The sequence below is a fragment of the Patiriisocius marinus genome (assembly GCF_008974325.1).
Taxonomy (GTDB): Bacteria; Bacteroidota; Bacteroidia; order Flavobacteriales; family Flavobacteriaceae; genus Patiriisocius; species Patiriisocius marinus.
In genome coordinates this window covers 1-57,671 of the sequence record NZ_BKCG01000011.1, presented here as the reverse complement: position 1 = coordinate 57,671, position 57,671 = coordinate 1, and the positions used below count along the sequence as shown (strand labels likewise).

General features: G+C 33.5%; 55 protein-coding genes (1 of these 55 running past the window's edge). 30 read left to right on the top strand and 25 right to left on the bottom strand.

Features of this window, described 5'->3' with window-relative positions; all coding sequences use genetic code 11:
• Nucleotides 1-111: the 3' end of a phosphoglycerate mutase family protein gene (locus GBH57_RS14935; protein WP_151675305.1), read on the top strand. Its footprint begins 411 nt before the window's first position; 111 of the gene's 522 nt are visible here — the last part of the coding sequence; its start codon lies off the left edge, out of view; its stop codon occupies nucleotides 109-111.
• Here GBH57_RS14935 and GBH57_RS14930 read toward each other — a convergent pair.
• Nucleotides 108-866, bottom strand: a complete 759-nt coding sequence (locus GBH57_RS14930) for a DUF6503 family protein (protein WP_151675304.1) — start codon at nucleotides 864-866, stop codon at nucleotides 108-110. The genes GBH57_RS14935 and GBH57_RS14930 overlap by 4 nt on opposite strands.
• A gap of 86 nt (nucleotides 867-952) precedes the next feature.
• Here GBH57_RS14930 and smpB point away from each other — a divergent pair, with 86 nt between their 5' ends.
• Nucleotides 953-1,420, top strand: coding sequence for an SsrA-binding protein SmpB (smpB, locus tag GBH57_RS14925; RefSeq protein WP_151675303.1), 468 nt, complete (start codon nucleotides 953-955; stop codon nucleotides 1,418-1,420).
• A gap of 80 nt (nucleotides 1,421-1,500) precedes the next feature.
• Nucleotides 1,501-3,978 carry a DUF5686 and carboxypeptidase regulatory-like domain-containing protein gene (locus GBH57_RS14920; RefSeq protein WP_151675302.1) on the top strand — a complete coding sequence of 826 codons (2,478 nt, stop codon included), beginning with the start codon at nucleotides 1,501-1,503 and terminating at the stop codon, nucleotides 3,976-3,978.
• Nucleotides 3,979-4,000: 22 nt separating this feature from the next.
• Here the strand turns inward: GBH57_RS14920 and GBH57_RS14915 are convergent, their stop codons facing one another.
• On the bottom strand, nucleotides 4,001-4,642 hold the full coding sequence (locus tag GBH57_RS14915; protein WP_151675301.1) for a protein-L-isoaspartate(D-aspartate) O-methyltransferase: 642 nt from the start codon (nucleotides 4,640-4,642) through the stop codon (nucleotides 4,001-4,003).
• Between the two features lie 142 nt (nucleotides 4,643-4,784).
• Between GBH57_RS14915 and GBH57_RS14910 the strand changes: the two genes are divergently transcribed.
• The 7 genes from GBH57_RS14910 to miaA all read left to right on the top strand — a co-directional run bounded on the left by GBH57_RS14910 (nucleotide 4,785) and on the right by miaA (nucleotide 11,925).
• Complete coding sequence (locus tag GBH57_RS14910) at nucleotides 4,785-5,753, top strand: Gfo/Idh/MocA family protein (RefSeq protein ID WP_151675300.1); 969 nt, start codon at nucleotides 4,785-4,787, stop codon at nucleotides 5,751-5,753.
• A gap of 86 nt (nucleotides 5,754-5,839) precedes the next feature.
• Nucleotides 5,840-6,727 carry a 3-hydroxybutyryl-CoA dehydrogenase gene (locus tag GBH57_RS14905; protein WP_151675299.1) on the top strand — a complete coding sequence of 296 codons (888 nt, stop codon included), beginning with the start codon at nucleotides 5,840-5,842 and terminating at the stop codon, nucleotides 6,725-6,727.
• Nucleotides 6,728-6,770: 43 nt separating this feature from the next.
• Nucleotides 6,771-8,009: a DUF1015 domain-containing protein gene (locus GBH57_RS14900; protein WP_151675298.1), complete on the top strand. Its 1,239-nt coding sequence runs from the start codon at nucleotides 6,771-6,773 to the stop codon at nucleotides 8,007-8,009.
• 52 nt (nucleotides 8,010-8,061) lie between these two features.
• The gene (locus GBH57_RS14895; protein ID WP_151675297.1) at nucleotides 8,062-8,721 is read left to right on the top strand and encodes a YggS family pyridoxal phosphate-dependent enzyme; all 660 of its coding nucleotides are present in this window, start codon (nucleotides 8,062-8,064) and stop codon (nucleotides 8,719-8,721) included.
• A gap of 7 nt (nucleotides 8,722-8,728) precedes the next feature.
• Nucleotides 8,729-10,111 (top strand): exonuclease domain-containing protein, encoded by a 1,383-nt coding sequence (locus GBH57_RS14890; RefSeq protein WP_151675296.1) that lies wholly within the window; start codon nucleotides 8,729-8,731, stop codon nucleotides 10,109-10,111.
• Between the two features lie 105 nt (nucleotides 10,112-10,216).
• Entirely contained in the window at nucleotides 10,217-11,014 is a 798-nt protein-coding gene (locus GBH57_RS14885) for an ion transporter (protein ID WP_151675326.1), read from the top strand.
• Complete coding sequence (gene miaA, locus GBH57_RS14880; RefSeq protein ID WP_151675295.1) at nucleotides 11,014-11,925, top strand: tRNA (adenosine(37)-N6)-dimethylallyltransferase MiaA; 912 nt, start codon at nucleotides 11,014-11,016, stop codon at nucleotides 11,923-11,925. Before GBH57_RS14885 ends, miaA begins: the two co-directional genes overlap by 1 nt.
• 32 nt (nucleotides 11,926-11,957) lie before the next feature.
• Here the strand turns inward: miaA and GBH57_RS14875 are convergent, their stop codons facing one another.
• The 18 genes from GBH57_RS14875 to GBH57_RS14790 form a co-directional block, all read right to left on the bottom strand.
• Entirely contained in the window at nucleotides 11,958-12,674 is a 717-nt protein-coding gene (locus GBH57_RS14875; RefSeq protein ID WP_151675294.1) for a response regulator transcription factor, read from the bottom strand.
• Nucleotides 12,675-12,677: 3 nt separating this feature from the next.
• Nucleotides 12,678-14,240 carry a sensor histidine kinase gene (locus tag GBH57_RS14870; RefSeq protein WP_151675293.1) on the bottom strand — a complete coding sequence of 521 codons (1,563 nt, stop codon included), beginning with the start codon at nucleotides 14,238-14,240 and terminating at the stop codon, nucleotides 12,678-12,680.
• An 86-nt stretch (nucleotides 14,241-14,326) separates the two neighbouring features.
• Complete coding sequence (coaE, locus tag GBH57_RS14865) at nucleotides 14,327-14,902, bottom strand: dephospho-CoA kinase (RefSeq protein WP_151675292.1); 576 nt, start codon at nucleotides 14,900-14,902, stop codon at nucleotides 14,327-14,329.
• On the bottom strand, nucleotides 14,899-15,849 hold the full coding sequence (locus tag GBH57_RS14860; protein WP_151675291.1) for a CdaR family protein: 951 nt from the start codon (nucleotides 15,847-15,849) through the stop codon (nucleotides 14,899-14,901). The genes coaE and GBH57_RS14860 overlap by 4 nt, the downstream gene beginning before the upstream one ends.
• Before the next feature lie 15 nt (nucleotides 15,850-15,864).
• Complete coding sequence (locus GBH57_RS14855; protein ID WP_151675290.1) at nucleotides 15,865-16,869, bottom strand: glycosyltransferase family 2 protein; 1,005 nt, start codon at nucleotides 16,867-16,869, stop codon at nucleotides 15,865-15,867.
• Between the two features lie 109 nt (nucleotides 16,870-16,978).
• A complete protein-coding gene (locus GBH57_RS14850; protein ID WP_151675289.1) occupies nucleotides 16,979-17,791 on the bottom strand; it encodes an enoyl-ACP reductase FabI in 813 nt (270 codons plus the stop codon).
• Between the two features lie 66 nt (nucleotides 17,792-17,857).
• Nucleotides 17,858-19,510 (bottom strand): DNA repair protein RecN, encoded by a 1,653-nt coding sequence (gene recN, locus GBH57_RS14845; RefSeq protein ID WP_151675288.1) that lies wholly within the window; start codon nucleotides 19,508-19,510, stop codon nucleotides 17,858-17,860.
• 70 nt (nucleotides 19,511-19,580) lie between these two features.
• The gene (gene porD / locus GBH57_RS14840; protein ID WP_151675287.1) at nucleotides 19,581-20,468 is read right to left on the bottom strand and encodes a type IX secretion system protein PorD; all 888 of its coding nucleotides are present in this window, start codon (nucleotides 20,466-20,468) and stop codon (nucleotides 19,581-19,583) included.
• Nucleotides 20,461-21,687, bottom strand: a complete 1,227-nt coding sequence (coaBC, locus tag GBH57_RS14835) for a bifunctional phosphopantothenoylcysteine decarboxylase/phosphopantothenate--cysteine ligase CoaBC (RefSeq protein WP_151675286.1) — start codon at nucleotides 21,685-21,687, stop codon at nucleotides 20,461-20,463. The genes porD and coaBC overlap by 8 nt, the downstream gene beginning before the upstream one ends.
• A gap of 3 nt (nucleotides 21,688-21,690) precedes the next feature.
• Nucleotides 21,691-22,026, bottom strand: coding sequence for a DNA-directed RNA polymerase subunit omega (locus GBH57_RS14830; RefSeq protein ID WP_151675285.1), 336 nt, complete (start codon nucleotides 22,024-22,026; stop codon nucleotides 21,691-21,693).
• A gap of 4 nt (nucleotides 22,027-22,030) precedes the next feature.
• The gene (locus GBH57_RS14825; protein WP_151675284.1) at nucleotides 22,031-22,864 is read right to left on the bottom strand and encodes an outer membrane protein assembly factor BamD; all 834 of its coding nucleotides are present in this window, start codon (nucleotides 22,862-22,864) and stop codon (nucleotides 22,031-22,033) included.
• Between the two features lie 132 nt (nucleotides 22,865-22,996).
• Complete coding sequence (gene dapA, locus GBH57_RS14820; protein ID WP_151675283.1) at nucleotides 22,997-23,872, bottom strand: 4-hydroxy-tetrahydrodipicolinate synthase; 876 nt, start codon at nucleotides 23,870-23,872, stop codon at nucleotides 22,997-22,999.
• A gap of 3 nt (nucleotides 23,873-23,875) precedes the next feature.
• Nucleotides 23,876-24,391, bottom strand: coding sequence for a DUF6913 domain-containing protein (locus GBH57_RS14815; protein WP_151675282.1), 516 nt, complete (start codon nucleotides 24,389-24,391; stop codon nucleotides 23,876-23,878).
• 39 nt (nucleotides 24,392-24,430) lie between these two features.
• Nucleotides 24,431-26,470: an NAD-dependent DNA ligase LigA gene (ligA, locus tag GBH57_RS14810; protein ID WP_151675281.1), complete on the bottom strand. Its 2,040-nt coding sequence runs from the start codon at nucleotides 26,468-26,470 to the stop codon at nucleotides 24,431-24,433.
• A gap of 75 nt (nucleotides 26,471-26,545) precedes the next feature.
• Nucleotides 26,546-27,247, bottom strand: coding sequence for an aquaporin Z (gene aqpZ, locus GBH57_RS14805; RefSeq protein WP_151675280.1), 702 nt, complete (start codon nucleotides 27,245-27,247; stop codon nucleotides 26,546-26,548).
• Nucleotides 27,248-27,389: 142 nt separating this feature from the next.
• Complete coding sequence (locus GBH57_RS14800) at nucleotides 27,390-27,962, bottom strand: LOG family protein (RefSeq protein WP_151675279.1); 573 nt, start codon at nucleotides 27,960-27,962, stop codon at nucleotides 27,390-27,392.
• Between the two features lie 3 nt (nucleotides 27,963-27,965).
• Nucleotides 27,966-28,817: a peptide chain release factor N(5)-glutamine methyltransferase gene (gene prmC / locus GBH57_RS14795; RefSeq protein WP_151675278.1), complete on the bottom strand. Its 852-nt coding sequence runs from the start codon at nucleotides 28,815-28,817 to the stop codon at nucleotides 27,966-27,968.
• Nucleotides 28,817-29,299: a GNAT family N-acetyltransferase gene (locus GBH57_RS14790; RefSeq protein ID WP_151675277.1), complete on the bottom strand. Its 483-nt coding sequence runs from the start codon at nucleotides 29,297-29,299 to the stop codon at nucleotides 28,817-28,819. Before GBH57_RS14790 ends, prmC begins: the two co-directional genes overlap by 1 nt.
• A gap of 90 nt (nucleotides 29,300-29,389) precedes the next feature.
• Between GBH57_RS14790 and ribD the strand changes: the two genes are divergently transcribed.
• From ribD to GBH57_RS14775, 3 genes are read left to right on the top strand one after another with little or no spacing between them, the layout of a single operon-like run.
• On the top strand, nucleotides 29,390-30,451 hold the full coding sequence (gene ribD / locus GBH57_RS14785) for a bifunctional diaminohydroxyphosphoribosylaminopyrimidine deaminase/5-amino-6-(5-phosphoribosylamino)uracil reductase RibD (RefSeq protein WP_151675276.1): 1,062 nt from the start codon (nucleotides 29,390-29,392) through the stop codon (nucleotides 30,449-30,451).
• The gene (locus tag GBH57_RS14780) at nucleotides 30,448-31,323 is read left to right on the top strand and encodes an EamA family transporter (protein ID WP_151675275.1); all 876 of its coding nucleotides are present in this window, start codon (nucleotides 30,448-30,450) and stop codon (nucleotides 31,321-31,323) included. The genes ribD and GBH57_RS14780 overlap by 4 nt, the downstream gene beginning before the upstream one ends.
• Nucleotides 31,323-31,934: an IMPACT family protein gene (locus GBH57_RS14775; protein WP_151675274.1), complete on the top strand. Its 612-nt coding sequence runs from the start codon at nucleotides 31,323-31,325 to the stop codon at nucleotides 31,932-31,934. Before GBH57_RS14780 ends, GBH57_RS14775 begins: the two co-directional genes overlap by 1 nt.
• A gap of 17 nt (nucleotides 31,935-31,951) precedes the next feature.
• Here the strand turns inward: GBH57_RS14775 and GBH57_RS14770 are convergent, their stop codons facing one another.
• A complete protein-coding gene (locus GBH57_RS14770; protein ID WP_151675273.1) occupies nucleotides 31,952-32,350 on the bottom strand; it encodes an acyl-CoA thioesterase in 399 nt (132 codons plus the stop codon).
• Nucleotides 32,351-32,559: 209 nt separating this feature from the next.
• Between GBH57_RS14770 and dnaA the strand changes: the two genes are divergently transcribed.
• The 4 genes from dnaA (at nucleotide 32,560) to GBH57_RS14750 (ending at nucleotide 36,805) form a co-directional block, all read left to right on the top strand.
• Nucleotides 32,560-33,990 (top strand): chromosomal replication initiator protein DnaA, encoded by a 1,431-nt coding sequence (gene dnaA, locus GBH57_RS14765; protein WP_151675272.1) that lies wholly within the window; start codon nucleotides 32,560-32,562, stop codon nucleotides 33,988-33,990.
• Between the two features lie 119 nt (nucleotides 33,991-34,109).
• Nucleotides 34,110-34,583 carry a low molecular weight protein-tyrosine-phosphatase gene (locus tag GBH57_RS14760; protein WP_151675271.1) on the top strand — a complete coding sequence of 158 codons (474 nt, stop codon included), beginning with the start codon at nucleotides 34,110-34,112 and terminating at the stop codon, nucleotides 34,581-34,583.
• A 27-nt stretch (nucleotides 34,584-34,610) separates the two neighbouring features.
• The gene (locus tag GBH57_RS14755) at nucleotides 34,611-35,987 is read left to right on the top strand and encodes a PQQ-dependent sugar dehydrogenase (RefSeq protein WP_151675270.1); all 1,377 of its coding nucleotides are present in this window, start codon (nucleotides 34,611-34,613) and stop codon (nucleotides 35,985-35,987) included.
• 104 nt (nucleotides 35,988-36,091) lie between these two features.
• Nucleotides 36,092-36,805 carry an SAM-dependent methyltransferase gene (locus GBH57_RS14750; RefSeq protein ID WP_151675269.1) on the top strand — a complete coding sequence of 238 codons (714 nt, stop codon included), beginning with the start codon at nucleotides 36,092-36,094 and terminating at the stop codon, nucleotides 36,803-36,805.
• Nucleotides 36,806-36,865: 60 nt separating this feature from the next.
• On the opposite strand, the gene GBH57_RS14745 is transcribed toward GBH57_RS14750, so the two are convergent.
• The 4 genes from GBH57_RS14745 to dapF all read right to left on the bottom strand — a co-directional run bounded on the left by GBH57_RS14745 (nucleotide 36,866) and on the right by dapF (nucleotide 40,247).
• Complete coding sequence (locus GBH57_RS14745; RefSeq protein WP_151675268.1) at nucleotides 36,866-37,519, bottom strand: peptidoglycan-binding protein LysM; 654 nt, start codon at nucleotides 37,517-37,519, stop codon at nucleotides 36,866-36,868.
• A gap of 351 nt (nucleotides 37,520-37,870) precedes the next feature.
• Complete coding sequence (mltG, locus tag GBH57_RS14740; protein WP_151675267.1) at nucleotides 37,871-38,914, bottom strand: endolytic transglycosylase MltG; 1,044 nt, start codon at nucleotides 38,912-38,914, stop codon at nucleotides 37,871-37,873.
• 20 nt (nucleotides 38,915-38,934) lie between these two features.
• Nucleotides 38,935-39,471, bottom strand: coding sequence for a GNAT family N-acetyltransferase (locus GBH57_RS14735; RefSeq protein ID WP_151675266.1), 537 nt, complete (start codon nucleotides 39,469-39,471; stop codon nucleotides 38,935-38,937).
• Complete coding sequence (dapF, locus tag GBH57_RS14730) at nucleotides 39,471-40,247, bottom strand: diaminopimelate epimerase (protein ID WP_151675325.1); 777 nt, start codon at nucleotides 40,245-40,247, stop codon at nucleotides 39,471-39,473. Before dapF ends, GBH57_RS14735 begins: the two co-directional genes overlap by 1 nt.
• Nucleotides 40,248-40,520: 273 nt before the next feature.
• On the opposite strand from dapF, the gene GBH57_RS14725 reads away from it, so the two are divergent.
• The 13 genes from GBH57_RS14725 (at nucleotide 40,521) to GBH57_RS14665 (ending at nucleotide 57,322) form a co-directional block, all read left to right on the top strand.
• Entirely contained in the window at nucleotides 40,521-41,921 is a 1,401-nt protein-coding gene (locus GBH57_RS14725; protein WP_151675265.1) for a S1C family serine protease, read from the top strand.
• A 242-nt stretch (nucleotides 41,922-42,163) separates the two neighbouring features.
• Nucleotides 42,164-43,612, top strand: a complete 1,449-nt coding sequence (locus tag GBH57_RS14720; protein WP_151675264.1) for a glyceraldehyde-3-phosphate dehydrogenase — start codon at nucleotides 42,164-42,166, stop codon at nucleotides 43,610-43,612.
• A gap of 168 nt (nucleotides 43,613-43,780) precedes the next feature.
• Nucleotides 43,781-45,004 carry an AsmA family protein gene (locus GBH57_RS14715; protein WP_151675263.1) on the top strand — a complete coding sequence of 408 codons (1,224 nt, stop codon included), beginning with the start codon at nucleotides 43,781-43,783 and terminating at the stop codon, nucleotides 45,002-45,004.
• Nucleotides 45,005-45,097: 93 nt separating this feature from the next.
• Complete coding sequence (locus tag GBH57_RS14710; protein WP_151675262.1) at nucleotides 45,098-45,550, top strand: GNAT family N-acetyltransferase; 453 nt, start codon at nucleotides 45,098-45,100, stop codon at nucleotides 45,548-45,550.
• A gap of 116 nt (nucleotides 45,551-45,666) precedes the next feature.
• Nucleotides 45,667-47,034, top strand: a complete 1,368-nt coding sequence (locus GBH57_RS14705; protein ID WP_151675261.1) for a DEAD/DEAH box helicase — start codon at nucleotides 45,667-45,669, stop codon at nucleotides 47,032-47,034.
• 116 nt (nucleotides 47,035-47,150) lie between these two features.
• Nucleotides 47,151-47,828, top strand: coding sequence for a tRNA (guanosine(37)-N1)-methyltransferase TrmD (gene trmD / locus GBH57_RS14700; protein ID WP_151675260.1), 678 nt, complete (start codon nucleotides 47,151-47,153; stop codon nucleotides 47,826-47,828).
• A 33-nt stretch (nucleotides 47,829-47,861) separates the two neighbouring features.
• A complete protein-coding gene (locus GBH57_RS14695) occupies nucleotides 47,862-49,661 on the top strand; it encodes a DUF885 domain-containing protein (RefSeq protein ID WP_151675259.1) in 1,800 nt (599 codons plus the stop codon).
• Nucleotides 49,662-49,799: 138 nt separating this feature from the next.
• A complete protein-coding gene (gene rplS / locus GBH57_RS14690; protein WP_151675258.1) occupies nucleotides 49,800-50,150 on the top strand; it encodes a 50S ribosomal protein L19 in 351 nt (116 codons plus the stop codon).
• Nucleotides 50,151-50,826: 676 nt separating this feature from the next.
• Nucleotides 50,827-53,052: an NADP-dependent isocitrate dehydrogenase gene (locus GBH57_RS14685; RefSeq protein WP_151675257.1), complete on the top strand. Its 2,226-nt coding sequence runs from the start codon at nucleotides 50,827-50,829 to the stop codon at nucleotides 53,050-53,052.
• Between the two features lie 107 nt (nucleotides 53,053-53,159).
• Nucleotides 53,160-55,475, top strand: a complete 2,316-nt coding sequence (locus GBH57_RS14680; protein WP_151675256.1) for a TonB-dependent receptor — start codon at nucleotides 53,160-53,162, stop codon at nucleotides 55,473-55,475.
• A gap of 3 nt (nucleotides 55,476-55,478) precedes the next feature.
• Nucleotides 55,479-56,279, top strand: coding sequence for a DUF4249 domain-containing protein (locus GBH57_RS14675; RefSeq protein WP_151675255.1), 801 nt, complete (start codon nucleotides 55,479-55,481; stop codon nucleotides 56,277-56,279).
• Between the two features lie 10 nt (nucleotides 56,280-56,289).
• Nucleotides 56,290-57,105: an N-acetylmuramic acid 6-phosphate etherase gene (murQ, locus tag GBH57_RS14670; RefSeq protein ID WP_151675254.1), complete on the top strand. Its 816-nt coding sequence runs from the start codon at nucleotides 56,290-56,292 to the stop codon at nucleotides 57,103-57,105.
• Nucleotides 57,098-57,322 (top strand): DUF6095 family protein, encoded by a 225-nt coding sequence (locus GBH57_RS14665; protein WP_151675253.1) that lies wholly within the window; start codon nucleotides 57,098-57,100, stop codon nucleotides 57,320-57,322. Before murQ ends, GBH57_RS14665 begins: the two co-directional genes overlap by 8 nt.
• Nucleotides 57,323-57,671 lie beyond the last annotated feature (349 nt).

Sequence of the window (57,671 nt, the reverse complement as noted above, 5' to 3'; positions counted from 1 at the left end):
ATAATGGGTGATAAAACGCTAGAAGATATTCCAGATGAAGTTTATAACCGTATTTATAAAGTTGAATTTGTAGACGGAAAAGCTACGTCGAAAATGACAATTTTAGATTAATGAGTTTTAGGAAATAAACTAACGGTTACGTTCTCAGTTTGAATACTAGATAATAGCGTTAAACCTTTGTTTTCAAAAAGCCTTGGCAATGTTTCAATGGCAGACTTTAGAGACATTGGCTTAAAATTTCGGTAATCAACAAATCTAATTCCGTCAACAACACGTGGATTATAAGCTTCTCTAAATCGAATTCCACCACCATTTGTAGCATAACTATAAGCTAAAAAATCAACGGTATAATTAGTTTTATGTATCCAATACATAAATTCGTCATCAAAATCTGTCCCACCACCATCTTCACTAAAAGTAACTTTTATACTATAATAAGGCGCTCCATGAATAGTCACATCATCTAAAAGTTTCTTTTTTACAGCTTTATCATTCAAACCGTATGGTAATTGAGCAAAATAAAACACCGAATTAACACCATCACTAATAGAAGTCACTAAGCTATCTTCGACAGCAACCTCAACCTCATTCATATATCGTTTTAATCCATCATTACTCAACACATCTGTAATAGTCCCTAAAGAGTCTTTAGCAACACGCGTGTATTTATAAGAACCATTTAAACGTACTGCCTGGTAGGCTTTATCTCTAAAATCAAAACTAATCACAGAGCTGTCACAATTACCTCCACAAGCATTTTCTATAGCTAAATCAATTATTTGTTGAGCTGTTCCTGGAGCTTTAGTTTCGGTTTCTCTACAAGCGAAAATGGTAAGTATGAGTACTAATAAAAGTAAATTTTTCATCTGAAATTTTAAAGGTTTTAGTATTTCGGAGTAAAGTTATGAATCTTTTAAAACGGAATTATACTACTTAGTACTATTTTTGCACTATGGCATTACAAAAAAACGTAAAAATAAAAAACCGAAAGGCTAGGTTTGAATACGAAATATTAGATAAATATTCCGCAGGTATTGTGTTAGCTGGTACTGAAATAAAAGCTATCCGCGAGGGACAAGCTAGTATTGCAGAAAGTTTTTGCGAATTTAATGAAAACGGCGAACTCTTCGTAATAAATATGACGGTTCAAGAATACTCTCATGCTACACATTTTAATCACAATCCTAAAAGTGAACGAAAGTTACTACTTAACAGGAGTGAATTAAAAAAATTAGAGAAAAGCGTAAAAGCTAGTGGACTCACCATTATACCATTATTGCTTTTCACCAACGACAAAGGGCTTGCCAAAATGCAAATTGCACTGTGTCGAGGAAAAAGAGAATTTGACAAACGAGATTCAATTAAAGACAGAGATAACAAACGCGATTTAAGTCGTATTAAAAAATCTTTTAATAACTAAAGACGTTAAAACTGTTCGGTTTTTAACAACAGAATTTTAGGTAATCGTATCTTCGTTAATAATTAATAGTTATTGATAATATGAAATACTTTGTACTTACATTTCTCTTGCTCTGCACCTTTACTATTAATGCCCAAGTAATTGGTAAAGTTACAGACACTGAAAAACAACCACTTCCTTATGTTAACGTGTATGTTCAAGACACATACTCAGGAACTACCACAAATGACGATGGACTCTACGAACTAAACATAGAATCTTCAGGAAATTATACTATTATTTTTCAATTTCTAGGATACACTACTATCACAAAAAAAGTTACAGTAGAAAGTCTACCATTTATTTTAAATGTTGAATTAGAAACTGAAACCACTAGTTTAGATGAAGTTGTAATTGAAGGCACTGAAGATCCCGCATACCGTATTATTAGAGCAACAATTGCGCAACGCAAAGAAAACCTTGAAAAAATTAGCGAATACAAAGCAGACTTTTACTCGCGCGGTTTATGGAAAGTGAAAGATGTTCCTGAAAAAATATTAGGGCAAGAAATTGGAGACATGGAAGGCGCACTAGATTCCACAAGGAGCGGAATTATTTATCTTTCAGAAAGCATCTCTAAAATTTCATTTAAACAACCTAATGATTTTAACGAACGTATTATTGCTAGCAAAGTAAGTGGAAATGATAACGGTTTCAGTTTTAATAGTGCGCAAGAAGCTACATTCTCCTTTTATGAAAACACACTCGAGCTTAATACAGCAATAGTATCACCCATTGCAAACAATGCCTTTAGTTATTACGATTATAAACTAGATGGAGTTTTTTATGAAGACGGAAAACTAATAAATAAAGTAAATGTTATCCCAAAAAGACCCAAAGACAGGGTTTTTAAAGGAGTGATTTACATCGTTGAGGATGATTGGCAATTGTACGGAGTAGAAATTTCAACAACCGGAGCTGCAATACAAGTTCCTTTCATTAAAGAATTAAAATTTAAACAAAATTTTAAATATGATAAGAAATATGATTTCTGGGTAAAAATATCTCAGACAATCGATTTTGGTTTTGGTTTTATGGGGCTTAATGGTGATGGCCGTTACATTTGCGTCTACAGTAATTACGATTTTAACCCTCAATTTGACAGAAAATCATTTAGTAATGAAGTACTTTCGTTTGAACCTGAAGCTAATAAAAAGGATAGCGCTTTCTGGAATGGAACACGCCCAGTTGCATTGACTATTGAGGAATTCGATGATTATATAAAAAAAGACAGCTTGCAAGTCCTAAGAAGATCGAAGCCTTATTTAGATTCAATTGATCATAAGAACAATAAATTCAACATTTCAGATCCGCTTTTTGGGTATACTTACAGCAATACGTTTAAAAAATATAGGCTAAGTTATACTGGTCCAGTTGAAGGAATTGCTTTTTCTACCATTCAAGGCTACAATAGCAATGCTGGTATAAATTACTTTCAGTGGTTTAATGAAAACCAAACAAAGTGGATTTCTATGGGAGTAAATGCAACCTACGGTATTGAGGAAGACAGATTACGATTTACAGGATACATCACTAAAAACTTTAACCGAAAAAACAACTTAAGAGTCTCTCTTTATGGAGGTAGTAAAGTGACGCAGTTTAATGAATTGGAGCCTATTTCACCATTAATAAATAGCATTTCTACGCTTTTTTTTGAACGCAATTATTTAAAAGCTTACGAACTTAACAGTGTACATTTAGCATATCGACAGGAGTTATTCAATGGCCTCGAAGGATTTGTAAAACTAGGGTATGAAGAAAGAGCTCCTCTCTTTAATAATTCAGAATATTACACTATTCCCACAACTGAAAGCTACACATCAAACAATCCATTAGCTCCAGCAGATTTTAATACTGCTGCAACTAACGAACACACCATTTTTAAATCGCAGATACAAGCACGCATCACTTTTGGACAAAAGTATTTTTCTAATCCTGATATGAAATTCAACATAGGAAGTGAATTATACCCACGACTAGATATTATTTTTGAAAATGGATTAGGGGCTTCTAATAGCAACTATAATTACAGTCAACTTAGTGGGGCACTTTATCAAAATTTCGGACTAGGCAATAAAGGAGAATTTTACTATCGCTTAAAAGGAGGAACTTTTTTTAACGGAGACGATATTTCGTTTGTAGACTATCAGCATTTTAATGGAAATCAAACTCGTGTAGGGACTTCACCCAATTACACAAACACTTTCAACTTGTTGCCTTATTACGATTTAAGCACCAACAAAGGTTATTTTGAAGCACATGCAGAACACGATTTTAGAGGTTGGATTTTAGGTAAAATCCCTGGTATAAATCAGCTTAATTTCAACTTAGTTGTTGGCGGTCATTTTCTAGCTACTGAAGATAGAGCCCCATACAGCGAGTGGAGCGTAGGAATTGACAATTTAGGTTTTGGAGTTTACAGATTGCTACGGGTTGACTATGTTCGCTCTTATCGAGGCGGTGTTAGCGATGGTGCTTTTGTATTTGGTTTGAAATTTTTAGACCTATTTGGATTGTAATTTCTTCTGAAATAGTATATAATTAATTCTTGTCCTCTAACAAAGGAACAAATCTAAACTCCCCAAAAGTTTCTTTATTAAACTCAGTAGCCGAAGTTCTTGTAAATACATTCATAATTTGCACTTTATCACCAACAGGAATCACAAGCTTAGCTCCTACTTTTAGTTGTGCTAATAGTGGGTTAGGAACATATGGTGCTCCAGCAGTAACAATAATACCATCAAAAGGTGCTTCTTCTTTTAAACCAATATAACCATCTCCAAAAATCAATCTTTTAGGTCGATACCCAAGTTTAGGCAGAAAACGTTTTGTCTTTTTAAAAAGTTCGTTTTGGCGTTCAATACTATATACTGTTGCCCCCATTTCTAATAAAACGGCAGTTTGATAACCACTACCCGTTCCAATTTCCAATATTTTATCGCCAGATTTCACACAGAGCAATTCGGTTTGTTTTGCCACAGTATAGGGCTGTGAAATTGTTTGATCAGCAGCAATAGGAAATGCTTTATCAACATATGCGTGATCGATAAAACCACTATCCATAAACAAATGTCGAGGAATTGTATTTATCGCATTTAGCACATCGGCATTAGAGATTCCCTTTTGTTTAAGGACATCCACTAATCTTTTTCGCATTCCTTGGTGAGTAAAAGTATCTTTCACGAGTTGGTTTTTGGATTGACTGCAAAATAAGAAAAGTCCTTAACGTTTCCGAAGAGAATTTGCTTAAAACAGCTAAAAGTTATGAGTTGTAGCTCTTTTAATCTAGCCTACAATATGGTACATTTGTGTAAAACAATTACGCATGTTAAAAGCAGGAGTTTTAGGTGCAGGTCACCTAGGAAAAATTCATTTAAAATTACTTCAGCAGTCTACAAACTACGACCTCGTAGGTTTCTTTGACGCTAACCAAGAAGCTGCAGCTGTTATTGAAGCTGAGTTTGGCTATAAAAGCTTCCCATCAATGGAATCATTAATTTACGCCTGCGATATGGTAGATGTAGTGACTCCTACCCTATTTCATTTTGAATGTGGAAAAAAGGTTATAGAAGCTGGTAAGCATTTATTTATAGAAAAACCTATTACACATACTGTTGAAGAGGCCGATGCATTACGCGACTTAGCTAAAAAACACGGAGTTCGTGGGCAAGTGGGACAAGTTGAACGCTTTAACCCAGCATTTATGGCTGTTAATCATATGATTGACAAACCTATGTTTATTGAAGCTCACAGACTTTCGGAATTTAATCCTCGTGGTACTGATGTATCAGTAGTATTAGATTTAATGATTCACGATATTGACGCTATATTAAGTGTTGTTAAAAGCGATGTTAAAAGAGTACACGCAAGTGGTGTTACAGTAATTAGCGAAACGCCAGATATTGCAAATGCTCGTATTGAATTTGAAAATGGATGTGTTGCAAATCTTACTGCTAGTAGAATTTCAATGAAAACTATGCGTAAAGCACGTTTCTTTCAAAAGGACGCTTATATTTCTGTTGATTTTTTAGAGAAGAAATGTGAAGTGGTTAAAATGAAAGATGCACCAGAAAATCCGGATGATTTCGCAATGATTTTAACAAATGCTGAAGGTGTAAAAAAACAAATCTATTTTGACAATCCAGAAGTGGACGCAAATAATGCCATACTTGATGAGCTTAATAGTTTTGCTGAAGCTATAAAGAACGACCGCACACCGGAAGTATCACTTTCACAAGGTGCCGATGCATTAAGAGTAGCGATGCAGGTTATTGAAAACTTTAAAATGTTATAAGTTTTTAAAATTTCCGAAGAAGAAAAATTTAATTAACTACAATGATAACACGTTCCTATTTTTACAGGAACTAAATATAAAACTAAATGGAAAACGTAGCAGTTATAGGTGCAGGAACAATGGGAAATGGTATTGCCCACACATTTGCACAGTTTGATTACAAAGTTCAATTGATTGATATTTCGCAAGAAAACATTGATCGCGGTATGGCAACTATCACTAAAAATCTTGATCGAATGGTAGCCAAAGAAAAAATTAGCGAAGATGATAAAGCTCGTACGCTTAATAATATCACTACGTTTACTAGCCTTGAACAAGGAGTTAAAGAAGCTAGTCTTGTTATTGAAGCTGCAACTGAAAATTTAGATCTAAAACTTAAAATTTTCAAAGACTTAGAAAAGTTTTGTCCTTCAAACACCATTCTTGCTAGTAACACATCATCAATTTCTATTACACAAATTGCTGCCGTTACTTCGAGACCAGAAATGGTAATAGGAATGCACTTTATGAATCCTGTGCCAATTATGAAATTAGTTGAAATCATTAAAGGATATAGCACAAGTGACGAAACTTACAAAACTGTAGAAGAAGTTTCTAAAAAGTTAAACAAAGTACCTGTTGAGGTAAATGACTACCCAGGATTTGTAGCTAACCGTATTCTAATGCCTATGATAAATGAGGCAATCGAAACCCTTTACAATGGCGTTGCTGGCGTAAAAGAAATTGATACGGTAATGATGTTAGGTATGGCTCACCCAATGGGACCATTAGCTTTAGCTGATTTTATAGGACTTGACGTTTGTCTTTCAATATTAAACGTAATGTATGACGGGTTTAAAAACCCAAAATACGCCCCTTGCCCGTTATTAGTTAATATGGTTATGGCAGGTAAAAAAGGTGCTAAAAGCGGAGAAGGTTTTTACGACTACAGTGAAAACAGAAAGGCTGAAGTAGTTTCAAGTCAGTTTGCATAATTCATTAATAACTGAATTAATAATATCAAATTAAACACCTCTCTTGGCTAAAATAATCCCTTTTAAAGCAGTACGACCTACCCGTGATAAAGTTAGTTTAATAGCTGCAAGATCTTACGATAGCTACACGCCACAACAACGTGAGGCGAGGTTGAGAGACAATCCTTTTTCATTTCTGCACATCGTAAATCCTGGTTATAAATATGACCAAGTTATTAGCGGAAAAGAACGCTATACCTTAGTTAGAAATAGGTATCAGGAATTTAAAGAAGATGATATTTTTAAGAAAGACGAAACAGCAAGTTACTATGTGTATAAAATAGTAAATCGTGACGGCTTAGTTTTTCATGGAATTATTGCTGCAGCAAGTGCTCAGGATTATGAAGACGATATTATTAAAAAACACGAGGACACTCTCAAATATAAAGAAGAAATATTTGTAGAATACCTTAAAACAGTGGGTTTTAATGCTGAACCCGTATTGATTACCTATCCAGACAATCCTGAATTAGAAACTATTATCTCTAAAGCAATATCTGTACGTGCGGAATACGAATTTACCACAACATATAGAGACACGCATTATTTATGGCCTATTTTAGACACTGCCATTATTGATAAAATAAGTGCCATTTTTGATAAAATGGACACGCTCTATATTGCTGATGGTCATCATCGATCTTCTTCTTCTTATTTATTAGCTAAAACTTCTAAAGAAGAAAACAAAAATCATAAAGGAACAGAAACTTATAATTACTTTATGAGTTACCTAATTCCTGAAAGCAATTTAAAAATATACGAATTCAACAGACTAGTTAAAGATTTAAATGGCCTTAAAAAGGAAGAGTTTTTAATAAAGCTTGATGCACATTTCAGAATTGAAAATAGAGGTCTTGAATATTACAAACCCTCTAAGAAAAATCATTTTAGCATGTATCTCGACGGAAATTTCTATTCCCTATACCTCCGTAAAGATTATTACAAAATCGAAAACGCATTAGATGGTCTAGACACACACATTTTATTTAAGCTAATTTTAGACCCCATTCTAGGAATTAAAGATTTACGAAGCGATAAGCGTATAGATTATTCGCACGGTAAAAATGACTTAGCTTACGTAAAAACAGTTGTTGACAGAGGTGATTTTAAAGTTGGTTTTGGGCTAGTTCCAGTTACCACTAACGAGATGAAACAAATTGCAAATGAAGGTTTAAAAATGCCTCCTAAGAGCACATACATTGAACCTAAGCTAAGAAGCGGAGTTACAATTTACGAATTTTAGCCCTGAATCTTAAAGTGATATTTCTTCGGAAATATTAATAAAATGAAACCTCATGATAGCTGAACAAATAACGTTTTACAATAACCAACTTCCCGAAGAAGTGAAATTGGTAGCTGTGTCTAAAACAAAACCTGTTGAAGACCTAATGGAAGCTTATAATGCAGGACAGCGAATTTTTGGAGAAAACAAAATCCAAGAAATGGCTGAAAAATGGGAACAAATGCCAAAGGATATTGAGTGGCACATGATTGGTCATGTACAAACCAATAAGGTAAAATATATGGCTCCTTTTGTAAGCCTTATCCACGCAGTTGATAGTCTAAAATTATTAAAAGAAATAAATAAACACGGAAAAAATAACGAACGTATAATCTCCTGTTTATTACAAATAAAAATAGCCTCAGAGGACAGTAAGTTTGGTTTATCTCAAGAAGACGCCAAAAAAATATTAACTTCTGAAATATTCAATGAATTAACCCACGTCAAAGTAGTTGGGCTAATGGGAATGGCTACATTTACAGATGATCAATCACAAATAACATCAGAATTTAAAACCTTAAAAAACTGCTTTGACACATTTAAAAAAGAACACTCAAACATTAAAGAACTTTCAATGGGTATGAGTGGTGATTATCAATTAGCAATTAAAGAAGGCAGCACAATGGTACGCATAGGAAGCGCTATTTTTGGAGCCAGAAATTACAACAAGTAGAAAACTTTTGGAATACGCAATATTAGATATAGAAACCACAGGAGGTAAATTTAACGAAGAAGGAATTACTGAAATTGCCATCTATCGCTTTAACGGGATAAAAGTAGTAGATCAATTTGCAAGTTTAGTAAACCCTGAACGCCCTATTCAACCGTTTGTAGTAAATCTTACAGGTATTAATAGTGAAATGTTACGCAATGCACCTAAATTCTACGAGGTAGCAAAACGTATTATTGAAATGACTGAAGGTGCTGTACTAGTGGCACATAATGCAAATTTTGATAACCGTATTCTCACCACAGAATTTGATCGCCTTGGTTATAACTTTGATATGGAAACCCTATGTACGGTTGAATTAGCAAAAAAACTAATCCCAGATATGCCTTCGTACAGCTTAGGAAAACTGGTACGCTCGCTTGGTATACCTTTAAGCGATAGACACAGAGCACAAGGTGATGCTAAAGCAACTGTAGAGCTTTTTAAACTACTATTACTTAAAGATGAAAATCGCGAGATAGTAAAGCAGTTGGTAAAGAAAGAACCTAAAAAACAAATAAACACTAAGCTATTAGATATAATTAAATCTAGTACTTCAGATACTGGAGTGTATTACTTACACAATGAAAATGGCGACATCATTTATATAGGTAAAAGTAAAAATATTAAAAAAAGATTGACACAACATTTTACAAGTGACAATCGAAAATCTAAACAGATACAACAAGAAGTAAGTTCTGTTACATTTGACAAAACTGGAAATGATCTAGTTGCTCAATTACTTGAAAGTGATCAAATAAAACGTCATAAACCTAAATTTAATCGTGCGCTTCGTAAGTCGATTTTCAACTATCAACTTGGTAGCATAGTTGATGAGGATGGTTATATCAATTTAAAAATTGAAAAGGAAGATTCTCGTAAGAAAGCAATTACAACTTTTACTAGTTTTCAATCTGCTAAAAATAGTCTAGAAGGTATTATAGCTAAATATGGCCTTTGCCAGCGCCTTGGGGGTTTCCACAAAACTGAAGAAGCTTGTTTCAGCTACACTATAAAAGAGTGCAATGGTGCTTGTGTACAAGAAGAGGCTCCTGAAGCATATAACGAAAGAGTACAAGTTTTCCTTGATGAATATAGTTATGCGAGCAAAAACATGTTAGTGATCGATAAAGGGCGTGACAGAGATGAAAGATCCGTTGTCTTAATTGAAAATGGAATCTTTAAAGGTTTTGGTTTCTACACGCTAAACCATCAAATAACACAACCTGAAATTTTAAAGTCGATTATTCGCCCAATGAAAAACAACCGTGATTCTCAGCATATAATTCAGACCTATTTAAAAAAACGAAAAGTGATTAAAACTATTAATTTAGACACTAACACAGAGAGTTAAAAGAAACTTCGTTACATTTAAATTAAATTTAAGCAATTGAAAACCAGCAACGAACAAAGTTTAAGAAGCAAACTTCACACCATCATTTATGAGGCAGACACCCCTATGGGGAAGCTTTTCGATGTAATACTGCTTATTTTAATTGTAGTGAGTGTTATTTTCGTAATGTTAGAAAGTGTAAAAGGTTTTTCCGAAAACACATATAAATGGCTATACTACGGTGAATGGATTATTACAATATTCTTCTCACTTGAATACATTGCAAGAATAATTACGGTAAAAAAACCATCGACCTATATTTTCAGCTTTTATGGAATTATAGACTTACTATCCACAATACCACTATATCTATCATTCATATTTGTAGGATCTAATGCGTTACTAGCCGTAAGGGCTTTACGATTGTTACGTGTATTTAGAATTTTAAAAATAACACGCTATATAGGTGAAGCTAACAAACTATCTAAAGCACTAAAAGACAGTAGAGCTAAAATATTAGTATTCCTGTTTTTTGTATTGATATCATCAATTATAGCAGGAACAATTATGTACTTAATTGAAGGGGAAGAAAGTGGATTTGTAAGTATTCCTGTAAGCGTCTATTGGTGTATTGTCACACTAACAACAGTTGGTTTTGGCGATATTGCACCTGTTACTCCACAAGGTCAATTTATTGCTGCTATTATTATGATTTTAGGTTACGGAATTATCGCTGTACCTACTGGAATTGTTAGTGCCGAATATGCTAAAAAAATGAATGGCAAACCCAACCAAGACGACCCTGATTATGTTCACGTAAACACACAAGCTTGTCGTAATTGCGGAGCTAGTAAACATAGAGACGATGCAGAATTTTGCCATAAATGTGGAACTCACCTTCACCCTGAAGATATTCTTGAATAATGCCTAAACCACTATTAATATGCGTTGTGGGAGCAACAGCAATTGGAAAAACAGCTTTAGCTATTAAAATTGCTAATGCTTTTTCTACCGAAATATTAAGTGCTGATTCTCGTCAGTTTTTTAAAGAAATGGCTATTGGAACTGCTGTTCCTTCAACGGAAGAATTATCGCAAGCAAAACATCACTTCATTCAAAACATTTCAGTTGTAGACACATATACAGTAGGTGATTTTGAACGTGATGCACTAGCTAAATTAGACAGCATATTTCAGAAAAAAAATATCGCAGTATTAGTTGGCGGTTCTGGTTTGTATGTAGATGCTGTAGTCAAAGGCTTAGATAATTTTCCAAAAGTAGATCCTAAAATTAGGATAGAATTAAATAAGGATTTAGAACAATTTGGCATCACTTCGCTTCAAGAAAAATTAAAAGAAGTAGATTTTGAAAGTTTTAAAACAATAGACATCCATAACCCTCGAAGAGTTATTCGTGCTTTAGAGTTGTTTATTGAAACCGGAAAACAATATTCATATTTCCTTAATGAAAATAAAGTTGCTCGCCCATTCAACACACTTTACATTGGTATAAACGCACCTAGAGAGACTATTTACGATAGAATTAATAAACGTGTAGATATAATGATTGAAGAAGGATTGGTAGACGAAGCCAAAGGTTTGTTGAAATATAGAGAACTGAACGCACTGCAAACCGTAGGTTATAGAGAACTATTTCAACATTTTGATGGAGAAATCACCTTAGAAGAAGCTATTTCAGAAATCAAAAAAAATACCCGCCGTTTTGCAAAACGACAAGGAACTTGGTTTAGAAAAAATGAAACAATAAATTGGTTTGATTTTGATGCTGATTTCCTAATTATTGAGGGTTTTATAAAAACAAAAAGCGCCCTTTAAAAAAGGCGCTTTAAACACTATATGTATCTCGATTAGTTTTCTACTTCACTTTTAACTACAAGCCTAAAACCTTCTCCGTGGATATTGATAATCTCTACATCATCATCGTTACCTAGGTATTTTCTAAGTTTTGCGATGTAAACATCCATACTTCTAGATGTAAAGTAATTATCATCTCTCCATATTTTTGTTAATGCTAACTCACGTGGCATCAAATCATTTTTATGAAGCGCAAGTAAACGAAGTAATTCATTCTCTTTAGGCGACAATTTAACTGGAGTATCTTTTTTATAAGACAGAAAACGCAATTTAGAATTCAAGAAAAAATTACCCACTTGGAATTCAAACTGCTTACTATCTGCAATTGAATCTGTTGTTTTTCTTTGAATAATTGCCTTAATTTTCATTAACAGCACTTCACTATCAAATGGTTTATTTAGATAATCATCAGCTCCCACTTTGTATCCTTTTAATACATCTTCTTTCATTGCTTTTGCAGTTAAGAAAATAATAGGCACCTCTTCATTTTTCTCTCTAATTTCTTTAGCTAAAGTAAATCCATCTTTATAAGGCATCATTACGTCTAAAATACAAAGATCGTAATCATCCTTTTTAAATTTTTCAAAGCCTTCCATTCCGTTTTTAGCATGAGTAACGTTATAGTCATTCATTGCTAAATAATCTTTCAGGACAGTTCCAAAGTTTGGATCGTCTTCAACTAGTAGAATTTTTTTATTTTCGGTTTCCATATATTAAGATATTAAGTGTAATTTGATACTAAATGTGCTCCCTTTTCCTAACTCACTTTCCACTGAAATAGTAGCGTCGTGATCATTAAGAATTCGTTTTGCATATGATAGGCCTAATCCGTGACCCTTTACGTTATGAATATCCCCAGTAGGGACTCTATAAAATTTTTCAAATATTTTTCGTTGTTCTCCTTTAGTCATTCCTAATCCTTGGTCACGTATTTTAAGGACAACTCCATTACGAACATTCTCAGTAAAAATGTCAATCTTAGGACTATCTTCAGAGTACTTTACTGCATTATCTAACAAGTTGACTAATACGTTAGTCATGTGAGATTCATTTACTAAAACATCCGTCTTCAATGCGCCAAGATGTGTATTTATATAACCTCCTCTATTCTCAACTATTAATTCAATATGAGAAATAGCATCTTCAATTAACCCGTGTAATTCAATGCGTTCTTTAGGCAAATCAAGTTCATTCTTATCAAGTTTTGAAATACGCAATACGTTTTCAACTTGCTCGTGCATTCGTTTATTTTCGTCACGTATCATTTTAGTATACTTTGCCGAAAACTCCTCACTTGCCTTTACTTTAGGGTTTTTTAATGCATCTAATGCTAAGTTAATTGTAGCAATAGGTGTTTTAAATTCGTGAGTCATATTATTAATGAAATCATTCTTAATTTCCGCTAATTGTCGTTGTTTAAAAATTTGCGATAATGCGCTAAAAAAAGTAATAAAGATCACTGTTGTAAATATGAGAGACAATATTGTCATCCCTAATATAGATCCAAGAACGTCACGTTCTTGTTCATAAAAGTTCACATATAATTGATACCCTTTATTTATATCGTTATTTTCAAAGAGCGGTACTTTAAAAGTAGTCTCTGGCATTAGATTAAATTCCTTTGATCTAATTTTAGTTGGTATATTATTACTAAAAACAGCAAACTGAAATTTAGAATTTACCCCTCTAGCTTTCGCTTTTTGAGAAATTAAATTATCGATTGTCTCTACACTAACCCTACGGTGAATAGGTGTATTAACTGATATATTATTAAAAGTCTTCTCAAAACGAGCCTTTTCATAATCTTTTAATCTTCTGAAATTTTCAGTTACAATTTCAGTTTTATCATTTCCATCAATTCCTTTGATGATTTTAGTAATTTTCTGCTTGCTTATTATTCTTTTAAAAATAATACTATCAATTTCAGAATCTAAAAAATTAGATGAGAGTTTATAATCTTCTTCCTGAATTCCATCAGAAAAAATATAAGCGTCATTTGCCTGATCTCCATTAATATTATATATAAGCTCATTGATAGAAATACCTTCAGACCCTCCCTTTTCTTCTATGAACTTACTATACATGTCAAAGTACTTTTCAACTTCATCTAGCTCAATCTCATTAGAAGTTTCAACTAATACTTGCCTTACAGTAGTTATAAATTGATCCTCCTTATTATTGTATGAATTTGAAATCCAGTACCATTGCACGAATATTATCCCTAAAAGAGAAAGTGCCATCAACGCTATCATTAAGCCAAACAGCTTCTTATCCATAAGTCAAAAATAAGATTTTAACATTTAGAGACTTCGCAGTTTAACCAAATGTTAACAAAATGAATGATATTAAATAAATATGCGAATTAAGATAGCTTATTATGGAGCTTCGTTACTTCTTGTTTAGTAACCTCAAGATCTACATTAACAATCACATAATTTGCTAAAGGTATTTTCTCGCTATCCGACCACTGACTATTAATACGAGACATAACTTGCTCGCGTGTAGAATTATCCCGTTTTTGCACTCTAGAAACCCTTACTTCTTCTGGCGCTGTAACTAGTATAGTATAGTCACAATTTAAATAACCACCATTTTCAAAAAGAACAGCAGCTTCCTTTATACAATATGGAGATGTATGTTTTTTCATCCATCGCTTAAAATGCTGAGCTACTTTAGGATGAATTATATTATTTACCGCAGCTAACTTATCTGAATCATTAAAAATAATACTTGCGATATACTGTTTATTAGGCTTACCGTCTACATAACACTCCTCACCTAATAATGCAATCATTTTACGACGAACCACTTTAGAATTAGCTAATAAGTACTTCCCTGCATCATCTGCTATATAAACGGGCACGCCTAGTTCCTCAAAAAAACGAGCTACTGTAGATTTTCCACTACCTATTCCTCCTGTAAGTCCTACAATTTTCATTTGAATAATAATAAATCTACTTTTTTAGTACCTAATTCAATATCCTTTATTCCTGCTGGTTTTTTTGTAATTTCTGGAATTACAAAGTTATCAACTTGATTGCGTTTATTATAATCTACTGTCACAGTAAAATCATCAGCAGTTATAGCGTTAAAATTTTCAATTGGTACATTAAAAGAAATACCTATTTTACTTGGCAACAATCTTAATGTAGCATCGCTAGGAGCATTTAATACAGTTATGTCTAATGAGATACGTTTTTGAGAAAACTCCACAACATGTTGTTTGTAGGTTATAAACTTAGGCTCTATTTGAACTTTTGTAACATCAAATTGCTGCAAATCTACTTTTAAATTTAAAGGTTGTGATACCTCACTAGCTTTAATAACTGTAGTTTTTACTGAGGTAATAGTGTCTAGATATAATGAAGCCCCTGTTATAGTTACCGTTTTTGGATCTATAATGACCGCTCCATTTTCACCAAAACCACTTTTGAATTTTAAATCTGAAACAATCTCAACAGGAACATCCTTAAAATTTAAAGATTCTAGTGAAATTACTATTTCCCTAGGCACTACTCTTTGAACTGTATAACTGTTGTTTATTTGACTTTGTATTAATTCCTTTAATGTTTCTTCCGTGACGTTTGCTGCTCCATTCTTTTCAGAATAATACTTTTTAATATCAATTACAACTGTAGGTTTTTTAATACGATGATACAGTATTTCAAACTTATTAGCAGACAATATAAATTTAGCATTTTCAGGATTTGAATCTAATAATAACTTTCCTTTAGGAACATTTGTGTAAACTATATTAGCTGTTACAGAGCCCGAATCTTGTTTAGAAAAACGTGTTAAAACCCAAAATATAGTCGCTAAAGCTAAGAAAAATAAGAAAGCTCTTAACTTAGCATTAAAAAAAGGGTTCTTAACTTTTGATTTCATAGTTCTATTGATATATTATTTTTTGAAGAATAACTTCGGAAATGTTACTTCGGGATCTTTTCCTAGTATATGAATATACAACGTAGATTTCCAAAAAGCGATTCCATAACCAACAAATTGTACAAACATTGCAACCACACTTAACAAACCAATGTAAATATTTTTATTTTTAATAGATGAATCTAAAAATATCAATAAACAGTATGCAATTAATGGCAGTAACAATAACCACCCAAAACTTAATGCTAGTAGTATTGAAGCTAACACAAACACCACAAATAATGTTGGAAACCAAAATGTTATTTTACTTGAAATAGGATGCCACTTTGATAATATAGGTCGAACAAGACCAAATTTTCGAACTTGTTGATAAAACTTCTTCCACGAAATTCTACGCTTGTGAAAAACTGCAGCTCCTGGAATAAAAACAGTTTCAAATCCTGCTTTTTTAATTCTATGTGATAAATCTGGATCTTCTCCTGGATGAATACGCGCAAAACCAGTTGTTGCCTCAAATGCCCTTTGTGAAATCCCCATGTTAAAACTACGAGGTTCAAATTTCTGCACAGCCTTTTTACTACCGCGAATTCCTCCTGTTGTAAACAAAGATGTCATTGTATAGTTAATTGCCTTCTGAAGAGCTGTAAAACTCTTATGAGCAGCGTCTGCACCACCAAAACAATCTATGTATGTTTGTTTTAAAAAATTATCTACTGTGTATAGATATTCAGGAGGGAGTATACAATCACTATCTAATATAATAAAGTAATTCCCTGTCGCTTTTCGCATTCCGTAATTTCTAGAATCTCCTGGTCCTGAATTAGGTTTTGAATAGTATGAAATGGTCAACTGATCGCTAAATTGTGAAACAATCTCATTTGAAGGTTCAGTAGAGCCATCTTCAATTATAACAATTTCAAAAGATCTGTCAAATTTCAGTAAAGAAAAACTCTCCAATAGTTCGGTTATTTCTTGTGGTCTATTATATACCGGAATAATAAAAGAATACTGTAATTGCATGTGGTAAAGTTATGGAAAATTAACGGTCTCTCCGAAGTCAAATTTCGGCGAAAGCCATAAAAAAACCCGACGCAAATTGCATCGGGTTTTTACTATGGTATCAATGTAATTACTCAGTAAATTTATCCATTACAGCAGTACTTACTCCCATATTTGAGAAACCACCGTCATTGAATAAATTTTGAAGTGTTACACGTTTTGTTAAGTCACTAAACATAGCAATTGTATAGTTTGCACAATCTTCTGCTGTCGCGTTTCCAAGAGGACTCATTTTTTCAGCATACGCTATAAAACCGTCAAATCCTTTTACTCCTTGTCCAGCCGTAGTTGGTGTAGGTGATTGTGAAATAGTATTTACACGAACATTTTTATCACGTCCAAAAAAGTACCCAAAACTTCTAGCAATAGACTCTAAGTAAGCTTTGTTGTCTGCCATATCGTTATAATCTGGAAACACACGTTGCGCAGCCATATACGTTAATGCAACAATACTTCCCCACTCTGTCATAGCGTCTTTATTGTAAAGAACGCTCATAGTTTTATGAAACGATACCGCTGAAACATCCCAGCCTTTGTGAGTATAATCGTAGTTTTGAGATGTGTAAGCATTCCCTTTTCTAACATTTACAGACATTCCTATTGAGTGTAAAACGAAATCTATTTTGCCACCTAAAACCTCCATTGCTTTTTCAACAAGGTTTTCTAGATCTTCAATTTTAGTAGCATCAGCAGGTATTACTTGAGATCCTGTTTTTTCAGCAAGCTCATTAATTGTACCCATTCTTAATGCAATTGGTGCATTTGTTAGAACAAAAGTTCCACCTTCTTCGTGAACTCTTTCAGCAGTTTTCCAAGCAATTGAATTTGCATCTAAAGCTCCAAAAATAATTCCTCTTTTTCCTTTTAATAAGTTATAAGACATACGTCGTGGTTTTTCTTGGTTGTTTTTACTACCGTTAATTAGCGCGGTAAATATACGCTATACTTTTTAATTTAAAAGCTCTTTTGCGTTTGCAAGTGTAGTATCTGTAACACTATTCCCGCCTATCATTTGCGCTATTTCTACAATTCGTTCCTCTTCATTAAGCGACATTAGCTTCGTTTCGGTTATGTTATTGACATCCTCTTTGTACACCTTAATATGGTTAGAACCTTTTGCTGCAATTTGAGGTAAATGTGTAATACTTATTAACTGCATATTCTCACTCATAGTGCTCATTATGCCCGCCATTTTCAATGCAATCTCACCAGAAACTCCAGTGTCAATTTCATCAAATATAATTGTTGGCAGTTGTTTGTAAGTAGCTAAAACAGCTTTAACGCTTAACATAATTCTACTCATTTCTCCTCCAGAAGCTACTTTTTTAAGCAATCCAAAGGTACCGCCTTTGTTAGCTGTAAAGTACACCGCTACTCTATCGTTACCTAACTTTTTAAAGTCTTCGGTTACAACGTGCTCTATTTTAAAACGTGCATTGGGCAAGCCTAACAGCGCTAGTTTATCTTCTAATAATGAAATTAGTTTTGGCAATACTTTTTGACGGGATTTAAATAAGGCTTCCGCCGAAATTTTAAGTACTTCCAATAAAGTGTTCTGTTCATTTTCTAATTGTGCTATACGCTCATCAAGAACAGCAGTTGTATATAATTTAGCAGAAAGCTCTTCTTCAATTACTATCAACTCTTCAACAGTTTGTACATTGTGCTTTTGTTGAAGTTTATACACGTGTTGCAGCAAATCATCAATTCGAGTTAACTCTGAAGGATCAACCTCTACAGATTCCATTTTATTTTGAACAGATTCTAAAACGTCCTCTAATTCTAATACTACACTATTTAAGCGCTCTTGCAACTCATTGAAAGAACTTGAAAAACCAGAAAGCCTACTCAATATAGCGCGCATTTGCTTAAGTTGATCTAAAGCTCCTTGGTCCTCTAGGTTTGCAATTTGCAATACTGAACCCAATGCCTCTTGAATTTCTTCTGCGTTATTTAAAGTTTCATAAGTTTCTTCTAATGCATCTTGTTTAATTCCTTTAAGTGGAATTTCAGTAAGTTCACTTTGAAGAAATGCATTGTAATCTAATTCTTTATCTGCTGAAAATTTCTCTTCTTTAGCAATTACTAATTTCTTTGATATTTCAGAATACAGTGAAAGGTTATTTTGGTATTTAGTAAGCAAAGGTAATGTACCACCTACGGCATCAATAACTTCTACTTGAAATGACTCATCTGCAAATGAATTTGTAGTGTTTTGACTATGGATATCAACAAGAAAAACAGCCAAGGTTTGTAATTGAGACAACCCAACCGGACTATCATTTACAAACGCTCTAGATTTTCCACTTGGTAATATCTCACGTCTAATAATTGTATGATTATCGTAGTCGAGATCGTTTTCTAAAAAGACATTTTTTAAACCGTAGCCGTTCAAATTAAATTCTCCTTCTACAATACATTTTTTCTCAGCGTTACGCACGCTTGAACTATCTGCTCGTTTACCAAGTAAAAGTGCCATAGCTCCTAAAAGTATGGACTTTCCAGCTCCTGTTTCACCAGTAATAATTGTTAATCCCTGTTGTAAATCAACACGGATATCTTCAATTAATGCATAATTTTTTATGGAAAGGCTTGTAATCATTTAGATGAAATTTGAACCTTATAAAAATACAAAGAAGTAAATAAAATTCTTTTAAAGAAAGAAAAAGAATCTATCTAATTTCACTCCAAGTACTTCTTCGTGTAGGCGCCATTCTGTTTAAGTTTTCCTTAAGGTCAGCCAAGTCAATAGCAGGGCCTCCAGAGAAGATGTTTTTAATTTCATCTACTTTCGCATCAAAGAATGTACGTAGTATATAAGAGTTAGGACGACGATCGTTTATACTCCTTAATGTATTTAAAGATGCAATAATTGCATCTTTCGCTCCTTTTTGATCATCTGCCATAATATCAAGACCTTCTCTATGATATTGATACATAGCTTTATGAAATTCACTATAAACTTGAGATACTAATGCATCGTTAAAACGGTAACGAGATTGCGTTCCGTCTGTTGCTTTCCATCCAGTAAAACTTCCTGAAGAAGCTGTGTTTGTAATCTGTTTAGCTATTTCAAAATACTTATCTCCTCCATTTAATTCAAATGTAGAAGCATCTAAACCTAATATAGTATAAACGTGATAAGCAATTAAAAAAACTAAATTAGAATCATAAGCGTTTACATTAAAAACTAAGGGCTCAAACTCTTTATAATCAAAAGCTACTTGACGATCGTTGTAATTATAAAGTGGCGATGTGTAAGTAGAATTAAATACAGGTCTTGAGGCTTGTACTTGCAATGAACCACTAAATGAAGTTCCTTCATACGAAGTAATAATTAGCGTAAAATTAGCATTAATACGCTCTTGATTTAAAAACTTGTCGTTAGTCCAACTCTTATTATTTATAAATTCTGTCAACTGTTGACCTAAAGTTCTAAAAACCTGGTTGTTTTGTTGTCCAGTTTGTTCTGCATCTACAGTTACAGTAGCATTAAGCTCTTGTGCCCAACTTACTGAACCGCAAATAAATATTGTAATAATAAGTAATAAATTACGCATGTATTTTTGTAATAATATGTTCTAAAATATCTGTGGCAACATCTGCCTTACTTTTAACTTCAAAAGGAGTCACTTTATTGTCTTTATCAACAAGAGTTACCTTATTAGTATCGCCTTTAAATCCAGCACCTTTATCTCTTAGCGAATTTAAGACAATTAAATCTAAATTCTTTTTCTCTAGTTTCTTTTTTGCATTTGTTAATTCATTCTGAGTTTCTAATGCAAAACCTACTAAAAATTGTTGTTTTTTAATTAAACCAGCCGACGCTAATATATCCTTCGTTTTCTCTAATGTGATTGTAAGAGTACTCTCTTTTTTCTTAATTTTTTCTGTAGCGATTTGGGCTGGTCTGTAATCTGCAACTGCCGCGCTAAAGATAGCGATATCAACTTGTTCAAAAACTTGATGAACTGCTTCATACATTTCATTTGCAGAAATAACTCTAACGACTTCTATACTTTTATCTGAAATAGGAACACTTGAAGGCCCTAAAACCAAAGTAACCTCAGCACCTAGTAATGCTGCCTTTTCCGCTATAGCAACACCCATTTTCCCGCTCGAATGATTCCCTATAAACCGAACAGGATCTATCGCTTCGTAAGTAGGCCCTGCAGTAATTAATATTTTTTTATTTCTAAGGGGTAACGTTTTTAATATTTCGGCTTTTAGAAAACTAACAATGTTTTCAGGTTCAGCCATTCTCCCTTGACCTACTAAACCACTCGCAAGCTCTCCACTTTCTGCTGGAATTCTAACATTTCCGAAGCTATCTAATTTTTCGAATGTATTAAGTGTAGATGGGTGCTTGTACATATCTAAGTCCATTGCAGGTGCATAATACACAGGACATTTAGCCGAAAGGTATGTGGCTAGTAATATGTTATCGCAAGTACCATTTGCCATTTTCGACAAAGTATTTGCAGTGGCAGGAGCTATTATAAAAAAATCTGCCCAAAGTCCTAACGCTACGTGGTTATTCCATTGGGCAAATTTTTCTGTATCTGTTTCAGATTCTTCTTCAACAAAAGAACTGTAAACTTCATTTTTCGAAAGTGTAGAAAGGGTAAGTGGAGTCACAAAATCTCTAGCAGAGGGTGTCATTACAACACGAACCTCAGCTCCTTCCTTAACAAACAAACGCACTAAAAATGCTGCTTTGTAAGCGGCAATACCAGCGGTAACGCCTAAAAGTATTTTCTTTCCGCTTAAAGTAGACATACTTTATTGTTCCAATGCTTCATCCGCAGTATTACGGTGGTAGATTTTATTCTCTAACCACTCTTGTACTGCAAGTGAATGTGGTTTAGGTAATTTTTCGTAAAACTTAGAAACTTCAATTTGCTCCTTATTTTCGAAAATTTCTTCTAAGCTATCGTTATAGGTAGCAAACTCATCTAATTTTTCTAACAACTCTTTTTTGATGTCACCATTAATTTGGTTAGCTCTCTTAGAGATAATAGAAATAGCTTCGTAGATGTTGTTTGTAGGAGCATCCACTAAGTTTTTGTCTATTGTAGTTGTGCTCAAAGGAGCAATACTGTTTTTGATATCTGCCATAATCTTAATTTTCTGTCGTTGTTACTTCGTATACTGAAAGACGCTTGTTAATCTCTAAAAGCAATGCATCTGCATCTTCTCTTCTCGCACCTACTTTGTAATATTTTATATATTGGTTGTAATACCCTTTTGCTGTAATTAATCGTTCTTCAACTACCTGAGGAACACTACTCAATGCGCGGTTATACGCTGCATCAATACGCCCATAAAAAGCATCTTCTCTATAAATAGAACCTGGATGATCACTAATAAAGTTTTCATACGATTCAATCGCAGGTTTATAACTACCAACTTGGTTTGCAATCAATAAATATTGATCTGCAACTTCAATGTCTTTTTTCTCTAATTTTTCACGTAACTCTTTTACAAGAACATTAGCTTCCTCTCTATACTGAGAATTAGGATATTTGTTTACAAACACTTGTAATTTCTCTAACCCTTTATATGTATCTTTTTGCTCTAGTGAATAACGTGGAGAAAGTTCGTAATAACTTTTAGCCGATTTATACGCAGCTACTTCAACACTATCACTTTTTGGATATGATGTTTCAAAACGCTCAAACTGATATCCCGCTAAAAAGTAATCTTCTAATTCGTAAAATGTATTGGCATACATAAACATTAGCTTTTCTGCTTGAGGTTTACCTCTATAAACAGGAACAATTTGCTCCATTAACTTCAAAGCTTTACGATACTTACCTTTAGAATCTAATTGATAAAGTGAGTCCGCAACCTTAAACTTTGCAGCATTATCATCTCCCTTAAGAACACGTTGATAATTACCACATGAAGTTAGCATTATTGAGATACAAAAAACGAAAAAAAGTGTTTGTTTCATATTTTTTAAAAACAGAGGGCAAAAATAATCATTTTTGCATTACTAAAAAAACTTATTATTATACTGTATTATTGGGCTAAGCACGTTTTATAGAACTCATTTTTAAGTTCCCATAATTAAGCTCTTTAACTACTAAAGACTATCGATAAATCGCTGAATGCTTTCAGACAAATGATTACTCACTGAAACCAATGGTAATCGAACCGTAGCATCACAAATGCCTTTCAACTTTAGCACTTCTTTAATTCCCGCAGGATTACCTTCAGCAAAAATGTAATCTATCGCCGGAGCAATTGAATAATGTAATTCGTACGCCTTTTCCACTTCCCTTTTTAAACCAAATGTTACCATCTGTGAAAATTCAGCTGGGAATCCTTCACCAATAACCGATATCACACCTGCCCCACCAGCAAGTACCATTGGCAATGTTATCATATCATCTCCACTAATAACTAAAAAATCTTTAGGGGTTAAATCAATCATTTTCATAGCCTGAACTATATCTCCAGCAGCTTCTTTAACAGCAACTACATTATCAAAATCTACCGCTAGTCTAGCAACTGTTTCAGGAAGCATATTACTCGCAGTCCTTCCTGGAACATTGTATAAAATTATTGGCTTCAAAGATGCTTTTGCGATTGCAGCAAAATGCTGATAAATTCCTTCTTGAGTAGGCTTATTATACATTGGCGAAACAGACAATATTGCTGTAAAAGCAGACAAATCTGTTGCCTTAACCTCTTCAACCACAGCCGTTGTGTTATTACCTCCAATTCCCAAAACCAAAGGCAATCTTGATGCATTAGCCTCTACCACAGTGTCAATAACTAATTGCTTTTCCTGTTTAGAAAGCGTTACACTTTCCCCGGTCGTTCCTAAAACAACTAAATAATCAATTCCGTTATCAATCTGATAATTAACAACTTTTTTTAGCCCTTCAATATCAACAGAAAAATCTGGATTAAAAGGTGTAACTAAAGCAACTCCTGTTCCTATTAACTCTTTCATATTTTACAATTTTCCTAAAATTTTCAAGTATTTTATTAATTCAGCATTAAAGCCAATTTTATTTTTTGTTTTCTCAGCGAGGATCAAATCAAACAATCGTTCATCTTCCTCAACACACCCCACTTTAAACAACGCTTTACTTTCGGCAGCAATAAAATCTAAATACTGACTCTCATTGTTATAATACGCCACAAGCACATCAAAATCATTTGCAACAAATTCCTTTAAAAACTCACCTTTTAATTCGCCAGACCACGAAAAATCTTTTTTCGTGCACAAATGTTTAGGCAAAGACGGTTGTTTCTTATCAAATGTTACAAGCCCTAAAAATGAAACGTTTTCTTCGGAAATATTAAGTGCCGAAATCATTGGTCTAAAAAAAGAAAGATCTTTAATCTCATCGCCATTAAATACAACTCCAATAGTATTCACTTTGTTGTTCACTCCAGAACGATCTCTATTTTCAAGAGCTCGCCCAATACGTTTTTCAAATTTTTTACGCTGTAATTTTTTAAACATATAGAAAGATAAAGTATTGCAAAAATAGCCGTTTAGCCACTACTGCCCTATCATTTTTAAAAATTCATCTTCCGAAACAATTGGCACTCCTAACGTTTCAGCTTTAGCTCGCTTACTTGGCCCCATTTTATCACCAGCAATTAGGTATCCCGTTTTAGCCGATATACTACTACTCACCTTACCTCCATTAGACTCTATTAACTTTTTTAGCTCAGTTCTTGACACTCTCTCAAAAACTCCAGAAACAACAAAAGAACTTCCCGTTAACGTTGTTGTCTGCCCAGCTAATTCTTCTTTAGATATTTCCAACTGAACACCGTACCTTTTCAATCGTTCAATTATTAGACGATGATCTGCACCCTTTGAAATTTCAGTATTAAACAAATCTATTTGCTCATCAACAGTAAAAAACGAAACCACACTTTCTGCAATACGTGTCCCTATTTCATCAACTGATTCAAGTTCTTCTTTCGAAGCATTCATAAGCGCATCAATCGATTTAAAATGCCTTGCTAGTTTTTTAGCGACAGTTTCACCAACAAACCTAATACCCAAAGCAAAGAGCACTCGTTCAAAGGGAATGTTTTTTGAAGCCGCAACACCAGCCACTAAGTTTTCAGCACTTTTTTGCGCCATTCGCTCTAGCGGAAGGACATCTTCTACAGTAATTTCATACAAATCTGCGTACGTTGTAATCAAACCAGCCTGAACCAAAAGCGCTACCGTTTCACCACCAAGCCCTTCAATATCCATCGCTTTTCTAGAGATATAATGCTGAATCCTACCTATAATTTGAGGAGGACAACCATTTTCATTAGGACAATAATGCTTTGCATCACCTTCAGTTCTTGAAAGCGGTGTTTGACATTCAGGACACTTTTCTATATACTTAGTTGGCTCAGATGTTTCTAGCCTTTTTGACAAATCAACGCCTATAATTTTCGGGATTATTTCACCGCCTTTTTCCACATAAACAGTATCTCCTTCTCTAATATCAAGTTTTTCAATTTGATCTGCATTGTGCAACGAAGCTCGTTTTACCGTAGTCCCAGCTAACTCAACCGGCGTTAAATTTGCCACTGGTGTTATCGCTCCCGTTCGACCAACTTGATATGTTATTTCTTCGAGTACTGTAGAAACTTGTTCTGCTTTAAATTTATACGCCATTGCCCATCTAGGAGCTTTAGCGGTATAACCTAATTCCTCTTGTTGCTGTAAGTTATTAACTTTAACAACAACACCATCTGTTTCGTAAGGAAGTTCGTGTCTATGAACATCCCAATAATTGATAAATCTAAAAACCTCTTCTATCGAATCTACTTTTTCCGCAATATCAGGAACTTTAAATCCCCAAGAAGCTGCTTTCTTTAATCCTTCTATTTGAGTTGAAATTGGCAGTTTTTCACCAACTAAGCTATACAATAAACATTCTAATGGCCTGCGAGCTACCTCAGCACTGTCTTGCAACTTCAAACTTCCTGACGCAGTATTTCTTGGATTCCTGTACAACTCTTCCCCTGCAGCTAATCGCTCTTCATTCATCTTATTAAAACCTTCAAATGGCAAGACGATTTCTCCTCTAATCTCAAATCTATCTGGATAATCTCCTTGCAATTTTAATGGAACCGACTTTATAGTACGAATATTTGCAGTAACATCATCTCCCTGAAAACCATCACCTCTAGTCACCGCTTTAATTAAGCTCCCGTTTTCATAAGTAAGGCTCATAGAAGCTCCATCGTATTTTAACTCACACGTATATGAAATAGGTCCATCTATAATTTTCTTTATACGAGTTTCCCAATCCTCTAGATCTTCTATCGAATAGCTATTATCTAGAGAATACATTCTAAACTCGTGCTTCACCGTATTAAAATTTTTAGTCACCTCACCACCTACACGTTGTGTAGGAGAATCTGGATCATAAAATGCTGGGTTAGCATCTTCTAATGCCTGAAGTTCTTTCAACTTTATATCAAAGTCAAAGTCAGAAATTGTAGCATTATCGAGTACATAATAGTTATAATTATGCGCTCTTAATTCTTTTCGGAGTTGGATAATTTGTTCCTCTGGATTCATTAAAACAAATATAAAAAAGAAACCCTACAGCTTTTTAATTACTGTAGGGTTTACTAAGATATTTATGAACAGGTTTTAATCATCTAAAAACACATTACGAACTAATGCTGCACACAATCCACCAGCAATAGGAGCTACAATGAACAACCATAACTGGCTCATAGCTGCACCACCCGCAAATAAAGCTGGCCCTAAACTACGTGCTGGATTTACAGACGTTCCTGTTATTGGGATTGCCACCATATGTATTAACGCTAATGAAATACCTATTGCCAATCCTGCCATTGCTGGCGAAGCATTTTTAGCAGTAGTTCCAAAAATTACTAACAAGAATAAAAAAGTAAAAACAAATTCAGCCACTAATGCCGATGTCATATTATACTCACCTAGATATCCATCTCCCCAACCATTACTACCCAGTCCCCATTCAGGCATACTAAATCCAGCACTTCCACTTGCGAGAAGATACAAAACAGCAGCCGCTATAATAGCACCTATACACTGAGCTATAACGTAACCTACAGTATCTTTAACACTTAATTTCCCTGCGGCAAGCATAGCTATAGATATTGCAGGGTTAATGTGACATCCAGAAATAGGACCAATTGTATATGCCATTACCACCACAGACAAACCAAATGCAAGAGAAATACCAAGCAAACCTATACCCTCTGGGCCAGATTGAGAAACGCTTGCTATTGTAGCAGCACCACAACCAAATAACACTAACGCAAAGGTACCTAAGCCCTCAGCGAAATACTTTTTTAATGATTTCATACTATTATTCTAAAGTTAGATAGTAAATCTAACAAATAAAGCAGTAAAACTTAACGAAACGTTAATTATTTATACATCAACACATTAGCATTCGATTAATGCGCTAAAAAAACAGATAAACAGAATAAACTTTCTTTAATGTCTACCAAAGCACCTCATCAGGAGCTTCAAAATCATGCATTTTAGCAAGAAGACCTTCAACCGTAGTGTCTACTAACATTAAATCTAAATTATGCTGTTTCACAAAACCCAATCGAACCATTTTCTGTAATGAAGCCAAAAGCTCATCGTAAAATCCATTTATATTAAGCAAGCCAATAGGTTTTTTGTGTTGTCCTAACTGAAGTCCTGTAGCAATTTCAAAAAGTTCTTCCAAAGTACCAAAACCACCAGGAAGCGTAATAAATCCGTCACTCTTTTCAAGCATTTGAAGTTTACGATCATTCATATTTTTAGTGGTATGAATTTCCGTTAAATTAGGATGCAATACTTCTTTACTTTTTAAAAACGAAGGTATTATTCCTATCACATCTTGACCACCGTCAATAACAGTTTGAGCGATTGTACCCATCACTCCTATTTTTGCTCCTCCATACACTAAATGCATATTGTGAGATACCATCGCTCTACCTAACTCTATTGCAGCTCTCGTTATTAAAGGGTCCTTCCCATCACTACTACCACAAAAAACGCATATATACTTTAGTGTACTCATAAGCTATTTAAAATTACATTGTATTATTCGATCCTTCCCAAAAATATCTTTCTTAGTCAATATAAACGTAAAGCCTAAATCAGTTAACATCTGCGTCATCTCAAGAGCTAGATATTCATTAATTTCAAAAACTAACAAACCATTTGGCTTCAAAGAATTTTTAGCTAGAATCGCAATGCTTCGATAGAAAATCAACGGATTATCATCTCTAACAAATAAAGCACCTTCAGGCTCAAAATCTAACACATTAGGTTGCATTAATTTCTTTTCTAAATCACGAACATAGGGTGGATTTGAAACAATAATGTCATACGACTCTTCTAACCGAGAGGTTTGTAAAATATCTGATTTAATAAACTCAACACTAACATTATTTAATTGCGCGTTCTCTTTCGCAATTTTCAAAGCTTCTTCTGAAATATCAATTGCCGAAACTATAGCATTAGATAAATTTTTAGCCAATGAAATCGCTATACATCCCGAACCAGTTCCAATATCTAACAACTTTAAAGAAGTTGTAGACTCCCTAAACTCAGTTATTACAAGCTCAACAAGCTCTTCCGTTTCCGGTCTTGGAATCAAAGTGTCTTTCGTTACTTTAAACGGAAGACCAAAAAACTCAGTTTCACCTATTATATATTGTATAGGCTCTTGTTCTTTTAATCTTTTTAAAATTTCAGAAAACTGAAGCTCTTTCTCTTTAGGAAATATCGCATCATCTTTTTGATGTGTTTCAAATCTATTTAAATGAAAATAATGTTCCGTAAGAATATAGAAAAACGAATTAATTTCTTCTGGCGGATAGTCTTCCTTTAATATTTCGGCGAAAGCCAAACGCTGGTCTTTAAAAGTCATTATAATGTTTTAAGCATTTGAACTGGACATGAAAAATGCCCCGTATCACCCAATGGACCATTAAGATATTCAAAGCCTACTTTTTTATAGAGTTTTTGAGCATCTTTCATATATGTCATTGTTTCTAAATAACATTTTTCGAACTTAAACTGAACTGCCTTATTTAAACAAATTGCCATCATTTCAGCTCCCAAACCTTTACCTCGTGCTTCTTCTAAAAAATACATCTTCTGTAATTCGCATACATTTCCATCATAATTTTCAAGCTGAGCAACTCCAGCACCTCCTATAATTTTTCCCTCTAAATCAACTACAAAATATGCCGCTTTATCATTATCATAAGTTTCAAACATACAATCTAGCGAGTTGTCTGCATAAGCCGTCCCTACCTTTGGCACTCCCAAATCTATTAGCACTTTCCTAATAACTGCGGCAATTTGTTGATTGTCACGCTTTTCGATAGGTCTAATTTTTATAGGCATATTAGCTAAATTATTTATTTTTTAGAAATACAAAGTAAATCAATTTTACAAGACCAAAATACTTAAAAGATAAGCTGTATTTTTGAGTTTGTGAAAAGCCATAAATTCTATATGTCTCGTTGTATTGCTTTAGCCAAAAATGGCTTAGGCACCACCTATCCTAATCCTTTAGTAGGAAGTGTAATTGTTCACGAAGGTAAAATCATTGGTGAAGGCTGGCACAGGAAAGCCGGCACACCACACGCCGAAGTTCATGCAATACAGAATGTAAAAAACACTTATGGCGATCTAGCTTCTGAAATTTTAAGCAATGCAACAATATACGTTTGCCTAGAACCTTGCAGCCATTTCGGAAAAACGCCACCTTGTGTCGATTTAATTATTAGCGAAGGAATTAAAAATGTTGTAATAGGCTGTACAGATCCTAACCCACAAGTTGCTGGAAGAGGAATCAAAAAACTATTTGAAGCGGGGCACACTGTAACTATTGGCATTCTTGAAGAAGAATGCGAAGCGCTAAACAAACGATTTTTTACATTTCAGAATAAAAAAAGGCCTTATATATTTCTTAAATGGGCTGAAACTGCAAATGGCTTCATCGCTCCAATAGAACGAAATAACAAGAAACCTGTTTGGATTACAAACGAGTATTCTAGACAATGGGTTCATAAACTTCGCGCTCAAGAACAAGCTATACTTATAGGAACAAATACAGCAATTGACGACAACCCTACGCTTACCACAAGAGACTGGAAGGGCTCTAACCCTATTAGAATTGTAATAGACAAAACTCTTAAAATACCTAGTAACGCTCACGTGTTTAATGACCAAGCACCCACAATTGTTTTTACAGAAAAAGAAGCTAGTACAACTAATTTTATTGAACACTGTACTATAGATTTTTCAGAGAATCTTATCCCACAAATACTTAAAGAAGCTCATAAAAAAGGAATTCAGAGTATAATAATTGAAGGAGGAAGTCAAACACTTCAATCATTTATCGATTTAAATCTTTGGGATGAAGCCTTGGTTTTTAAAGGTATTTCAAATTTTGAAAATGGAATTAAAGCTCCACTTCTAAACAAAATTCACGATGAGTCTCAAGGTATAAAAAATGACACACTATTTCTTTATAAAAATAAAAACCTATGATGTACTTACTATTTAGTATTCTAGCATCTACTTTCATTTTTGTAATATTTAAACTTTTCAATAGATTCAAAGTCAACACGCTCCATGCTATAGTTATCAACTATGTTGTAGCTTGCATATCTGGAATAATCGCATTTAAAGGCACCATTTCACTATCATCAATACCAAACCGCCCTTGGTTTTATTACACCCTCGGTTTAGGGGTATTGTTTATTATTGTATTTAATTTAATGGCAAGAACAACTCAGCGTAGCGGTCTTGCTGTGGTATCTGTAGCGACTAAAATGAGTGTTGTTATACCCATTGTTTTTGGGCTACTTTATTACAATGAGTCACTAGATATATATAAAGGTATAGGTATAATTACCGCATTAATTGCTGTGTATCTTGCCTCTATAAAAAAAGAATCTGGCATTACTATACAAGCTAGCAATTTAATATTACCATTACTTGTATTTTTAGGAAGTGGAATTATTGATACCTCATTAAAATATCTAGAAAATGCTTTTGTGCCCGCTCAAGAAGTACCTTTATTCTCAAGTGTAATTTTTAGCGCCGCAGCAGTTATTGGTTTTATTCTAATTGGAATTCAACTTGCAAAAGGATCATTTAAATTTGAAATAAAAAACGTAATTGCAGGAATTTGCTTAGGCGTTCCTAACTATTTTTCGATATACTTTTTAGTAAAAGCACTTCAGTCAGATTTAATGGATAGTTCAGGTATTTTTACCGTTAACAATGTCGCTATTGTACTATTATCAACAATTGTTGGAATTCTCCTATTTAATGAAAAGTTATTATTAAAGAACTGGCTGGGTATTTTTCTTGCTATAATTAGTATTTTTCTAGTCACCGTTTCATCTCTAATATAATGGAAATTAAAGACACCTATAAAACCATCACCAAAGCTTCATCCGAAACGCTATTTAAAGATCGTGGTAGTAAGTTTTTTGGCTATGCATTTCCTGTTGTTGACGAAGAAGAAATTAAAGTGTGCATTGAGGCTTTGAGAAAACAGCATCATACAGCGAGGCACTTTTGCTACGCTTGGCAATTAGGAAAATCATACGAATCCTATCGGGCTAATGATGACGGTGAACCAAACAACAGTGCAGGAATGCCTATTTATGGTCAACTACAAGCTTTTAATGTTACAAATATATTGGTTGTTTCCGTACGATACTTTGGCGGAACTAAACTAGGAGTTGGCGGATTAATACAAGCTTATAAAACATCAGCTCAATTAGCATTAGAAGCTTCAAAAATTGTAGAAAAAACTATAGACAAAGAATTTCTTCTGAAATTTGAATATCCAGAGATGAATACTGTAATGAGAATTATCAAAGATGAATCTTTAGAAATTATTAATCAAAAAATGGAACTCTCTTGCGAGATTAAAATTTCAGTAAGACAAAAAGATGCTGAGAAAATATTTTCACTCTTTGAAAACACATATAAAGTGGGAATTAAAAAATTAGACTAATATTTTTAAACAACAAACTACTCTACTAATTTGTCCAAAAGATATTTTGGTGCTTTCATCAACTTATTAGTATCGCTATTTATGAACACAAGTGTTGTATCTGCGGTAACTAAAAGTTCATTGTTTTGATTATATATTTCGTAACAAAACTCAATTCGATAAGTAGGAATTTTCCTAAGAGACGTAAACACTGTTAGTTCATCATCATATTTAGCTGGTGCTTTATAATTTATTGAAAGTTTGATAACAGGAAGATGAATACCGTTATCTTCCATCCATTTATAGGAAAAGCCCATGTTTCTTAGCCATTCGGTTCTACCTTGTTCTAGATATTGTGCATAATTTCCGTGATAAACGACGCCCATTTGATCAGTTTCGGCATATCGCACTCTAATTTGTGTAGGAGTTTTTTTCAAAGTATAAACAAATAAAAAGGGGTTAAAAACGTTGGTAGTTATAATTGATTTAATGATGCGAAAAAAAAACTAGAAATTCAATACCCATGGAGCTTTTTTTTTCATTTATTTGTTCACATATTTGTACTGTTGAAAAACACGAAAGAAACATCCGTTTTCTTCTCCCTCAACCACAACTTAGTAACCAACAAAATATCCTTTATTAAACTATGAGTACTACTGCTGTAAACGTTTGGAACAATTGTCTTTCATTTATTGAAGACAATATTACTGAACAGGCATTTAAAACATGGTTTGAACCCATCAAAGCAGTTAAACTCACTGATAATGCATTAAGCATTCAAGTTCCCAGTAAATTTTTCTACGAATGGCTTGAAGAACACTATGTAAAATTATTGAAAGTTGCTTTAACTAAACAGTTGGGTGAATCTGCTAAATTGGTCTATGTTATCCGTATGGAAAATACCTATGGTAACAAACAACCATTTACAGAAAGCATCCCTAGTTCAAACAGAAGTAATAGGCAAGCATCACAAAATGTGGATGTCCCTTTAAAAAATAAAAGTCCGGAGCTTAAAAATCCATTCGTGATTCCAGGAATCCGCAATGTAAAAATTGAGTCTCAACTTAACCCAAATTATAATTTTGAAAGTTTCCTAGAAGGAGAGTCTAACAGGTTAGCACGTTCTGCAGGTATTGCAGTAGCAAATAAACCAGGAGGAACTTCATTCAACCCACTACTTATTTTTGGAGCAGTTGGTTTAGGAAAAACTCACTTAGCACACGCCATTGGTGTTGATGTAAAAGATAAATATCCAGAAAAAACAGTACTATATATTTCAGCTGAAAAGTTTGTACAACAGTATAGTGAATCTGTTAAGAAGAATAACCGTAACGACTTTATACATTTCTATCAAGTGATTGATGTGTTAATAGTTGACGACATTCAACTACTTTCTGGGAAGGCAGGAACACAAGACGTTTTCTTCCACATCTTCAACCACTTACACCAAAACGGAAAGCAAGTTATCTTAACAAGTGACAAGGCTCCTGTAGATATGGTTGATATTGAACAACGCTTATTATCTCGTTTTAAATGGGGATTATCTGCCGAATTAAATCACCCAGATTACGAAACAAGAGTTGCAATCATTAAAAATAAGCTATACCGTGACGGAGTTGAAATGCCAGATGATATTGTTGAGTTTCTAGCGAATAATATTAAAACAAATATTCGGGAACTTGAAGGAGCAATTATATCATTAATTGCACACTCATCATTCAATAAGAAAGAAATCACTATTGAACTCGCTAAGAAAATTGTTGACAATTACGTTAAACATACAAAACGAGAAGTATCAATAGATTACATACAAAAAGTAGTAAGTGACTATTTCCAAATGGACGTAGAAACACTTCAATCTAAAACTAGAAAACGCCATATTGTACAGGCTAGACAACTTGCAATGTTCTTTGCTAAAAAGTTTACAAAAGCTTCATTAGCATCCATTGGCTCACAAATAGGACAGCGTGATCACGCTACTGTTTTACACGCCTGCAAAACTGTTGACAACTTATCAAGCACAGATAAGCAGTTTAGAAAATATGTTGAAGACTTGCAAAAGAAATTAACTCTTTAAAAAAATCCCGCCTTTAAAGCGGGATTTTTTTTGCTCTTGTTTTTCTAGTACTTTTAATAGGCAAAGCCAAAATATTCAAGAATCATAAGAGTTCTCCAATCAATAAAATTTCCGAATTAATGAAAACTAAAATACTAATGGTCTGTCTTGGAAATATATGCAGATCACCACTAGCAGAAGGAATACTCACAAGTATGCTCGATCCTACATTATTTGAAGTGCAGTCTGCAGGAACTGGAAGTTGGCACGTAGGTAGTCCACCAGATCCAAGAAGCATTGCGGTTGCAGATAAAAACGGGATTGATATTACACATCAACGAGGAAAACACTTTTCAACATACGATTTTGAAATATACGATCACATCTATGTTATGGACAATTCAAATTATCGCGATGTTGTCAAACTAGCTAATTCTGAAGCTGAAAAACAAAAAGTATCACTTATACTCGACACCGTTTTTCCAAATGAAAATGTAGATGTACCAGACCCATATTACGGAGGTGATCAAGGTTTCGATAATGTTTTCGCTATGCTTAAAGATGCATGTGAGATTATTGTGAGTACCATTAATAAAGAAGGCTTAAAAAAATAGGTACATTTAGTTTCTAAATAAATTACTATGAAAAAAGTACCTTTCCTTCTTAGCTTTGTATTAATACTATCATTATCAATTCAAGCACAAGACATAGAATTACAGTTAGTTAAAAGCGGCTACAGTAGACTATTAGGCCTAGAACACTCAGGAGATGATAGACTATTCACAGTAGAACAAAATGGATTAATTGAAATTTTAAATCCAGACGGTACCGTTAACCCTACTCCATTTTTAGATTTATCAAGCATTATTACTCCTAATGGTGAGCGCGGATTACTTGGCTTAGCATTCCATCCAGATTATGTAACTAATGGCTTTTTCTACGTAAATTACATAAACACTTCAGGCAATACACAAATAAGTAGATACACAGTAAGTGCTAATCCTGATGTTGCCGATGCGTCATCTGCACTACCAATTATTGATTACACTCAGCCTTTCAGCAACCATAATGGTGGAGCTATTAAATTTGGTCCTGACGGATATTTATACATTGCATCTGGTGATGGTGGTAGCGGTGGAGATCCAGGAAATCGCTCTCAAAACATAAACACCTTACTAGGGAAACTTTTACGAATAGATGTTGATAATCCATCTGGGGGTAACAATTACGGAATACCAGCAGATAATCCATTTGCAGGAGCAATTCCTGGAAGTGATGAAATTTGGGCCTACGGCTTAAGAAACCCCTGGAGGTTTTCATTTGATGTATTAACAAATGAGCTATGGATTGCAGATGTAGGTCAAAATGCCGTAGAAGAAATAAACAAAGTAAGTGCAACTGAAGCGGGATTAAATTACGGATGGAGATGCTATGAAGGAACAGCACCTTTTAATAACGAATCAACTTGCCCTGATGAAAGCGAACTAACATTCCCTTTTGCAGAATACGACCACCCAGCTGGATTTTCAATTACTGGAGGCTATGTATATCGAGGAACAGATTACCCAAACCTTCAAGGACTCTACTTTTTTGCAGATTTCGCAACAAGTATAATCGGGACGGTTGATAGTAGCGGAACACTAACAAATTTAGGAAACTTCGAAAACAGAAGTTGGTCTTCTTTTGGTCAAGGACCGGATAACGAACTTTATATATTAGATTTTGACGGATCAATCTATAAGTTAACCACATTACTAAGTGGTAATGACAATAACGTGCTTGAAAATGCTATTTCTATATTTCCTAATCCTGCAACAGATTCATTTACTATTGGAATTGAAAATGACCGTATTTCAACCGTTAGTATATCAGATTTAAAGGGAAGTATTTTAATTAATCAATCTGTAAACGATAAAACGGAAACCATTGACATAAATAATTTAACGCAAGGTATTTATTTAGTGACTATTACAAATGATGGTGGAGCTAGTGCTACTAAAAAGCTTATTATAGAATAACTGATTAAAGATTTTTATTTATGTTGCCGTATATTTATATATGGCAACATTCTTTTTTTAAGCTATATTTAAACTCAAAATATTCCGCAACAAAGACCCCAATTATGAGTCAACCAAAAGGAAACCTATATTTAATACCTTGCACTTTAGGAGACACACCTCCACTAGAAGTACTGCCATTATTAGTTAAAAAAGCAATTGAAGAAATAGATTATTATATAGTTGAGCACGAAAAAAGCGCACGACGTTTTATAAAAACTGTGAGTCCAAGAAAATCTCAACCAGATTTAAAAATGGAAGAAATTAACAAATTTACCTCAACAGAGGACATACCTGCAATGCTTGACCCTTGTTTAAATGGGCACGATGTAGGAGTAATTTCAGATGCTGGTTGTCCAGGTATTGCAGACCCTGGAGCTGCGGTGGTAGAAATAGCACACAGAAATGGCATAAAAGTAGTCCCCCTCGTAGGACCTTCTTCAATATTACTTGCAATGATGGCAAGTGGCTTTAATGGTCAAAACTTTGCGTTTAACGGGTATTTACCAATTGACAAAGCGGAGCGGAAATCTAAAATAAAACAATTAGAAAAAACATCTGCACAAGAAGACCAAAGTCAATTGTTTATTGAAACGCCTTATAGGAATAATCAAATGCTTGAAAGTTTGATTAATAATTTACAAGGAGATACTAAAATTTGTGTGGCTTGTGATATCACACTCAGCACAGAATACATAAAGACTGCTCCTGTTAGTTTATGGAAAAAGATAAAAGTAGACTTAAACAAGAGACCAGCTATTTTTATTATACAGAGATAATAAAAAAGACACCTTAAACTAAGATAGCTCAAGGTGTCTTTTTTATTATTTTAATACCATTTAAATAACAGTTGCTGTTCTATTTGGTTTAATATGCGAAGTATCATACCCTGAGAACTTTTTCAAATAGTATCTAATACTAGTTCCAAAAGCATCTTCAAAATGAAAAGTACCTCCACTACGTAAGTATTTTTTTACATTTCCAGCTCCTGCTAAATGCGCAGCAGCTAAAATTCCGCTTTCCGTTACCTTTACTCCTCCTATATATTTCCCAGAATAACGTTTAATGTCTTTTCTAAGAATCCACTTGTTTCTAGAAGTATGAGCAGTGAATGCTTTTTCTTGAAGTTTTGAATCTTTCATAAACCTATCTGGATTATTAATCCCAATTAATGAAAGCGTTGTAGCTGCAAATTGATATTTTCCTAAATAACCAAAACGATTAATTGTTGAATAATCCCCTTGTGACTCTTTAAAACCTAAAGCTTCTTTAAATCCAATATATGTTTTACCTAAAAACATGGAAAACACCGGAGTGTTTAATGGCTTTACATCAAGAGAAACTTCAAACTCTTGCGGCACATAATAAGTATATGCCGTTTTAGAAATTTTATAGTGAGATAAATCTACCGCCGCCTTCTTAGAAGAAAATCCACTCAATAAAAAAAGCGAAAATGATAATAGTACTACTACAATATATCCGTGTTGTTTCATAATTTTTCTGAATAAAGTGAGAATATTCGTTCACACTAATTTCGGGGTGCAAAGATACAACTATATTTATAATCCTTATATTCAAGGTGTTAAATATTTCCCAAGACATTCATGCTTTTGAAATCATTAAAATTTTCAGTGAGAAGTCTGTCACATATAAAATAGTATGTTATGTTATTAACATTACTATCAACACGTTACATAAACCAAAAAAATAATTAAATAATTTAGATCTAGGTCAAGAATATATGTTCAGTTATTATTGCAAAGCTGATAAAATTTCAGAAATATGAAAGTGGAAGTCAAATTGGACGGCAATTTTATAGTTGACCGTGAACAAAATGATAATTATTAGCGATTAATACCATTTTGATTTACCCAGTTCACATAAGCTGTTTTATTACGATTGTGTCCTGCTAAATTTTTAGCAAATTTATGATAGCCAAAATTTGTTACATCGGCTACAAAATAATAATAATCGTGCTTTTCAGCATTTAAAACAGCATCAATTGAAGAAACATCTGGCATTGCAATTGGTCCTGGAGGAACACCGGCATATTTATATGTATTAAAAGGAGAGTCAATTTCTAGATCTTTGTAAAGCACTCTTTTAATAATTTGATCAAAATTATTTTCTCCTTTTTTCTTTGCAAAAATCACAGTTGGATCAGCTTGTAACAGCATTCCGCTTTTAATTCTATTTAAGTAAACACCCGCTACTCTAGGTCGCTCATCTTCTTTAGCCGTTTCTTTTTGCACAATAGCCGCTAGGGACAGTACTTCCATTTCAGTCATATTTAATGAAGCAGCTTTAGCTTTTCTAGTTGAATTCCAAAAAGCATTGTATGCTTTCAACATTTTATCTCTGAATGCTTCCGCAGTAGTATTCCAATACACTTCATAGGTGTTTGGCAAGTACATTCCAAGAGCCGTATCATCATTGAAACCTGCATTTTTATAAAAATTTGCATCACGCATTGCTGTCAAAAAAGAAATACTATCTGGCTCCATTTGCCTAGAAAGGTGTCCTGCAAGATTTTCTAAACGCTCTTGATTATTAAATTTTATATCAATTGGTATATTTCCTGTTCGAATACTATTAATGATCTCATTGTTATTACTCCCCTTTTTAATAATGAAATGTCCAGATTTAATATTAGCAGGATATCCTTTTCTAACCGCTACATTATCAAATGTTTCAACATCTTTCAATAATGGCTCTAGATCTTTACGTACTTGATCATATGTTGCATTAGAACCAATATATACGTGTGCCTCTTCGTTATTAAAGGCGGTATTAGGCACAAAAATATTACTGTATACATAATATGCAAAACCTGCCATTACAACAATTCCTATAAGTGCAATCGCAACTAAAATCTTCTTAAAATACATAGGTAATTTATTTTCTGAAATTATAACCCCTTTACATTTGGGTTAAAAAATTGATATAATATTTCATCTTTATAGGTTCCTTTAATGAAAACCCAATCTTTTTTAACTCCTGCTTTTTTGTATCCTACTTTTTCAAATAATCGAATACTAGCAGCATTGTCTTCTGTAATATTTGCGAACAATTGGTGTACTTGTAAATGTTCGAAAGCATATCGTCCTACTAACTTAAGACTCTCTGCTCCATACCCTTTAGCCCTTTCAGCCTTATTAAAAATAACAAGCCCAACTCCTACTCTATGGTGTTGAGGATTGTATTCGAATAAATCGATACAACCTACTGTGTATTGGTTTTCTACAGTTTCAATGATTAAGCGTAATTGTTTCACTTCGTATATATCACGGTGCGCGTTTTCTAGGTATTGTTCTAATACAAATTTAGAAAATGGTGTTACCGTACTACTTACTTCCCAAACATCAGTATCATTCTCCATAGCATACAAAAATTCTAAATCTGTATCCTCTAATGCTCTTAATTGTATGTGTTCTCCTTGTAACATTAAATAATTATTTCACCCTTAAATACCTGTAAAGCGGGCCCTTGCAATACTACATTTTTATAAAAACCATCCATTTTTGTAAATGAAACTTTTAGGACTCCTCCTAAAGTTTGTAAAGTAACTGTAGCTTCATTTGTCAATTCCAGTTCTGTCATAGCAATTGCAACTGCTGTTACACCCGTTCCACAAGACAAGGTTTCATCCTCAACTCCACGCTCGTAAGTTCGAACCTTAAATTCATTTTCTGAAATTTGCTCCACAAAATTTACGTTAGCACCATCAGCACCATATATTTCATTTCGGATATTTCTTCCTGTATCAAAAACATTAAAAACATCGATATTCTTAACCATTTGTATGTGATGAGGAGATCCAGTATTCAAAAAAACGCCTTTCTCTGCTTTTTTAACTTCGGAAACGTTAATCATCCCAAGAGCAACCTCATCATTAATAATATGTGCCGTATGTAATCCATCTACAGCGTTAAATGTCGTTTTGTCAGAAATAACATTTAAAAATTTCGCAAACTGAACAATGCATCTACCTCCATTTCCGCACATAGTACTTTCCTTGCCATCTGCATTAAAATAGACCATTTTAAAATCTACATCAGCATCTTCTTCTATCAAAATCATCCCATCACCTCCAACTCCCAAACGTCTGTCACATAAATGTGCAATAAGTTTGGTATCGTTTTTGGGGAATATATTTTGACGATTATCTACTAAAACAAAATCGTTTCCTGTACCCTGATATTTGTAAAATGGCAATTTCATAGTAGCAAAGATACTAAAAGCCATTCCACGTTAGATTCTATTCTAATTGTTAATTAAGGGTTAAAATGTGAAATTATTTGGAAGAGCTGTCGTCTTATTTAAAAGCATAGAGGTTTTTTGGTTTTACAACTTTAGTCTAATGCGCTATTACAAGCTTCAAATCAAGAGAATTTCCGAAGTGCTTTTACAATTCAAAACATAAATAATACGTTTAACTTAAAAGGCTATCCTTTGTATGATTAAAATTTACTTGAACAATTAAAATTTATCAAGATGAATCAAACACTTAAACTTTTCACTGTTGCCCTTGCAGCTGGGGCGGTAACCTTAGGAGGTTACAAATTATTAGACACTAAAAACGACGTAGGTGTAACAAGTATTCCTGTGTCAACCAATACTGTTAATTACACGCCTACCAATTTTTCTTCGGATACACCTACAACTTCAATTGACTTTACTGTTGCTGCGGAGAAAACGGTGAACTCTGTAGTGCACGTTATTAACAAAACAGTAAGTAGGCAGCCAACCAATATGATGGAATACATTTATGGTGGTGGACAACCAAAAGCGCAAGTAGGTACCGGAAGTGGCGTAATTATCACTCCTGATGGTTATATAATTACAAATAATCACGTTATTGATAATGCGACACAACTTGAGGTAACACTTAACAATAACGCCACTTATAAGGCAACATTAGTTGGTACTGACCCTAAAACTGATATTGCTTTAATTAAAATTGATGCTGAAGAACCTTTACCTTTTGTACCTTTTAGTGATTCAAATAATACAAAGGTTGGTGAATGGGTATTAGCAGTTGGAAACCCTTTTAGGTTAACCTCAACAGTAACCGCTGGTATTGTTAGTGCAAAAGCTAGAGATTTAGATGAGTTTGATGGTAATCCACAATCATTTATTCAAACTGATGCCGCAGTAAATAGAGGAAATAGCGGTGGCGCTTTAGTGAATACTCGTGGAGAACTTATAGGCATTAATACCGCAATCACATCTGAAACAGGAAGTTATGTAGGTTACGCTTTTGCAGTTCCATCTAACATCGCTAGAAAAGTAGTTGAAGACATTATGGAGTTTGGAAATGTACAACGTGCCGTTTTAGGAATTAGTGGTGGAAACCTAAACACTCAAAGTGCTAAACAATGGGGAGTTAGTGAAACCGAAGGAGTTTACGTAGGTTCTGTGGAAGAAGGAAGTGGCGCTGCATCTAGCGGAATAAGAAAAGGAGATATTATTAAAGAACTTGACGGATATCAAGTAGGGAAATTCTCAGACCTTTCTGGTTACTTAGGAGCTAAGAGACCTAACGATGTTGTTAAAGTAACTGTACTTAGAGATGGTGATGAAAAGGTAATTCCTGTCACTTTGATAAAACTAGAAACATACGAGATTAAAGATATAGGAGTTGAAGTTAGAAAAGCTAACTCAGCAGATCTTCAAAAATATGGTCTTAAAAACGGTGTCGAAATAATAAAAGCTCTCACTAAGGAAGTTGCAAGATATGGTATTGAAGGTAATATTATTATTGCAATTGATGACATTAAAGTTAATGATGTTGACGAAGTGAAAGACATTATGACTAGTCGCAAAAGACAAGACCCAATTAAAATGACTTTTGTAAATAAACAAGGAGAAACTCACTCTTATATTTTTAGATAGATTGTTCAAAATAAAATATTATTTCAACACGGAAGGAAGCGTAAATAATTCCCGTTGAATAGAAAACCCTTCAACAAAACATTGAAGGGTTTTTACTTTTAAAAACATTCCTTCCTACTTATCTTTAATTACATGATAAACAACTTATTAATATTTAAGTTCAAACCCTAAAAATTGACTATTTTTGCGAAAAATTTACAACATAACTTGCGAGTAAAATCGTAACCTAAAACCCTAAAACTATGAGTTTTGATGACGTTTATGAAAAAGAACTGTCTTTTCAAACTGACCGCCGGAAAGCGACTGTCGAATTTATCAACATAATAAGTGATTTATGGTATGATAAATCTATTGAATTAGTTCTTTTCCGCAACCAACTTATTGACCGTAACGTAAGTGAAATATTAAACCTTCACGAATACGCAGGTGAGTTTGTACAAAAAGCTATCTCAATCTTTGACTCAGTTGAAATTGCACAGGCAATTAAAACACTAGACCTTCCACCAGCAAAACTGGATATAGGTAAATTAACATACGAATACCATCTTGAAGAAAATGCTGATAAAAATGCAATGGCATTTGTAGCAGAAAAATTGAAAGATGCAAAAGACAAATCTTCGATTGAACCTAAAGACGTAGTACTTTACGGTTTTGGTAGAATTGGTCGTTTGTTAGCTCGTGAGTTGATGACACGTACTGGACAAGGAAGTCAAATGAGATTACGTGCCATTGTAACAAGAGGAGCTATTGATCAAACTGTTCTTGAAAAACGTGCTTCATTATTACAATACGATTCCGTTCACGGAGATTTTCCAGGAACAGTTCGTGTAGATCTTGAAAACAAAGCATTAATTATCAATGGAACAACAGTGCACATTATATCTGCAAATGGTCCAGAAGATATAGATTATACTGACTACGGTATTAATAACGCCTTAATAATTGACAACACTGGAGCTTTTAGAGATAAAGAAGCTTTAAGCCGTCACTTAACACCTAACGGAGCTTCTAAAGTATTATTAACTGCTCCAGGAAAAGGAGTGCCTAATATAGTTCACGGTGTAAACCATAAAGAGCACAACCCAGACGAAATTGATATTTTCTCTGCAGCATCTTGTACAACTAACGCAATTACTCCAGTGCTTAAAGCAATTGAAGATACATTTGGCGTAGTACATGGTCACTTAGAAACTATCCACGCATATACTAATGACCAAAACTTGGTTGATAATATGCATAAAAAATATCGCCGTGGTCGTGCAGCAGCATTGAATATGGTAATTACTGAAACTGGTGCTGGAACTGCCGTATCTAAAGCACTACCATCATTTGAAGGTAAATTAACTTCTAATGCAATTAGAGTTCCTGTTCCTAACGGATCACTTGCTATTTTGAAATTAGAGCTTGAAACTCCTACCTCAGTAGATGGTTTAAATGCTACAATGAAAAAATATGCTCTTGAAGGAAACCTTGTAGAGCAAATTAAATACTCAATTAACAACGAGCTTGTTTCAAGCGATATCGTAGGTTCTTCAGCGCCATCTATCTATGACAGTAACGCAACTATCGTTACTAAAGACGGTAAAAACATTGTAATATATGTATGGTATGATAATGAATATGGCTACAGCCATCAAGTTATTAGACTAGCTAAATACATTTCTAAAGTTAGAAGATTTACCTACTACTAGTAGCCACCTTTCTTCGGAAATTTTAATAAATAAAACCCTGCTAATTTAAATTTAGCAGGGTTTTTTATGTTATATCATTTCAGAAATATCATACAACCACAGTTTTAGCTATCTCTTAACGCACTATTTAAATACAATTAATAAACTTTGTTAACCTTAAAAACTTATATGACAATTAAAAAAAAACGCAAAGCATATAAAAAGAAACGATATACCTTCCCTATTATACTTTTAGTACTACTAATAGCGGCAAGAATATATCTACCTTATTATGTGAAAAACTATGTAAACAAAGTTCTTGCAGATATCCCAGGATATTATGGACAAGTTGATAACATCGGTATTTCATTATGGCGCGGAGCTTATCAAATTAATGGTATGTATTTAAATAAAATAGATGCAAACACACAAGTTCCATTTTTAAATTTCCCTGAAAACGATATTTCAGTAGAATGGAAATCTTTATTTAAAGGAGAAATAGTTGCCGAAATTGAAATGAATCGCCCTGAAGTTATATATGTTTTTGAAGACCAACAATCTACTCCTGAGGAAGGAATGGCAAATGTTGATGACTGGACAAAAGCTTTAACCGATTTAGTTCCTTTAGAAATAAACCACTTTGAAGCACACAATGGTAAACTATCATTTGTACAACTTAGTGCTGAACCTAATATTGATTTGTCCATTGAGCAATTAGAACTCACGATGGAAAACCTTCGCAATGTTGTAGAAAAAAACCGAGTACTTCCATCTCCAGTAAAAGCAACTGGAGTATCCTTTGGTGGTGGAAATGTATTACTTGAAGGAAATATGAATATTATCAAAGAAGTTCCAGATATGGACCTTGCTTTTTCTCTTCAAAAATCTAATGCAAGTGCGCTAAATGACCTTACTAGCTATTACTCTGGATTAGATTTTGAAAATGGAACATTTGAAATGTATAGTGAAATAGCGATTGCAGATGGTTACCTTAAGGGGTATGTAAAACCATTACTAAGAGACACAAAACTTATAGGTCCAGAAGATGGTTTTTTGGAAACACTCTGGGAAGGATTTATTGGCTTTTTTAAATTTGTGCTAAAAAACCAATCTACTGATACTGTAGCAACACTCGTACCTATTGAAGGAGATTTAAATGGTGTAGAAGCTGGAGTTTGGCCAACAGTTGGCAACATTTTTAAAAATGCTTGGATTAAAGCTTTTAAAGGTGAAACTAATAATTCAATAGAATATAAAGATGCGTTTAAAGACAATGACAGTCTAACGAATAAAGAAAAAAGACAATTGAAAAGAGAAGAACGAAAAGCTGAACGAGAAAAAGATTCGGCTGGATTTTTTAAAAGATTATTTGATGGAGACAACACTGAAGATGATGACCAGTTATCAAACTAATATCCTGTAGATTGCGTCAATTTCTGAAATTTTAATTAGTTGTATTAAGTGACGTAAATGTTGTAGCTTGTACTTACCAAAAGTCACTTTATTATGGAAACACGCCAAGCAAACAAATTTGATCTTCAGCAATTAGCAAAACTCTTTAATCAATATCGAATTTTTTATAAGCAAGAAAGTGACATTGATGGCGCCGTTAATTTTATATCAGAACGATTAAGGTTAAATGATTCTTACATTATAATTGCCCTAAACGATTCAAACGCTGTAACAGGCTTCACACAATTATACCCAAGTTATTCTTCGGTATCTATGCAACGTACGTATATACTTAATGATTTATTTGTTGACGAAAATTTCAGAAAAAAAGGTGTTGGAGAAATTTTGCTCAATGCTGCAAAACAATTTGCAAATACACAGAACTCAAAAGGACTAACATTAGAAACTGATTGTAACAATCCTGCACAACATTTGTATGAGCGTTTAAAATGGAAAAAAGACACCACAGTACTACATTATACGTGGATGCCTGAATATGAGGATTAAACAATTAATCGTTTATAAAAACAGTTTAAATATAAGCTACCTATAATTTATCTAAGGCTAAATAATAAAACATTCGCCATCCCCATTAAAACAGTACCTTTGCAAAAATTTTTACAATGGATTCTTTTCAAGATTTTAAGCTTAGCAAACAATTGCATTATGCAATTGAAGACTTGGGCTTTACAACACCTACAGAAATACAAGCACAATCTTTTTCTCCAGTTATGTCTGGGAAAGATTTAGTAGGAATTGCACAAACAGGTACAGGAAAAACTTTTGCTTATATGCTTCCGCTAATTAATGGCTTGAAGTTCTCTAAGCAAATTGACCCACGTATTCTAGTAATTGTTCCTACACGTGAACTTGTTATACAGGTAGTTGATGAGATTGAAAAATTTGGTAAATACAGCTCTATAAGAGTTAAAGGTGTGTATGGTGGTGTTAACATCAACCAGCATAAAGCATTAGTAATGGAAGGTGCTGATATTATTGTCGCAACTCCAGGTCGTTTATACGATTTGCTTTTAAGCAGAGCATTAAAACCTAAACACATTAAAAAATTAGTCATTGATGAGGTAGATATTATGCTTGATCTAGGTTTTAGATTTCAGCTTACAAATATTCTCGAATTACTCCCTGCTCAACGCCAAAACATAATGTTTTCAGCAACAATGACTGATGATGTTGAGGAATTTATTACAGCCTTTTTTAAAGCACCAACTACAATTTCAGTTGCAGTTAGCGGTACCCCATTAGATAACATTACACAATACGCTTACAACTTACCTAACTTTCACACTAAAATCAATCTATTAAAAGACCTTTTAGTTGATACCGAAACATATACTAAAACATTAATATTTGTTCCCAATAAGAAATCGGCTGATTTAGTTTACGAATTACTTTATGATTTCTTTACAAGTGAAGTAGCAGTAATTCACTCTAACAAAACACAGAATTATCGTATTCGTTCTATCGAAGACTTTAATGACAATAAAACAAGAATACTTGTAACTACAGACATCATGGCTCGTGGATTAGACCTTGAAAACATTAGTCATGTTATTAATGTTGACACCCCTCGTTTTCCTGAAAACTATATGCACCGTATAGGAAGAACAGGTCGTGCTGAAGCTCAAGGTACTTCTATCCTATTTAGCACTCCAGCCGAGCAGGGTTTCAAAGAAAATATTGAAACACTAATGGATCATACTATTGAGCTATTAGAAACACCTGAAACTTTAGAGATTTCTAAACTACTTACTTGGGAAGAGCAACCTAAAATAATTGAGCGCGATAACCCACATACCATTGTTGAGGAAGAAAAAGGCGAAAGTTTTCACGAAAAAAGTGAGAAAAATAGTAAGACGAATCAAGGTGGAAGTTATAAACGCATAATTAAGCAGAAATATAAAAAGGCAAGAACTAGAGGTGATAAAACCTACAATAAGTTAAATAAAAACAAAGGAAAAAAACCTTTTTAGCATTTGAATATTAATTCGAAATATTAAGAATTCAGTTACATTCAATTTTTTCTTACGAACTCTGTAAACTTTAAAGAAAAGCTTACACTATTTTTTTGACCCTAATACTTACTTAAATGCGTATAGATATCATCACCGTTTTACCCGAACTTTTAAAAAGTCCATTTGAAGCATCAATTCTGAAACGTGCAATTGACAAAGGACTCGTCGAAGTCCATTTTCATAACCTTCGTGATTTTTCATTAAACAATTATAATAAAATTGACGATTACCAATTTGGTGGTGGTGCAGGAATGGTAATGATGATTGAACCTATTGATAAATGCATTAGTAGCTTAACATCACAAAGAGATTATGACGAGATTATATATATGACACCTGATGGAGAAACTTTAAATCAAGGTATTGCAAATCAAGTTTCACTTCAGGAAAACATTATCATCTTATGTGGTCATTATAAAGGAGTAGATCAACGCGTTCGTGATCAATTTATAACTAGAGAAATTTCTGTAGGAGATTATGTATTAAGCGGCGGTGAACTAGGTGCAGCAATATTATGCGATAGTGTAATTAGATTAATACCTGGTGTTTTAGGTGATGAAACCAGCGCTTTGACAGATAGTTTCCAAGACGACTTACTTGCTCCACCAATCTATACAAGACCAGCAGATTATAAAGGATGGAAAGTTCCAGAAATTCTATTGAGCGGTCATAACAAGAATATTGAAAAATGGCGCGAAGAAGAAGCATACAAAAACACTAAAAATAGACGCCCAGACTTACTAGAGGATTAATACAATTATTTTCATTTTAAAACACATTGCAATATGAGAAAACCGATCGTTCGTATTATACTAATTGTTATAGCCATACTAGCAATTTCATGCAAAGATAAAACTCAGCACATTTCAGAAGAAAAAACCGTTTCGGTAAATTCTGATTTTGAATCTATGTTGAAAAATTATTATGAAGATGGCTTAAAATTGAACCCAGTAAATGCTACAATGTCTGGAGACAATAGATTTAACGATCAATTTCCAAATCCTCTTTCCTCAGGACATATTGCTTTAATGAAAGCATACTATACTGAATACAAAGAAAAAGTAGCTAGCTATGATCGCAGTATACTTACAGATGCTCAAAAAATGAGCCTTGATATACTAACATGGGAGTGCGATATAAACTTAGATCACTTAAGTTTTAAAAATTTCGAATATTTTCCTATTGACCAAATGTGGAGCATCAATTTAACTTTTGGACAACTCGCAAGTGGCGCAGGAGCTCAACCATTTGAAACGGTTGAAGATTACACAAACTGGTTAGCTCGTGTAGATGGATACCTAGAATGGCTAAAAAATGCTGAAATAAACATGCGCAAAGGAGCAGCTGAAGGTTACGTGTTACCTAAATCTTTGATTAAAAAAGTAATTCCGCAGTTAAAAGAAATGACAGTTTCAGATATTAATGAGCACCTATTTTACGCTCCTATTAAAGCATTGCCTGATAATTTTAGTGATGAAGACAAAAAGATGCTGGCGGACAATTATAAGTCAATGATTGAGGAAAACATCATCCCAACGTATAAAAGTTTATATGAGTACATGGCAGGTGATTATCTAAAAGCTGGTAGAATAAGTACAGGTATTTCTGAAATACCAAATGGTGATAACTACTACAAACATCAAATAAAATTGTATACTACAACATCAATGACAGCAGATGAAATTCACGAATTAGGACTTAAAGAAGTTGCTCGTATTTTATCTGAAATGGAAAAAGTGAAAACTGAAATAGGCTTTAAAGGAAATCTTAAAGACTTTTTTAATGATGTACGAAGCAATCCAAAGTTGATGCCTTTTAAAACACCTGCTGAGGTAATTGCTAATTTTAATGCAATTCACGAAACAATGAAACCACAACTTGAAAAACTTTTTGACAAGAAACCAAAAACACCTTTTGAAGTTAGGCAAACAGAAGCTTTTCGAGAAAAATCAGCAAGCGCAGAATACAATCCAGGATCACTAGACGGAACACGTCCAGGTATATTCTATACACCAATTCCTGATGCAACTAAATATAATGTATATAGTGACGAGTCATTATTTTTACACGAAGCTATTCCTGGACACCATTATCAAATTTCATTAACACAAGAAAACACAGAATTATCTGATTTCAGAAAAACCCTATGGTATAGTGGATACGGTGAAGGCTGGGCTTTATATAGTGAATCGTTAGGAAAGGAATTAGGACTTTACACAGACCCATATCAATATTTTGGGATGTTAGGTGCCGAAATGCATCGTGCCATTAGACTGGTTGTAGATACTGGTATGCACGCTAAAGGATGGAGTAGAGAAAAAGCAATCCAATATTCATTAGATAATGAAGCAGAATCTGAAGCAGGTATTATTAGTGAAATTGAAAGATATATGGCTAACCCAGGCCAGGCATTGAGTTATAAAATAGGCCAATTAAAAATTCAAGAATTACGAAAAAAAGCGAAATCATCATTAGGTGAAAGCTTTGATATACGACAGTTTCACAATCAAGTTCTAGAAACTGGATGTGTCCCTCTAGCACTATTAGAGGCCAAAATTGACACATGGATACAGAACAACAAGTAAACCAACTAATTAGATTATTAAAAATAACTACAATTAGATTGTCACATTATAAAATTTAGTTATTTTTGCAGCCACTTAATTCAACCTCTGGCGAGAAACGTGTAAGTTGTTTTATTTTAACTATTATAAAAATTAATTATGGAAGAGTTAGTAAAATTTGTTCAAAACGAATTTGTAACGAAAAAAGACTTTCCTGAATTTTCAGCTGGTGATACAATTACTGTATTCTATGAAATTCGTGAAGGTGAAAAAACAAGAACACAGTTTTTTAGAGGTGTTGTAATTCAAGTTAAAGGAACTGGATTATTAAAAACATTTACAATTAGAAAAATGTCTGGAACAGTAGGTGTAGAACGTATCTTCCCTGTTAATATGCCAGCTTTACAGAAAATTGAAGTGAACAAGAAAGGTCAAGTACGTAGAAAACGTATTTACTACTTTAGAGAACTTACAGGTAAGAAAGCAAGAATCAAGGAAAGAAGATTCTAAAATTTCAAACTTTAGCATATTTAAAAGCGATTTGTATAATATACAAATCGCTTTTTTTATGAACTATTGTTAATAACCTATGTTTATAAGTAGTTAACAACTAGACTGTTAAACATAGCAATACTTTGATTTAATTATTTATATTTGATTAAGCTTATTGATTATTTATCATCTCTAAGTTACTAGAACGTTCTTACATATATCTTTTTAAACTATTGAGGACCTTGTTCAACAACAAGATAGATAGTAATTAAAAAGGAGTGTTTCATTTTTTTGAAAACCATCGAATGGCGAAAGCCTTTGGTTTTATTAAGTGTTATACGACCCGCAAGATATTCTACGATAACAGCACTGTAATAGTGACGTATTTTAGATTTATTTAAATCAATCGGTAAAAGATTATTTTGCATAAAGCCATACTACTATTGAATATAGTTTTATGGCTTTTTTTGATTTAGAAGAAATTACATATTAACTACATATATCAAATAAGATATTTCTCATCGTTAAATTGCGAAATCTGCAAAATACTCTTCCTTTTTTGCTGACTCAATAATATTTCGGCTTAAAAAAAACAGATTCTCAATAAACCATTTTGTAGATATATTAACGTTCCCTCACTTTTAAAAACCTTGTTTAATCCGTATATTTACTAAAATTTTAAAGACCGAAAAACATGACAAAAACTGCAAAAATCATATACACTAAAACGGATGAAGCACCATTTTTAGCGACACATTCCTTACTGCCAATATTAAAGGCATATACAAAACCTTCAGGTATAGAGGTTGAAACAAGGGATATATCATTAGCCGCTAGAATCCTCGCTAATTTCCCATCTTACTTAAAGGAAGATCAACGTGTAAATGATGCACTTGCAGAACTTGGCGAGCTAGCTAAAAGTCCAGATGCTAATATAATTAAGTTACCTAACATCAGTGCTTCAGTACCGCAATTAATTGCAGCTATTGAAGAACTACAAGCAAAAGGATTTGCTATTCCTGATTATCCAGAGGAGCCAAAAACTGAAGCTGAAAAACAAGCTTTAGCAACATACAATAAAATTAAAGGTAGTGCAGTTAACCCTGTATTAAGAGAAGGAAATAGTGATAGACGTGCACCAAAAGCCGTTAAAAACTATGCTAAGAAAAACCCACACCGTATGGGAGCTTGGTCTGCAGATTCTAAAACGCACGTAGCGACAATGGAGTCTGGAGATTTTATGCATAACGAGAAATCTGTTACTATTAAGAAAGCTGGTAGTGTTAAGGTAGAACTTAAAACTAAAACTGGGTCAACAGTGTTAAAGCAATCAATACCTGTGTTAGATGGGGAAATTATTGATGCTACTATTATGGAGAAAAAAGCATTAATGACATTTCTAAAAAAAGAAATTGATGATGCTAAATCTCAAGGACTATTGTTTTCATTGCACATGAAAGCAACTATGATGAAAGTAAGTGACCCTATTATTTTTGGACATGCTGTTGAAACATATTTTGCAGAATTGTTCGACACTTACGCTAGCGAATTTGAACAAATAGGAGTTGATGTTCGTAATGGCTTTGGAGATCTTTTAGGTAAACTAGATGAACTTCCAGAAGCTAAAGCTACTGAGATAAAATCTGCTATTGATAAAATTATGGACGAGAAGGCTGATATTGCTATGGTAAATAGCGATAAAGGTATTACAAACCTTCACGTACCTAGTGATGTAATTATTGACGCATCTATGCCTGCGATGATTAGAACATCAGGGCAAATGTGGAATGCTGAAGGTAAACAACAAGATACTAAAGCTGTAATACCTGATAGTAGTTATGCAGCTGTATTTCAAGCAACAATAGATTTCTGCAAAAAAAATGGAGCTTTTGACCCTACAACGATGGGTACTGTCTCTAACGTTGGATTGATGGCTCAGAAAGCTGAAGAATACGGATCTCACGATAAAACATTTGAAATAGCTGAAGCAGGTACTGTTCAAGTAATTGATGAAGAAGGAACAGTTTTAATGGAACACAACGTTTCCAAAGGAGACATCTGGAGAATGTGTCAAGTTAAGGATTTACCTATTCAAGATTGGGTTAAGCTAGCTGTTACTCGTGGAAATGCTACAGGATGGCCAGTTATTTTTTGGTTAGACGAAGAAAGAGCTCACGATGCTGAGTTGATTAAAAAAGTAAATACTTATTTAGCAGATTACGACACTAGCAAATTAGATATTCATATTCTATCTCCTGAAAAAGCTACTCAATATACTTTAGAAAGAGTTAAAAAGGGTGAAAACACCATTTCAGTTACAGGTAACGTATTACGTGATTACCTTACTGACCTCTTCCCTATTTTAGAATTAGGAACTTCTGCTAAAATGTTATCTATCGTACCGTTAATGAATGGCGGTGGATTATTTGAAACAGGAGCTGGTGGATCTGCACCTAAACACGTTCAGCAATTTGAACAAGAAGGACATTTACGTTGGGATTCTTTAGGAGAGTTTTTAGCAATTGCTGTATCATTAGAACATTTAGGTTCTAAATATGACAACAAAAAAGCTATCATTCTTTCTGAAACTTTAGATGATGCAACAGAAAAGTTATTAGAAAATAAACAAGGTCCTTCTCGTAAAGTTAATGAACTTGATAACCGTGGTAGTCACTTTTACCTTGCACTACATTGGGCTGAGGCATTAGCAAAACAAACAACTGATGGCGCTTTACAAAAACGCTTTAAAATGGTGTATGATAAACTTAACTTCAATAAGCAGCTTATTTTAGACGAATTACTCGATGCGCAAGGCAATGCTGTTGACATTGGAGGCTATTACGAGCCAACTGAAGAACTAGTAAACAAACAGATGCGACCTAGTAGTACATTCAATTCTATTTTATCGGAAATAAAATAGTCTTTAAAACGTTAAGCCTTTAGTATTACAACTAAAGGCTTTTTAATTTTATACAACTACTCTTGAAAAAACTACTTCTTTTAACTGTGCTATTCATAACAATCACAATGAGCGCACAAAAAGATTTCACTCTAAGTGGAACAGTCACAGAAAGTGACAACGGAGAAACAATGATAGGAGTTAATATACTTATACCATCACTCCAAACAGGTGCAGTTACTAATGGCTATGGGTTTTATTCTATAAAACTTCCCGAAGGTACACACGAAATTATCTATACAAGTCTGGGTTTTGAAGACTACACCGAGACAATCACTCTAAACGGAAATGTGACTAAAAATATTGGTTTAGCTGTAAGCACACAATCTTTAGACGAAGTAATTATTGAAACCGATGTCGAAAAAAGAAGTATTAAAACTCCCCAAATGAGTGCCAATACTCTAAAAGCTAGTACTATAAAAAAAATACCAGTAGTACTTGGTGAGGCAGATTTAATTAAAGCAATAGCATTGCTTCCAGGTGTTACTACAGCTGGGGAAGGTGCAAGTGGATTTAATGTTCGTGGTGGAGCTGCAGATCAAAATTTAATATTACTTGATGAAGCTACCCTTTACAATTCATCTCACCTTTTTGGTTTCTTTTCTGTTTTTAATCCTGATGCCATAAAAGACATCACACTATACAAAGGAGGAATACCTGCAAGATATGGAGGTAGAGTATCATCAGTTTTAGATATTTATCAGAAAGATGGTAATAAACAGGATTTTCATGCAACTGGTGGAATAGGATTAATTGCGAGTAGATTATTACTTGAAGGACCTATTGTAAAAGAAAAAGCATCTTTTTTAGTTGGGGGAAGAAGCAGTTACGCACATCTATTTTTACCTTTATTTGATAATGATAACGTTGCTTATTTTTATGACCTTAACGCAAAATTAAGTTACGATTTAAATGACAATAACAAATTATATCTTTCTGGGTACTTTGGCCGTGATGTATTTAATATTAGTGATTTATTCTCTAATAGCTTCGGAAATACTACGGTAAATTTAAGATGGAATCATTTATATAACGAAAGTCTATTCAGTAATCTATCAGTTATTTTTTCTGATTATTATTATGGCTTAGAATTAAAGTTTGTAGAATTTCAGTTTGACTCAGGAGTTCAAAATTTTAACCTGAAATATGATTTTACAAATTATATTTCTAATAAATTTAAAATGCGCTATGGGCTTAATAGTATTTACTACAAATTTAATGCAGGTGAGGTTACACCTACTACTGAAACAAGCGGTGTAAACCCATTTAAACTAACTGAAAAATTTGCTCTAGAAAACGCGCTATACGTTGAAGGAGAATTAGAAGTTTCCAAAAAAATAAATATCCAAGCTGGTTTAAGATATTCAACGTTCAATCGTTTAGGGCAAACTGAAATTAATGTTTATGAAAATGACAACCCAATACTATATAACCAACCATTAGATATTTATCAGAAGGCAACACCAATTGATACTATCTCAGCAAGTCAAGGAACAACATTAAAAAGTTTTGGCTATTTAGAGCCTAGATTAGCGTTAGCATATCAATTGAATGATGAATCTTCATTAAAAGCCAGTTATAATAGAACAACTCAGTATATTCATTTAATTAGTAACACTACATCTCCCACACCATTTGATATATATGCACCTAGCGGACAATTTATAGAACCACAAATAGGCGATCAAGTTGCAGTAGGATATTTCAGAAATTTTGAAAACTTCTCTTTTGACGTAGAAACATATTATAAGAAAATTCAAAATCGCTTGGATTACGTTGACGATGCAGATTTAATTGCTAACAATGCAATTGAGCAAGTTTTATTAAGTGGAGATGCAAGAGCTTACGGTTTAGAATTTTTAGTCAGAAAAACTACAGGAAAATTACAAGGGTGGGTTTCTTATACATTAGCTAAATCAGAACAACGCACACCAGGACGAACAGCAATTGAAACTGGAATAAATAATGGCGAATGGTATAATACTGCTTGGGATAGATTACACGATTTTTCAGCAACAGCACAATATGAGTTAAATAGTAAATGGTCTTTTGGTGCTAATTTCATATACCAATCTGGACAACCTACTACTTATCCAACAGGACAATACGAATATCAAGGTGTAACAGTTCCTGTATACGAACCTAGAAATAGCAGCCGCTTATCTCAATTTCATCATTTAGATGTTTCAGCGACTTGGTCACCTAAAACCGAAGTTGAAAGAAGATGGAAAGGCGAATGGGTGTTTAGCGTATATAATTTATACAATAGATCAAATGCTGCATCTGTATCATTTAGAGAAAATACAGATACAGGAATGAATGAAGCAGTTCGTTTATCAATATTTGGAATAGTACCTTCAATTACTTATAATTTTAAATTTTAATCTATGAAAAATATTTTATTAATTCTTTCATTGGTTTTCATATTCATTTCGTGTGAGGATGTCATAGAAGTAGACCTAGATACTAGTAACCCTAGACTAGTAATTGAAGCTTCTATAAATCTTTTAGAAAATGGAAGTACTGCATCTGTAGTTCATTTAACAAAAACGGCACCATTTTTTGACAATGAAATACCAATTGTAGATAATGCTATTGTAATAATAACAAGCGAAAATGGCGAAGAGTTTACTTTTAATCACATAGGCAATGGAGACTATCATACTGATTTTACACCAGACCCATCTCTTGAATATACACTAACAGTTATTGAAAGTGAACAAACATATACTGCTACTGAACAATTAAATACAGTAAGTTCAATTCAAAATATTGAACAAAATGAAGATGGAGGTTTTAACGGCGATGAAATAGAAATAAGGTTTTCATTTTTAGACCCTCCAGGTATTGAAAATTTTTACTATGTAGAAGGCTTATCTATTAGAGGAAATAACCGAGACGCATTTGACGATGAGTTCTTTGATGGTAATGAAGTACCTGGATTCTATTTTGTTGAAGACCTAACAGAAGGAGATGTTATCACACTTAATCTTTTTGGAGTTGATGAACAATTTTATAACTTTATGTTTGTCCTCTTACAACAAGGAAGTGAAGACAGTGGAGGACCTTTCGAAACACAACCAGCAACAATAAAAGGAAATATTATAAATCAAACTAATCCCGATAACTACCCATTAGGATATTTTCGAATTTCAGAGCTATCAACTGTTACATACACGATTCAATAAGCTATACAATATGAGTTTTATTAAAACGACAGAACAATCTTCTAAACACGATAATCTTGAAAATAAAAGCATTTCAGAAATATTATTAGAAATTAATAATGAAGATAAAACGGTACCATTCGCAATAGAAAAAGCATTACCACAAATTAATAATTTAACCACAAAAGCTTCGGAAATAATAAACAACGGAGGTAGGTTATTTTATATGGGAGCTGGTACTAGCGGTAGATTAGGAATTGTAGATGCTAGTGAATGTCCTCCTACATTTGGAGTCCCTGATAATGTTGTTATCGGAATTATTGCGGGAGGAGACTCTGCGATACGTAATGCAGTAGAGTTTGCAGAAGACAACACAAAACAAGGTTGGGAAGATTTGAAAAAACATCAAATAGGTATCAATGACTTTGTAATAGGAATAGCTGCATCAGGAACAACTCCTTACGTAATTGGAGCATTAAATAAATGTAACACTTTAGGTATTAATACTGGTTGTATTACTTGTAATGTAGGCAGCCCTTTGGCAAATTCTGCAAAATACCCAATTGAGGTTGTTGTAGGACCTGAATACGTTACAGGAAGTTCAAGAATGAAAGCAGGTACAGCACAAAAATTAGTCCTTAATATGATATCAACTACTGTAATGATTCAACTTGGAAGAATCAAAGGAAATAAAATGGTAGATATGCAACTAAGTAATAACAAGCTGGTCGAAAGAGGTACTAAAATGATTGCAGAAGCTTTAAACGTTTCAATTGATGAAGCTAGTGCACTATTAAATAAATATAAAAATGTTAGAGTAGCAATAGAAAACTACAATCATGGGTAAAGAACACACAGATTTAAATTTATTAGGAAAAGGATTAAAATTCTTAGCTGGAGCATTGCCTCTATTATTTCTTAGTCCTTATTTAATTACACTTTCAGCGCTAAATAAAGGCCATTGGAGCTTTTATATGTTTATAGTATTAGGAATAACAATAGGTATATTAGCAGTTTTCTTAATTTACAAAGGGCTTAAAACAATTATGAAATCTATCTTCTAATAAACAAATTAAATTTAATAAAGGGGTAAATACCCCCTAGAAAAAGGGCGAATACCCCATTTTAATTTTTAATATAATATTGATATTTGTGTATATTAATCATGTATTATAAATTGGGGAGTTTATAGATTAATTATAAGAGAGCTATCAATATTTGATAGCTCTTTTTCGTTGTGCTAATATTACGTAATAATAAACTTGTATTATAGTACTAAGTAGTCATGATGTATTTGTATCGTTTTACTGTTCCTCATTTGTTGAGATAGAAACAGGTAGAGTAGGATTTCTTGAGTTTACTGCAAAAAAAAAGACTTGATTCAAATAAATGAATCAAGTCTTAAAGAAGGCG

Bases quoted from the DNA above. Each gene is read 5' to 3' on its own strand.
- GBH57_RS14930 (WP_151675304.1), bottom strand. From the start codon at position 866: ATGAAAAATTTACTTTTATTAGTACTCATACTTACCATTTTCGCTTGT.
- smpB (WP_151675303.1), top strand. From the start codon at position 953: ATGGCATTACAAAAAAACGTAAAAATAAAAAACCGAAAGGCTAGGTTT.
- GBH57_RS14920 (WP_151675302.1), top strand. From the start codon at position 1,501: ATGAAATACTTTGTACTTACATTTCTCTTGCTCTGCACCTTTACTATT.
- GBH57_RS14910 (WP_151675300.1), top strand. From the start codon at position 4,785: ATGTTAAAAGCAGGAGTTTTAGGTGCAGGTCACCTAGGAAAAATTCAT.
- GBH57_RS14905 (WP_151675299.1), top strand. From the start codon at position 5,840: ATGGAAAACGTAGCAGTTATAGGTGCAGGAACAATGGGAAATGGTATT.
- GBH57_RS14895 (WP_151675297.1), top strand. From the start codon at position 8,062: ATGATAGCTGAACAAATAACGTTTTACAATAACCAACTTCCCGAAGAA.
- GBH57_RS14885 (WP_151675326.1), top strand. From the start codon at position 10,217: ATGGGGAAGCTTTTCGATGTAATACTGCTTATTTTAATTGTAGTGAGT.
- miaA (WP_151675295.1), top strand. From the start codon at position 11,014: ATGCCTAAACCACTATTAATATGCGTTGTGGGAGCAACAGCAATTGGA.
- GBH57_RS14875 (WP_151675294.1), bottom strand. From the start codon at position 12,674: ATGGAAACCGAAAATAAAAAAATTCTACTAGTTGAAGACGATCCAAAC.
- GBH57_RS14870 (WP_151675293.1), bottom strand. From the start codon at position 14,240: ATGGATAAGAAGCTGTTTGGCTTAATGATAGCGTTGATGGCACTTTCT.
- coaE (WP_151675292.1), bottom strand. From the start codon at position 14,902: ATGAAAATTGTAGGACTTACAGGAGGAATAGGTAGTGGAAAATCTACA.
- GBH57_RS14860 (WP_151675291.1), bottom strand. From the start codon at position 15,849: ATGAAATCAAAAGTTAAGAACCCTTTTTTTAATGCTAAGTTAAGAGCT.
- GBH57_RS14855 (WP_151675290.1), bottom strand. From the start codon at position 16,869: ATGCAATTACAGTATTCTTTTATTATTCCGGTATATAATAGACCACAA.
- GBH57_RS14850 (WP_151675289.1), bottom strand. From the start codon at position 17,791: ATGTCTTATAACTTATTAAAAGGAAAAAGAGGAATTATTTTTGGAGCT.
- recN (WP_151675288.1), bottom strand. From the start codon at position 19,510: ATGATTACAAGCCTTTCCATAAAAAATTATGCATTAATTGAAGATATC.
- porD (WP_151675287.1), bottom strand. From the start codon at position 20,468: ATGCGTAATTTATTACTTATTATTACAATATTTATTTGCGGTTCAGTA.
- coaBC (WP_151675286.1), bottom strand. From the start codon at position 21,687: ATGTCTACTTTAAGCGGAAAGAAAATACTTTTAGGCGTTACCGCTGGT.
- GBH57_RS14830 (WP_151675285.1), bottom strand. From the start codon at position 22,026: ATGGCAGATATCAAAAACAGTATTGCTCCTTTGAGCACAACTACAATA.
- GBH57_RS14825 (WP_151675284.1), bottom strand. From the start codon at position 22,864: ATGAAACAAACACTTTTTTTCGTTTTTTGTATCTCAATAATGCTAACT.
- dapA (WP_151675283.1), bottom strand. From the start codon at position 23,872: ATGAAAGAGTTAATAGGAACAGGAGTTGCTTTAGTTACACCTTTTAAT.
- GBH57_RS14815 (WP_151675282.1), bottom strand. From the start codon at position 24,391: ATGTTTAAAAAATTACAGCGTAAAAAATTTGAAAAACGTATTGGGCGA.
- ligA (WP_151675281.1), bottom strand. From the start codon at position 26,470: ATGAATCCAGAGGAACAAATTATCCAACTCCGAAAAGAATTAAGAGCG.
- aqpZ (WP_151675280.1), bottom strand. From the start codon at position 27,247: ATGAAATCATTAAAAAAGTATTTCGCTGAGGGCTTAGGTACCTTTGCG.
- GBH57_RS14800 (WP_151675279.1), bottom strand. From the start codon at position 27,962: ATGAGTACACTAAAGTATATATGCGTTTTTTGTGGTAGTAGTGATGGG.
- prmC (WP_151675278.1), bottom strand. From the start codon at position 28,817: ATGACTTTTAAAGACCAGCGTTTGGCTTTCGCCGAAATATTAAAGGAA.
- GBH57_RS14790 (WP_151675277.1), bottom strand. From the start codon at position 29,299: ATGCCTATAAAAATTAGACCTATCGAAAAGCGTGACAATCAACAAATT.
- GBH57_RS14780 (WP_151675275.1), top strand. From the start codon at position 30,448: ATGATGTACTTACTATTTAGTATTCTAGCATCTACTTTCATTTTTGTA.
- GBH57_RS14775 (WP_151675274.1), top strand. From the start codon at position 31,323: ATGGAAATTAAAGACACCTATAAAACCATCACCAAAGCTTCATCCGAA.
- dnaA (WP_151675272.1), top strand. From the start codon at position 32,560: ATGAGTACTACTGCTGTAAACGTTTGGAACAATTGTCTTTCATTTATT.
- GBH57_RS14760 (WP_151675271.1), top strand. From the start codon at position 34,110: ATGAAAACTAAAATACTAATGGTCTGTCTTGGAAATATATGCAGATCA.
- GBH57_RS14755 (WP_151675270.1), top strand. From the start codon at position 34,611: ATGAAAAAAGTACCTTTCCTTCTTAGCTTTGTATTAATACTATCATTA.
- GBH57_RS14750 (WP_151675269.1), top strand. From the start codon at position 36,092: ATGAGTCAACCAAAAGGAAACCTATATTTAATACCTTGCACTTTAGGA.
- GBH57_RS14745 (WP_151675268.1), bottom strand. From the start codon at position 37,519: ATGAAACAACACGGATATATTGTAGTAGTACTATTATCATTTTCGCTT.
- mltG (WP_151675267.1), bottom strand. From the start codon at position 38,914: ATGTATTTTAAGAAGATTTTAGTTGCGATTGCACTTATAGGAATTGTT.
- GBH57_RS14735 (WP_151675266.1), bottom strand. From the start codon at position 39,471: ATGTTACAAGGAGAACACATACAATTAAGAGCATTAGAGGATACAGAT.
- dapF (WP_151675325.1), bottom strand. From the start codon at position 40,247: ATGAAATTGCCATTTTACAAATATCAGGGTACAGGAAACGATTTTGTT.
- GBH57_RS14725 (WP_151675265.1), top strand. From the start codon at position 40,521: ATGAATCAAACACTTAAACTTTTCACTGTTGCCCTTGCAGCTGGGGCG.
- GBH57_RS14720 (WP_151675264.1), top strand. From the start codon at position 42,164: ATGAGTTTTGATGACGTTTATGAAAAAGAACTGTCTTTTCAAACTGAC.
- GBH57_RS14715 (WP_151675263.1), top strand. From the start codon at position 43,781: ATGACAATTAAAAAAAAACGCAAAGCATATAAAAAGAAACGATATACC.
- GBH57_RS14710 (WP_151675262.1), top strand. From the start codon at position 45,098: ATGGAAACACGCCAAGCAAACAAATTTGATCTTCAGCAATTAGCAAAA.
- GBH57_RS14705 (WP_151675261.1), top strand. From the start codon at position 45,667: ATGGATTCTTTTCAAGATTTTAAGCTTAGCAAACAATTGCATTATGCA.
- trmD (WP_151675260.1), top strand. From the start codon at position 47,151: ATGCGTATAGATATCATCACCGTTTTACCCGAACTTTTAAAAAGTCCA.
- GBH57_RS14695 (WP_151675259.1), top strand. From the start codon at position 47,862: ATGAGAAAACCGATCGTTCGTATTATACTAATTGTTATAGCCATACTA.
- rplS (WP_151675258.1), top strand. From the start codon at position 49,800: ATGGAAGAGTTAGTAAAATTTGTTCAAAACGAATTTGTAACGAAAAAA.
- GBH57_RS14685 (WP_151675257.1), top strand. From the start codon at position 50,827: ATGACAAAAACTGCAAAAATCATATACACTAAAACGGATGAAGCACCA.
- GBH57_RS14680 (WP_151675256.1), top strand. From the start codon at position 53,160: ATGAGCGCACAAAAAGATTTCACTCTAAGTGGAACAGTCACAGAAAGT.
- GBH57_RS14675 (WP_151675255.1), top strand. From the start codon at position 55,479: ATGAAAAATATTTTATTAATTCTTTCATTGGTTTTCATATTCATTTCG.
- murQ (WP_151675254.1), top strand. From the start codon at position 56,290: ATGAGTTTTATTAAAACGACAGAACAATCTTCTAAACACGATAATCTT.
- GBH57_RS14665 (WP_151675253.1), top strand. From the start codon at position 57,098: ATGGGTAAAGAACACACAGATTTAAATTTATTAGGAAAAGGATTAAAA.